Genomic DNA, 57,671 nt, shown 5'->3' on the forward strand with positions numbered 1-57,671 from the left:
CCTGACATCATCGATGCCGGCCCCTCACTGATGTACGGCCTGGCCAAGGCCGGGGCCCTGATGAACATCAGCAAGGAGGCTCCCAAGGCCCAAAACAACTATTACAAGAATGCCTGGGATGCGGTGACTTTCAAGGGCAAGGACATCGAGGAGGGTGCCTACGGCTTCCCCTGGTACGTCAACGATGGACCGACCTATTACAACACCGAGCTCATGCAGAAGTGCGGGCTGGATCCAAATAAGCTGCCTGTGACCTGGGATGACTACTTCTCCCAGGCGGACACCATGGTCAAGAGCGGCTGCGGGGCCTACATGTCCACCATGCTGGGCGGTGCCGTCGATGACTATGCATCGGCCGGCATTCCCATCATGAACAAGGATCACACCAAGTACATCTTCAATTCACCCAAGGCTGTCAAGCACCTGCAGCGCTTCGTCGACCTGTTCAACAAGAAGGGAATCCCGCCGGAGGCCCTGAGCGCGCAGTGGTCTCAGCAGGGCGAGTTCTTCCAGAAGGGCTCCATCGTGGCCATGGGCGGCAGCGCCTACTCGGCGGCGGACTTCAAGCAGAACTCTCCTGACCTCTACAAGCATCTGGCTGTGGGCACCAAGATCAGCGATCAAGGCAAGTCCGCCAGCCTGGCCTATGAGATGCTGGCCGTCAACGCGCAGACCAAGAACAAGACGCTCGCCCTGGACTTCGTCCAATATGTGACCAATGCCAAGAACCAGCTGGCATTCGCCAAGAAGTCCAACACCTTCCCCTCCAGCAAGGGTGGTCTTGATGATCCCTACTACGCCAACATCGACACCAGTGATGTTCAAGGCAAGGCGCTGAAGGTCACGCTGAACTCCGTAAAGACCGGGTACTCAAGCCGTCCTGCTGAGTTCACCGATGCCAATGGCAAGGACTACCTGCAACAGCAGGCCGCTCTGGCCCTGCAAGGCAAGCAGACTGCTAAGGAGTCCTTGGACAAGGCCGTCAAGTACGCCAACGAGAAGCTGCAGTAACTATGAGCCGCGTTGACTCTTCCGCCATCCGGCCGAAGGCTTCCGCCCTCGGCCGGCACGGCGGGCCTCAAACCCATTGGACCACGACCCTGGCCCCCTACTTGTTCGTCTTCCCGGCCTTTGCCATTGTCTTCATCTTCGTCATCGTCGCGGCGCTGAATACCTGTCGGCTGGCCTTTACCGATTCCACGTTGCTGCGACCGGGCAAGTTCATCGGCATCCAGAACTTCGTAGCGATCGTGCATGACGACTATTTCTGGACCGCGCTGCTTAATTCCACCTTGTACGTGGTCTGCGTGGTCCCCTTTATGGTGATTCTTCCTCTGATCTTGGCCAACCTGGTCAAGGGGAACTCCAGGATCATGGGGTTCTTCAGAACCTCCTTCTACACTCCCGTGGTCATGTCGGCCGTGGTAGTGGGAATGATCTGGACCAACCTGCTGGATCCTAAGGGACTGGTCAACTCGGTCCTGGAGTCCCTGCACATCATCCACAGCCCGATCCCATTCCTCAGTGATCGCTGGCTGATACTGTTCACATCCATGTTCGTCACCATCTGGCTGGGCTTGGGATACTACATGGTCATCTATCTGACCGCCCTGGCCAACATTGACGCCTCCCTGTACGAGGCCGCCTCACTGGATGGGGCAGGCCCGGTAAGGCAATTCCTGTATGTCACCATTCCCGGCGTGAGATCCACCATCGTGCTGATCATGATGCTATCCACCATCGCAGCCTTCCGCGTGTTCAACGAGATCTACGTGCTCACCAACGGCACGGCTGGCCCCGGCGGCGAAGACATCACCATGTCCATGCTCATCCAGAAGGAGGGCACGGGTATCCAGGCCAGGACCGGCTACGCCAGTGCTCTGTCGCTGATTGTCCTGATTGTGGTCGGAGCCATGCTGATTCTGCAGCAGATCATCCAGAAGCGGGGGGAGGACTCATGAAAAATAGTCACTCCAAGGTCACTGTCGGCAAGGTCGTCCAGTACCTTGTGCTCATACTGGTCTTTATCCTGCTGGTGGGGCCCTTCGTCTGGGAGCTGTCGCTGTCCTTCAAGGGCAAGGGTGACAACGTCTATGCGGTTCCGCCCTATATCATTCCGAAGACGCCCACCTGGGATAATTACCTATCCGTCTTCAGACAGGTTCCGGTCTTCCGGTACATGCTGAACACGGTGATTGTCGCTATCCTTTCCATAGGCGGCAACGTCATCTTCTCGACCATGGCCGGATATGCGCTGGGCCGGCTCAAGTGGCGCGGGCGCAACCTGCTCTTCACGATTTTCATGGGTACCATGGTCATCCCCGTCGAGGGTGTGGTCATCTCCCAGTTCCTGATCGTCAGAAGTGTCGGCCTGCAGAACACCCTTTTGGCTGTCGCCCTGCCAGGCATGGTGGGTGCCGTCAACATTCTGCTCATGACCAATGCCTTCAAGGGCATCCCAGACGAGCTTGAAGAGGCTGCCGAGGTGGACGGCGCCAATCTTTGGCAGCGGTTCTACCGGATCTGCGTGCCCCAGGTCAAAGGCACCATGACCGTCGTTGGCATCTTCGCCTTTGTGGGCGCCTGGAATGATTTCCTCTGGCCCCTGATCGTCATCTCCGACGAGTCAAACTACACGCTCACACTGGGCATGAACCGACTCAAGGGCATGTTCATTTCGGATCCCAGATTGATAGCAGCGGGGGCCCTGGTTTCCCTGATACCGATCCTGGTCTTCTTCGCCTGCTTCCAACGCTACTTCTTCCGTGGTCTGGAACAGGGTGGCATCAAGGAATAGCAACATCATGAAATTTGGAGTTAATTACACCCCCTCTCACAACTGGTTCTATTTCTGGCTGCATCCGGATTGGGATGCTGTCGCCAAAGATCTTGACGACATTGCTTCCATTGGGCTGGATCATATCCGCATCTTCCCGCTGTGGACGCTGCTCCAGCCCAACAGAACATGGATCAACGGCGCCGCCCTGGACGACCTGAGGCATATGGCCGCCCTGGCGGATGAGCGAGGGTTGGATGTCTATTCGGATGTGATTCAAGGACACATGTCCAGTTTTGATTTCGTGCCGTCCTGGCTGGTCTCGTGGCATGAAACCAATATGTTCACGGATCCGGACGCAATTCAGGCGCAGGCCCGTCTGGTCGCTTCGGTTTATGAAGCCTTGGCGGACCTGCCGCATTTCCGCGGTCTGACCATAGGGAACGAATGCAACCAGTTCACCGACCGTGTCCATCCGCGTCGAATGCCCTCTACCTCCAAGCAGGCAGAAGACTGGCTGCTGCAGCTGCTGACCCCTTTGAGGGAGAGGGCGGCCCAGGAAGGCCGCGTGCTCCTGCATTCCGAAAACGATGCGGCTTGGTATCAAGACGGCCACGCTTTTCTTCCCCGGTATGCGTCCAACATCGGCGACATGACCTGCATTCATTCCTGGGTTTTCAACGGCGCCGCTCAGGAGCGCGGCCCCTTGGGCGAGGAGAGCACGCGGCATGCCGAATACCTGGTGGAGCTGTCGAAGGCCTTCGCCAGTCAGCCTCATCGGCAGGTCTGGCTGCAGGAGATCGGTGCCCCGCTCAATGTAATGGGCGCAGGGCAGGCTGCCGACTTTTGCAGATCTTCAGTGGAACATGCTCTCGATTGCAGCGACATGTTCGGCATCACCTGGTGGTGTTCACATGATGTCGACCAGCAATTCGGCGATTTTCCTCCCTTTGAGCATCAGTTGGGTCTGTTTGACCAAGAGAAGCACCTCAAGCCCATAGGCAAGGCCTTCGCCCAGGCGGTGAAGGATTGCTCCGGCAAGGAGGATTCTCGGCCCAGGTCCACGGCTCTTGTCGTGGATGTGGACCAGCACGATGATCCCTTGCTCAGATCTGCCTGCGCGCCCGGCGGGTCTATCTTCAACAAGTGGATGGAACTCAGTCGTCAAGGTGCAAGGCCAGCCTTAGTCACATCCCTGCACGCGGCGGATAGCGGCTGGTTGCAGGACAGGGGCATCAGCGAGTGCATCGCCGTCAAACCTGTTGGCGGAAGCTCCTATAACGCCGTATCCGACCCCTCCCTCCTGCGAAAAAAGGCCTGACTGCGGCATAACTAGCCGCCATATTAGGCTTTAGCTCCCATCAGGGGCTAGAGCGTGAGCGATAACAAGGTCTTTGACTTCAAACCCGGTTGACGGCAGCCGTATGTGTTGTCGACCACGGTTTGTGTGGATGAGGGTCTAAGTTAGGGTTAAAGGTCGATATTCTTATATGCCTAAAGCGTGTGGCAGGCAGTCTTGTTTGACGAGCAGGCCGAGCCGGATCATGGGCGTCGACGAGGATGGTTGATATGAGGTGGCGTATGGGCGGCGAGTCCACTGGCGGAGAAACAGAAGCCAGAACGGACTCGTCTGTTCATAAGGAGATGGACGATGCCAGGGTCAACCTCAAGGACATAGCCAACGAACTGGGGATATCCCAGACCGCAGTCTCCTTCGCCATCAATGACAAGCCCGGAGTCTCCATCCAGACCAAGCGCAGGGTTCGTGAAGCGGCGGCAAGAATGGGTTGGAAACCTGCATATGCCGCCCAGGCACTGGGCAGTTCCAAGACTATGACAGTGGGTTTCGCCCCGGCCAGGTCCATGGATGCCTTCCAGACCGAGGGATTCATGCTGCATTTCATGGCCGGCATCCACGCCTCCTTGAGCCGGTCGGGCTATGGCCTGCTCTTCCGCCCATGCGCCACTCTGGATGAGGAGCTGGACACCTATCGGGACTGGGCCCGGCGCAAGCGGGTCGATGGGGTGGTGCTGGTGGATCTTCTCTCCGATGATCCCAGGCCTCGGCTCCTGCACAATCTGGGTCTGCCCGCAGTCCTGGCCGGAGGACCTGACTCGGATAACTACCTGCCTTCGTTGTCCATCGACGATTCCCGAACCATGACGACGATCATGGACCATCTGAGTTCGCGCGGGCATGCCCGGATCGCCTACTTGTCGGGGGATAAGAACCTTGACTACAGCCGCGCCCGTGTCTCTTCCTTCAAGGAGTTCGTCAGTCGTAAGAACCTGGGGGAGCCGAAAGTGGAGTTCACGGACTTCACGCCGGACAAGGCCGCCGCCTTCACCCTTCGTCTGTCATCGGGGAAGAACCCGTATACGGCTTTTATCTACGAGAACGAGATCATGGCTGCAGCAAGTCTGCGAGCGATGCTGGAAAGCAGGACGGCATCCATGGCAGTGCAAGGGTCTGATGAGAAGACCGCTGCTCCTGCATTGGCCTGCAGGGGCCTGCCAGCCATGGTCAGCTTCGAGGACAGCTTCATCTGCCAGAGCACCTATCCCTCCATCACGTCGGTTCATCGTGATGCCGGGCTCTACGGCACCAAGGTGGCCAACCTGCTTCTGAAGATCTTCCGGGGGGAGCATGTGGGGGGCAACCGCCGCATCCTGACCCCCAAGCTGGTCATCCGTGAGAGCACGGCGCGTCCGGTGCGTTGACGCCTGTGACAACCGGCGGGAATTCTGTGCTATGGCCCCGGTATCATGGACGCATGTGAGCGTAAACAGTCACGCCTGTGAAACGTCTGCTGCCATGGCCACCGAGGAGGATGGAATAGTCATGTTCATACCACGTTATTACGAGGATCCAGCCACGCTGCATGTGGGGACCGAGCCCAACCGTGCCTACTGCGTGCCAGCCGGCGCCCCCATGGACACGCGTGGCGATCTGCGCAGGCGCTCCGACCGGTACCTGGATCTGGATGGGGACTGGGATTTTCGCTATTACGCCAGCATCGACCAGCTGGATGCCGAGGTCCAGTCCGCCGTCGAGGCCGAGGATCCGGTTTTCTTCGAAGCCGACTACAGCCCTTCCAGGGATGCGGGCCGAGGGGCGTACCAGCCCATCCATGTACCAGGAGTCTGGCAGACCCAGGGCTATGACAGCCCCCAATACACCAACGTGCGCTACCCCTTCCCCTTCGATCCGCCCAGGGTGCCTGCCGACAATCCATGCGGCATCTATCTGCGCGCCTTCGACTACGAGCCCGAACCCTCAGCGCCCCGGGCCCTGCTCAATTTCGAGGGGGTGGATTCCTGCTTCTATCTCTGGGTCAATGGGGATCTGATCGGCTACAGCCAGGTCTCTCATGCCACCAGCGAATTCGACGTGACCGACCACCTGCAGCGAGGCCGCAACCAGCTGGCCGTCCTGGTGCTCAAGTGGTGCGATGGCAGCTATCTGGAGGATCAGGACAAGTTCCGCATGAGCGGCATCTTTCGCGATGTCTACATCCTGCGTCGCCCCAAGGCCCGTCTGCGCGACTGGTTCGTCCACACCAACCTCGATGAGGACATGAGCCATGCCAGTGTGACCCTGGATCTGGATCCGACTGGCGTATCGGGCCAGGACGATGCCGCTCTGGACATCCAGGCTCTGCTGACCGACCCCGATGGTGTGGAAGTGGCCCGGGCCGAGCTGACGGGTTGCAAGGAGCCCGCGCAGTTTGTCATGGAGGTTGGCCATCCTCGCCTCTGGAATGCCGAAGATCCCCAACTCTACCGGCTGACCTTGTCGACCAGGGCCAGCTCAACCGGCTCCGGCGACTCGGATGAGGTCGTCACCGAGTACATCGGCCTGCGCACCATCAGCGTGGACGGCCAGGTGGTCAAGGTCAACGGCAGCCCCATCAAGATCCACGGGGTCAACCGCCATGACGGGGATCCGCGCACCGGCTTCGCCATCGACCAGAAGCAGATCATGCGCGACCTGACCCTGATGAAGGAGCACAACGTCAACGCCATCCGCACCTCCCATTACCCCAACAGCCCCCAGTATTACGCTCTCTACGACCAGCTGGGCTTCTACCTGATCGCCGAGGCCGACCTGGAGGCCCATGGCATCGAGGCCCTCTACCATGGTCCGGACTGGAAGGAGCCCGATTACTGGAACGGCCGCATTGCCGACGAGCCGCTCTTTACCAAGGCCATTGTCGACCGGGTCCAGCGCAGTCTGGAGCGGGACAAGAACCACCCCTCCATCCTGATCTGGTCCATGGGCAACGAAAGCGGCTACGGCTGCGGCATCGAGGCGGCTCTGGCCTGGACCAAGTCCCGGGACCCCTCCCGTCTGACCCACTACGAGTCGGCCATCCACGGCTCGCCCCGTAAGGATCTGGACTATAGCAATCTGGACATCACTTCGCGGATGTATCCCTCCATCAAGCAAATCGAGGATTACTTCAGGCCGGAGGGCCCTCACGGCATCAGCAGCCACGGGGATGACGGAGACGGGGGCCGGAAGCCTTACTTCCTTTGCGAATACTGCCATGCCATGGGGCTGGGCCCAGGGGATCTGGAGGACTACTTTCGGGTCATTCAGGCTCATCCGGGGCTCCTGGGCGGCTGCATCTGGGAGTGGGCCGACCATGCCATCGACCAGGGCAGGGATCGCAAGGGCCGTCGGATCTATGCCTATGGGGGAGACTATGGCGAGTACCCCCATGATGCCAACTTCTGCATGGATGGCCTGGTCTATCCCGACCGGCGGCCCCACACTGGACTCAGGGAGTTCAAGAACGTCTTCCGTCCGGCCCGCCTGGTCAGCTACGATCCCCAGACCCGGCTGCTCACCTTGCATAACTATTTGGACTTCACCTTCCTGGACGAACATCTCAGCCTGAAGTGGACCCTTCTATGTGATGGGGAGCCTGTGGCTTCCGGGACGCCGGAGCTCGACCGGGGGACCGGCCTGCATATCGCCCCTCATGCTGAAGGCACCGTGGGTCTGCCGCCCATGGATCCACCCGAGCATGGCCGTCTGACCCTGCTGGTGGAGTACGTCTTGGCCAAGGCCGATCCGGCGCTTCCCCAAGGGCATCCGCTGGGCTTCGATCAGCTGGAAGCCGCGGACATGGGAATGCCTGAACGTCCTAATGGCGTGGCCAGGGTCATCCGTGCCGATCCCGGCAGCGGAGCACGGGGCGCCCACCGGCCGGTGGTCAGGCGGACTGATGCCCGCTTCGACGTGGAGGGGGCCGACTGGCGCTACGTCTTCAACCGCCGTACCGGCATGGTGGAATCCATGAGCGTCGACAACCGTGCCCTGCTGACCGCCCCTGTGGAGGTCAACCTCTGGCGGGCGCCCACTGACAACGATGCCACCATCAAGGAGGAATGGCGCAAGGCCGAATACGACCGGGCTGGCACCAGGGCCCTCTCCTGCCAGCTGCAGACCGATCAGGAACGGGGGTTGACCACAATCAAGACCGAACTGTCCCTGGTGGCCCCCTTCATTCAGCCCATGGGCAGCATCAACGCCACCTGGACCCTGAGCGACCAGGGTGGACTGGACCTGAAGATGGAGCTGCATCGGGATCCCGAGTTCCCCTATCTGCCCAGGTTCGGTCTACGGCTCTTCCTGCCCAAGAGCCTGCAGCGGGTCACCTACTGCGGCTATGGGCCCTACGAGAGCTACCGGGACATGCACCGCGCCAGCCACTATGGCGTTTTCCATGACACCGCATCAGGCATGGTCGAGCACTACCTGCGGCCCCAGGAGAACGGCTCCCATTATGGCTGCGACTACGTCCTGGTGGAGGATGACCGCTCCCTGCTGCAGGCGGCGGGGGATGGGCCCATCAGCTTCAACTGCTCACCGTATACGCAGGAGGAGCTGGCCGCCAAGGGGCACGACCATGAGCTGGAGGAATGCGGATCGACCGTGCTCTGTCTGGACTATGCCACAAGCGGCATAGGCTCCAACAGCTGCGGACCGGAGCTGGATCCCGCCTACCGCCTGGATGAAACCGATCTGGTCTTCGGACTGCATCTGCGGGTCCGCTCCAAGTGACCCTGGCTGGCGGGGCCCCTCATCCCCGCCAGCGCAGGTACTGCTGGTAGACCTGCTCGCAGGGGGCTCCCGTCAGGGTGGTCTCGATGTCCACCGGCCAGGCGGGGGGCTCCTCTTCCCCAGTCAGAGTCCAGGCCGCTTGGCGGGCAGCACCGATGGCCACATACTCGTCCGGCCGGGGCAGCTGCACATCCATGCCCAGAATCCCAGGTGCGTAGGCTCTGACCGCTGGGGACTTGGCGCCGCCGCCGACCAGAAGGATCCTGGAGACCGTGGTGCCCAGCCGTTTCAGCAGCTCCAGGCAGTCACGCTGGGAGCAGAGCAGGCCCTCCACGAATGCTCGGGCCAGGTTGGTGCGCATGGTGTTGGCCAGGGTCAGTCCCTCCAGCCTGGCGTGGGCGTCAGGGCGGTTCGGGGTGCGCTCGCCGTCGAAGTAGGGGATCAGGGTGATGCCCTCGGCTCCTGGTGAGGACTGCTCTGCCAGATTGGCCAGACCGTCGTAATCCGTCCCCAGGGCGGCCAGGCCCGCGTCCAGGATGCGTGATGCGTTGATGGTGCAGGCCAGAGGGAGCCAGTGGCCGGTGGCATCGGCGAATCCGGTGACCGAGGCGCTCATGTCATAGGCGGGGACCGGGCTGACCGCTGCAGCGACCCCCGAGGTTCCCAGGGAGATGGAGACGTCGCCCACCTGCATGGCCAGGCCCAGGGCCGTCATGGCGTTGTCGCCACCGCCCGGTGCGATGATGCAGCCGCCGGGCACGTCCCTGCCGGCGATGCGGGGGTCGGCCTTGGCTCCGACCTGGTGAGGGCCAAGAACCTTAGGCAGGATGACCTGTTCGGCCATCCCGTCGGGCAGGGCCATGGCCAGCAGGTCACGCCGGTAGCTGTCGGCGGCAGGGTCGTAGTAGCCGGTGCCTGAGGCATCAGAGCGATCGGTGAAGAGATCCTCCAGCCCGGGTTCGGTCCCCGGGTCGGCTGCGGGCCCATGACCGGCGATGACCCAGCTCAGCCAGTCATGGGGGAGGCATATGGCCGCGATGGCCTTGGCATGATCCGGCTCCATCCGGCTGACCCAGGCCACCTTGGTGATGGTCAGCGAGGCTACCGGGGAGGATCCCACAGCCCGTACCCAAGCTTGCTTGCCCTGCATGGCCAGGTCCGGGTCCGGGTCTTTGTTTGGCCCGCCGGTTTCGGACTTGGCGAGCCGGATGATGAGATCGTCGGCATCAGGAGCCGAACGCGTATCGTTCCAGAGCAAGGCATCCCTGATTACTCGCCCTTGGCGATCCAGCAATACCATGCCGTGCTGCTGGCCACCCACGCTGAGGGCCGAGACATCGTCCAATCCGCCCGCCTGGGCTGAAGCCTCCTGAAATGTCTTCCACCAGGCCATGGGATCGACGCTGGTGCCTGCCGGATGAGGGGCCTTGCCGAAGCGGACCAGCCGACCGGTCCGGGCTTCGGTCACCCTCACCTTGCAGGACTGGGTCGAAGTGTCCACTCCGGCCACCAGGATCTCATTCATGTCAGCCTCCTTGCTTTCTCCACTCCGGTCATTGGAATACTCCATAATAGTATCTCAATTATTAAATCGATAAACTAAATGACCTTGGTCTGAGTGACCCTTATTTGTTTACCTGCCGTTAGGCTGGAACGTAAGATGTTGAAGAAGGCCCAGGATTCTGCGGGCCTGTGTTCCTTCATGAAAGGTTATTGAACCGTGACTGCCCTGCGCTCTATCAATCAGGATGATCTGAGGAACCACAACCTCTCGGTCATCATCGACACCATTCTGAGGTCGCCTACCTCGCTGAGCAGAGCGGATCTGGCCAAGGCCACCGGGCTGACCAAGGCTACTATGTCGCTCCTGGCAGGGCTTCTGATCCGGAATCGGGTGGTGCGCGAGGAGGAGCCTGAGACTTCGCAGAGCAGCCATGGCCGACCCAGCACCCCGTTGTCCATCGCGCACGGACGGTGGGCCGGTCTGGGCCTGCAGATCAACACCGATGGCTACGGGTGTCTGGCCATGGATCTGGATGGGACCCTGATCGATTCGGCCTGGATCAAGGACGATATGCATGAGGCGGAACCCGATCTGGTCTTTGCCAACCTGGAAAAGCTGGCCAAGCCCATCGAACGCAAGCTGTCCCGTCGGCACTACCGCACAGTGGGTTCGGGCCTGGCCCTGCCCGGCCTGGTCGGTGGCGACACCACCCTGCTCATGGCCCGCAACCTGGGATGGGAACGTCTGGATCTGCAGGAATTTCCCCTGGTCCGTCGACTAGCTCCCAGAGTGGGCAATGAGGCGCGTCTGGCAGCCCTTGCACAGATTCCCGGCTACGCTGCCCAGCGTCCTGCGGGCGGAGATGAGGGGCCACTTTCGCCCACCGACTCCTTTATTTACATTTCCACTGACATCGGTATCGGCGGGGCTGTGGTGCGTCGCGGGGCCGTCGAGACCGGAGACCATGGGTTCGCTGGTGAATTGGGGCATGCCTCGGTGGATCTGAACGGCCCAACCTGCCGTTGCGGCCGCCGTGGGTGCCTGGAGACCTACGCCGGGCGTAGGGCTCTGGTTGAGGCGGCTGACATCGCCACCGGAGCCGAGGCGGTCACACCCCAGGCCATGGAGGAGCTCTACCAGCGCTGGCAGCAGGGCGATGCTAAAGCGGTAGACGCCATCGACCGCGGGCTCGATGCCATGATCTCGGTCATCGCCTCAGCCATCAATATTGTCGACGTGGATACGGTCATTCTGGGGGGATTCTGGTCGCACTTCGGGGGGAACCTGGCCCAGCGTCTGCAGGATCGGCTCAATCAGCTGACCCTGGGCCGGGATGCCGTGGACATTCGCGTGCTCATCCCCACCCAGGCCGACTATCCGGCCCTCAAGGGGGCGGCCCTGGTAGGCCTGCGCCGATTCATCGATGATCCGCTGGATTTCTTCGAGGACTGAGCCTTTAAAGACTGAGCCGTCCAAGGGCCCAATGGTCAATTTGAGACTAGTCGGGATTTGCGGGCAGCTCCCTGCCGCCAACCTTGAAGAAGGCGTGGGCATCTCCGCCATGCAGGCGTTCCAGATAGGTTCGGGCTCGGGCCATGCGTTTCACAGTGGTCTGGGCCAGCGGAGAGGGGAGTTGATCGGGGTCGAACCAGCCGACTGACAGGCTCTCCTCGTCACCCACAAAGGGGTCGGTGTTGCCGCTGGGGTCAGGCCGACAGATGAACAGATGATCCATATACATGGTCCGGTCCCCGTTGGCATAGGTGATCACCTCTTGGGAGGATGTGACTGCCGCCAGGTCGGTGACGATCACATCCACCCCGGTCTCCTCCTTGACCTCGCGGACCACGGTGTCAGCCGGATCCTCGCCCGGTTCGTTGATCCCGTAGACCAGGGCCCACTGGCCAGTGTCGGAGCGCCGGCCCAGCAGGACCCGGCCCTGGTCGTCGGTGACGAAGGCCGTTACGCCGTTCAGCCAGAGCAGGTCATGGCCTATGGACCGGCGCAGTTTGAGCACGAAGTCAGGTGTGGGCATAGTCAGTCCCGGTCCGGGTCGGCCAGCGCAGCCCGCTGCGCCATCCAGGCCTCCACCTCTTCCACCGTCTTGGGGATGCCTGCAGACAGCCACTGGGGTCCATGCTCGGTCATGAGCACGTCGTCCTCTACGCGCACGCCGATGCCGCGGAACTCCGGAGGCACCAGCAGGTCGTTCTCCTTGAAGTAGAGTCCGGGCTCGATGGTGAAGATCATTCCAGGGGTGATGGGCGCGCCCTGGTAGGACTCGTACCTGGCCTCCGCACAGTCATGCACGTCCAGACCCAGATGGTGGGCGCAGCCGCAGGCGTGCCAGCGGCGATGCTGCTGACCCTGGGGAGAGAGGGACTCTTCCACGCTGACCTTGAGGATGCCCCACTCGTGCAGTGTTTCGGCCAGCACCCGCATGACGGCATGGTGGATGTCCGAGTAGGTGGCTCCGGGCTTGGCCGCTTCGAAGCCGGCCTGCTGGGCCTTGAGCACGGTCTGGTAGATCCGCTTCTGCAGGGGGCTGAAGGTGCCGCCTACGGGGAAGGTGCGGGTGATGTCGGCCGTGTAGAGGCTGTTGACCTCCACGCCGGCGTCAATCAGGAGCAGGTCGCCCTTCTGGACTGTCCCGTCGTTGCGCATCCAGTGCAGGATAGGGGCATGCTTGCCCGAAGCGATGATGGACCCATAGCCCACGTCGTTGCCCTTCTCGCGGGCGTTGGCGTTGAAGACGCCCTCCAGCATCCGCTCGGAACGGGGCTTGCCTACCACCTGGGGCAGGTGGGTCAGAACCCGGTCGAACCCGTCCTTGGTGGCAGCGATGGCCTTGCGCATCTCGCTGACCTCGTAGTCGTCCTTGATCATGCGGGCCTCGGAGGTGAACTCCTCGAGCTTGTCGTCGGCCTCCTCATTACGGTCAGGGCCGCCGATGCCATTGGCCTTGCGGGCGGCTTCCACCTGGTTCAGGACCTCCTGGTCGGCAGTGCGGATCACTCGCAGCTTGACCGCTCCCTGATCAGGTCCCAGATCCTTGGCGATGGCATCGGGGAAGGTGGCGATGTCCTTGGTGGGGATGCCAGTCATGATGGCCAGTTCCCGCAGTCCGGCCCGGGGACCCACCCAGTACTCCCCGTACTGTGAGGAACGGTAGTAGTCACGGGTGGACTGATCGGCCCGGGGATGGACGAAGAGTTCGGGGGTATGGGTCAGGCCCTTGGCGGCCTCAGGACTCTCGGGGTCCACCGGGTCCAGGACCAGGATGGCCCCGGGTTCGTAGTCCTCGCCCAGGCCCGTGTAGTAGGCAAAGGTGGTGTCTGGGCGGAAGGCGTAGTCGTTGTCATTGTTTCGGGTCTTGTAGGATCCGGCAGGGATGACCAGTCGTTCGCCAGGGAAACGCTGACCCAGTTCACGCAGGCGGCGCTCAGTATATTTGCTGGACTCCAGCGGCTCGATCTGAGGCTCCTGGGCCTGCCATCCGGTGGTCATGAACTTCTGGAAGGCGGGGGAGTTGGGACGCAGGGTGCGATTGTTCACCCGGTCTTCCATGTTCTGCTCATCCAGGTCCACATTCTTGGGATCGGTGTCTCCTTGTAGATGCTCCTGTGCGGATGCGGTCACGTCCAGCCTCCTTGAAATTCCGGTTATGACTATGTTGGTTCCATGGTAGTGCGTTCGGCCGATGTGACAGTCGGCTGATCCGGCCCTCAATCGGGGTCGGTCGCGCATAGAATGGGCGGGAAGCATCCACAGCCAGCAGGAGGCGAAGGCAGACTATGTCATTCGAACACCCCAACAGCAAGGGTCAGGACATTCGCGATGTCGAGCGGGCCATCATGTCGCGTCCCGCCGAGCATGACAGCCCCAACCTGGACCTGGACAGGATGGGGATGATGCTGGACCTGCTGGGCCACCCCGAGCACAGCTTCCGGGTCATCCATGTCACCGGGACCAACGGCAAGGGGTCCACTGCGCGGATGGCCGAGGCTCTGGTGCGGGCCTACGGTCTGCGCACTGGGCTCTACACCTCGCCCCACCTGGAGCGGATCAATGAGCGGATCGCCATCGACGGCCAGGAGCTCTCGGACGAGGACTTTGTGGACCTCTACCAGCAGATCGAGGATTTCATCGCCATGGTGGACGACCGCTTCGCCCAGCAGGGCAGGGCCCCGATGAGCTTTTTCGAGGTCCTGACCGCCATGGCCGTCTGGGCCTTCGCCGACGCCCCCGTGGACGTGGCCATCGTCGAGGTGGGGATGGGCGGCCGCTGGGATGCCACCAACGTCCTCGATGGCGACGCTGCCATCATCGGTCCGGTGGACATGGACCATATGCAGTGGCTAGGGGATACGGTCGAGCAGATAGCAGGGGAGAAGGCCGGGATCATCAAGCCCAAGTCCACGGTCATCGTCGGCGCCCAGCCTCATGAGGAGGCCGTCATGCCCATCATCGAGCAGGCCGTGCGCCAGCAGGGCGCCCCCACCCTTTTAAGGGATGGCAACGAGCTGGAGGTGGTCTCCCGCATGCCCGCAGTGGGCGGCCAGGTGGCTACGCTGCGCACGCCGCAGGGTCTCTACAAGGATGTGCCCATCGATAAGTTCGGGGAGCACCAGGCTCACAACGCCCTGGCGGCCCTGGCAGCGGCTGAGACGGTCATCCCCGTCAACGGGGCCCTGGACCAGGATCTGGTGGCCGAGGCCTTGAGCCAGGTGCGCATCCCCGGACGGATCGAGCAGGTGCGCACCTCGCCCACCATCATCATCGATGGCGGGCACAACCTGAACGCGGCCCAGTCCCTGCGTGCGGCCATCGAGGAGAACTACGACTTCAAGCAGCTGGTGGGCGTGATCTCCATGATGGCCGACAAACAGGTGGAGGATTATCTGGGCCTGCTGGAGCCCGTGCTGGACAGCGTCGTGGTCACCGAGAACTCCTGGAAGGGCCGAGTCATGCCGGCCGAGGATCTGGAACGGGTTGCGGTGCGGGTCTTCGGACCTGACAGGGTGGTCAGGCGCGACCGGATGCCCGATGCTATCCAGACGGCCGTCGACATGGTCGACAGCGAGGACCAGACCGGGGTGGGCTACGGCCGGGGAGTGCTGATCTGCGGCAGCTTCGTCACCGCCGGCGACGCCCGCACCCTGCTGGCCGAGCGTCCCAATCCCGATCTGGCCAAACCTAAGGCGGAGCGCGCCTGATGTACCTCAAGGAGCTGACCCTCAAGGGCTTCAAGTCCTTCGCCTCGGCCACCACCCTGCGCTTCGAGCCGGGCATCACCGCCGTGGTGGGCCCCAACGGATCAGGCAAATCCAACATCGTCGACGCCCTGGCCTGGGTCATGGGCGAGCAGGGAGCCAAGAGCCTGCGCGGCGGATCCATGGAGGACGTGATCTTCGCCGGCACCTCCTCCAGGCCGCCACTGGGCCGTGCTCAGGTCACCCTGACCATCGACAACACTGATCGGACCTTGGACATCGACTACACCGAGGTGACCATCAGCCGGACCATCTACCGCAACGGGGGGTCCGAATACGCCATCAACGGGTCCGACTGCCGCCTGCTGGACATTCAGGAGCTGCTCAGCGACACCGGGCTGGGCCAGCAGATGCACGTGATCGTCGGCCAGGGACGGCTGGATGCCATCCTGCGGGCTGATCCGGCCGGCCATCGTGCCTTCATCGAGGAGGCGGCCGGCATCCTCAAGCATCGCAAGCGCAAGGAGCGGGCCCTGCACAAGCTGGCCAACACCGAGGCCAACCTGTCCCGCCTGGATGACCTGATCGGCGAGATTCATCGGCAGTTGGGGCCGCTGGGCCGCCAGGCCAAGGTCTCCCGCCGGGCCGACATGATCCAGGTCAGCCTGCGGGATGCCCAGGCGCGCATCCATGCCGACGACGCCCTGACCTCGCAGAAGAAGCTGCAGGATCTGCGCTCGCGGATGTCCCAGACCCGGGGGCTACTGGCCAGCGGGCAGGAGGATCTGACCAGGGTCAAGCTCCGCATCGAACAGCTGGAGGGGTTGGACCGACAGTCCAGCCCGGCCCTGGAGGCGGTCAACCAGCAGTGGAACGACCTGACCAAGCTGGGTGAGCGCGCCGGGTCCTTGGCATCCTTGGCCAGGGAGCGGGGCCGTTCGCTGGAGGCTGGCATGGTGGCCGACCAGGGGCAGGATCCCGCGGTGCTCAGGCGGCGAGCCGAGGAACTCAAGGGCCAGGCTGACCAGGAGGAGGGCCAGGTCGGCGCCGACCGGATCGCCCTGGATGGCTGTGTCCAAGCCCGTGCGGATCTGGAGCGGCGGCTGGCCGCCCACCGGCAGACCATGACCGAACTACGGCAGGCGGCCAGAAAGCGGCAGGCTCGGCTGGGCGACCTGGCGCAGTTGGTGGCCAAGGAGGACTCGGCCCTGGAACTTTCCAGGCAGCGCGAGCGTGACCTGACCCGTCAGCAGGATCAGGTCAAGGAGAGCCTTGAACGAGCCAGGAGCCGGGTGCGGGACTTGGACAGCCAGGAGGAAGGTCCCGACCAGGATGGCAGACTGGCGCTGGACCAGGCAGGTCAGGTCAGGGACCAGGCCCGCAGCAGGCTCAACGACCTCCAGGAGCGCGAACGTCGAATCCAGTCCGATGCCATATCGGCTCAGGCCAAGGTCGATGCCCTGGCGGACACGCTGGACCATCGCGGCGCCGGCGAGGCCTTGTCCCAGGCGGGGGATCCGGCCCTGCTGGGTGTACTGACCGACTTCGTCCGAGTGGAGGAGGGTTGGGAGGAGCCCCTGGCCCAGGCCCTGCACGACTATGCCTCGGCCCTGGTGGCCAAGGATGGCCAGGCGGTTGACCAGACCCTGGAGCGGGCCCGCCGAGACCGTCTGGGACGCGCCGCGCTGATCTCGGCATCAGGCCCACTCAAGGGCACCGATGTAAAGCCAGGTGATGGCCCCTGGCGGTCGGCCGCCGACCTGGTGGCCCTGCGCGAGCATCCTTCCGACTCCGACCGGGCCCAGGGGGTGCTGGCGGCTGTCCGCAGTCTGCTGGCCTCTACAGCTGCAGTCGATGACGCCGATCAGGCCCGCCGTGCCTTGGAGGACGGATGGCAGCAGGCGCTGACCCGCCTGGGCGACCTCTACGACCGGGTAGGTGCTGTGGGCGGATCAGCCCCGGCCACCAGCGACCTGGCGCTGACTGCGCGCAGGGATAAGGCCCTGGCGCAGGTGGAGACCCTCCAGGAGGAGTCCCGGACTTTGCAGCCGCAGATGGATGCGGCCCGTGCCAGCCTTGAGCAGGCTGAGCAGCGGCTGCAGGAGGCGCGCAACCAGTGCACCGAAGCCCGGGTCAAGGCCGAGCAGGCTGCCCGGGAGCTGGCAGCAGCCCGCAAGGAATCCGATCGAGCCCAGGCCGGGGTCAAGGATCTGGAGGACCGGCTGGCCCAGGTGCGCGACCAGGTGCGGACCCACGAACTCAAACTGGAAGACCTGAAAGCCGGCCTGGCCCGTGCCCAGGAGGACGGGGGGACTGATCCTGATGACCCGGAGGGCATGGAAGACCGGCAGCATGAATTGGAGACAGCCCTGGACCAGGCCCGCACCGCCGAGATGGAGGCCAAGCTGACCTGGACCGAGAGCGACCGGCGGCACGCCTCTCTGCTGCGTCAGATCGATTTGCTGCGGGATCAGGCCGACCAGGCCGAACGCCGTCGTCAGCGAATAAGCGAGGAGAACCGTCGCCGCAAGGCTGGCATGGCCTCCCTGGGGCTGATCGCGCTCAGGGCCGACCTGCTGGCCCAGCTGATCAAGAAACGGATGGAGCATGCGGCCCGCCGCCGGGATCAGCTCAGGGCCAAGGCCTCGGCCCACGACAAGGAGCTGACCGATCTGCGGGCCAGCAGGGATGCCCTGGAACCCAAGGTGGCCGGTCTGCGCCAGGATGAGCACGGTCTGGATCTGGAGCGGGAGCGCCTGGCCGGCGAGGACGGCCGTCTGCGCCAGCGCATCCAGGATGATCTGGGCATGGAGCCTGAGGAGCTGATCCGCGAATACGGCCCCGACTGTCCGGTGCCCGTTCTGGATGACGAGGGCAATCCTGTGCCCCTGGACCAGGAAGCGACGGAGGAAGACGGGGATTCATCAGCTTTCAAAACAGTGCCCTACCAGCGCAGGGAGCAGGAGAAGCGGCTGGCCAAGGCCAAGCGGGACCTGGCTGCCCTGGGCAAGGTCAACCCACTGGCCACCGAGGAATACGAGGCCCTGGAGTCCCGCAACCGCTACCTGCACGAGCAGCGTCAGGATGTGATCGGGTCCCGGGACGATCTGATGGCCCTGGTCAAGGATCTTGATTCGACCATGGTCACGGTCTTCAAGGAGGCCTTCGACGACACTGCCCAGGCCTTCGAACGCATCTTCGCCACCCTCTTCCCAGGCGGGCGCGGGCGGCTGCGGCTGGAGGATCCGGACGATCTGCTGACCACCGGCGTTCTGGTCGAGGCCAGCCCGGCCGGCAAGAAGGTCCGCCGGCTCTCCCTGCTCTCGGGCGGGGAGCGGTCGCTGACGGCCCTGGCCCTGCTCTTGGCCATTTTCACGGCCCGGCCCAGTCCCTTCTATGTCATGGACGAGGTCGAGGCCGCCCTGGATGACGTGAACCTGACCAGGCTGCTCAAGGCCTTTGAGCAATTGCGCGAGCATGCCCAGCTGATCATCATCACCCACCAGCAGCGGACCATGGGCATCGCCGATGCCCTCTACGGGGTCACCATGCGGGGGGACGGGGTGACGGCCGTCATCTCCCAGCGGCTGAAGGATCCGAATCGTTCCGGTCGCGAAGAGCGCGAGCCCGAGCAAGGGTGACCTCTGCCAGAACGGCCTGGGAGTCCACAATGGGCAGCTGTGGCATGGGGTAGGCCTCGTTGAGCACGGAGAGCTCGGTGCAGCCCAGCAGGACCGAGTCGCAGTGGTAGTCCTTCAGGAAGGCGTTGAGAACGCCCAGGTAGCGGTCCCGGTCCAGTCGCCCTTCCTTGACATCGTCGTAGATCAGCGCGCTGACCCGGTTCTGCAGGGCCTGGTCCGGGTCCACCAGCTGGTAGCCGGCGCTGTCGGCCGGGCCCTGGTAGATGGCGGCATGGCGGGACCCCTCAGTGCCCATGTACCCCATGCGAGGATGGGTTTTCGCCGGATAGTGCCGGTCGGCCCAGTCGATGGTGGCCTGGGGCATGTCCAGGATGGGCACCGGTGTCAGGGCCTGAAGCCTGGGCAGAATCTGATGGGCGGTGTTGCAGGCCATGACCATGAATGAGGCGCCCATGGCTGTGGCCTGGCGCACGTCCTCGGCCAGATAGGGGAAGGGATCATCCTTGCTGCGGCCCAGGATGAACTCGGTGCGGTCCGGGACGGTGGCGTGGTTGAAGACCACATAGTCCAGAAAGTCCTGGTCCCGGTGCGCCCCGGTCATCCGGTCCAGCACACGTACGAAGCTTTCGGTGGCCAGGGTGCCCATGCCGCCCAGGACGACGAAGAAGTTCCTCATGCCAGCTCCCCCTTGTCGCGGAAGTAGCGCCGGTAACGGCGCCGGTAGATGGCGAACATGTGTCGGATCATCAGCCAGCGCAGCAGGCTGCGGTCCTTGTTGTACTCCAGAGTGGTGCCCCAGTCCCCGCGTCGGATCATGGCCATGGCCTGGCGCTTGTCCTCGGAATCGGCGCAGTATGTGCGGAAGATGTCCCTGGGAATCTCCATCCAGAGGCGATGCCCCCGGCCGAAGACGGTGCGTCCGTTGAAGGGGGTGTCCAGGACCAGGTCCTCCACGAAGCAGCGGGCCAGGTTGAAGCCGTTCAGGGTGACCACGTAGCTGCTGCGGCCCTGGCGCAGATTGATTTCGAAGAGCTTGTAGACGCCGTCGCGCGGATCGTACTTCATGTCGAAGTTGGCCACTCCGCTGTAGTTGATGTCCTCCAGGAAGGCCTTGATCCGGTCGAAGATGTCCTGGTTGTAGTCGGGCATAATGGCTGCGTAGTTGCCCACGGCCTCGGGGGTGGGGTCCTCCAGCAGTGGGTGCCCCAGGAACATCATGCGCACCCGGTGGTGGCGGTCCACATAGGCATTGAGCACCCGCATGTGGTCGTCGCCCCCAGGCACGAAGTCCTGGATGACCATCTGCGAGGTGTACCCGGCCTGGTAGGACCTGCGGATCATGGTGTCCAGCTCCTCCGGGTTGCTGAAGATGAAGGCCTTCTTCCTGCCAGGGAAGTCGATGCCCAGCCATTCGTCGCTGTCGGCCGGCTTCATGGCCACCGGGTAGTCGAAGGGCAGGTTCCGGTGGCGGCCGGCTTTCACATCATCGGCATTCACTGAAACGGTCTTTGGGTGGGGCAGGTCATAGCGGTCGCAGAGCTCATAGAAGGAGGATTTGAGCGAGAGGGCGCGGTTGAGCTTGGCATCGATGGCGTTGAAGACAAACCGCTCGCGCAGGGGATCACCGAACTCGTCCAACAGGTTGGCATAGGTGTCCCCGCAGGGCAACAGGAGCAGGGTGACGTCTGGGTGGTCCCTGTGATAGGCATCGGCCCAGTCGTTCAGAGCCGGCACAAAGACCTGGGAATTGGTGAAATCCGGCACCAGGTGCACGTCGATGATCCTGCTGTACTTGGTGGGGGAGAGCTGCTGGTGGGCGAAGGCGGTGGAGACCAGTCCATAGGCCTCATGAAAGGCGCGCGCCATGCCGTAGGCGTTGATGTCGCTGCCCAGTATGACCGGTTGGAATTCTTGCATCTGTATGAAACCACCTACTATATGCTCGTGCGCTCCGCCCTGCCGCGGGGCATTTTGGCTTTCCATCTTAGGGTCCTGTCAGGATCGTCATCCCTGGGCTGCGCCGGTGGCTCCCAGGTCGTAGCTTTCCGTGCCCAGCAGACGCGCCACTACGTGGTCATCGCCTTCATAGGGCACGTGGCCGCTGTCCGTCTTGAACCAACGTTCCTCACCCTTGCCGATGACCAGTGTGACGCGCAGACGCTCCCCTGGCAGGCCCGGGTCTCCCAAGGCCTGCTGGATGGCCTGGGCCCTGTCCGGAACGATGCTGACATCCAGGCTTGGGTTGGTCACGAAGCCCAGCATCTGCCGGTCCACCTGGTCCGCGCTCTCCCCCTCCTCGTCGTCGGCGGTCAGGATCAGCCGGTCGACGCGGTCCTGGGCGGCGGCGACGATGCCCTCCCTGCGGTCGATGGCCTTGCCGCCAGCGGAACCGGAGACCAGGGTAATCAGGGGCTTGCGCTCGCCGTAACGCTCGTCCACAAAATCCAGCAGGGCTGTGACCGAGGCCTTGTTGTGGGCGTAGTCGACGTAGACCACTCGGTTGTCGGCCTTGAATCGTTCCATCCTGCCGGCGATCCTGACGCTCTCCATGGCCTGGAGTGCGCCGGCATCGGGCTCCAGACCCAGACGGGTCAGCATGGCCAGGGCAGCGGCCGCGTTCAGAGCGTTGAAATCCCCGTCCATGGACAGGCTGACCGGCCTCATGGCTCCGCCGGAGGGTCCTATCAGGTAGTCGTCGCCCTGCCCGGGAGCCTTGCGAACCAGGAAATCAGCCTGCTGGGTTCCATCGCCGAATGTGGTCACCGGAACATTGGCGGCGCGGGCATCCTGACGGATCAGGTCGGCTCCGCGCGCATCGGCTCCCAGAACCAGTTGCCGGCTGTTGTAGGTTATGCGGCGTTTGCAGTAGAAGTAATCCTCGAAGCTGGGGTGCTCGATGGGGCTGATGTGGTCGGGGGAGATGTTCAGGAATGCCCCCAAGTCGAATGTCAGCCCGTAGACTCGGTCCACCTTGTAGGCCTGGGAGGAGACCTCCATGACCAGGTAGCGCATGCCGGCGTCTGCCGCTTGGCGCATCATCCGAAAGAGGTCCAGCGATTCGGGTGTGGTCAGCTGGGACTCTTGGTAGTGCCGGCCGTCCAGGCAGTTGTCCACCGAGGAGAGCAGGGCGGCGCGACCTCCGGAGATCCTGGACAGCATGGCCTGCAGGAAGTAGGCGGTGGTGGTCTTGCCCTTGGTCCCGGTGATGCCCACTAGCGTCAGCTGCTCCTGGGGATACCCGTAAAAGGCCGCGGCCAGCAGGCTCATGGACTTGCGCACGTCGTTGACGATGATCCCCGGGGCTTTGGTGTGGGTGGACAGATCCTGCTGGGCCACATAGGCCTGCGGCCCCTCGGGATCGCAAGCGTCCAGATATTCGGGCAGGAAGTGGCCCTTGCAGAAGAGCAGACTGCCAGGTCCAGCCTGGCGGGTGTCGTAGGTGATGTCGGTGAAGGGCTTGGATGACTCGGTGTCTTCCGGAGTATGCAAGGTCCACTGGTCGCCCTGGATCACCTCGCGCAGTTGATGATGGTTGCGCAGCAGCTCCAGAGTTGAAGCCATCGTCAGCGCCATGCCGGCTTCCCCCTTGTCTGTAGGTTCGTCACTTCAATGGTTCCCGTCCCGATCGGTGCCCCCGAGCGAGACCAGATACCAGTCTAAACCGCCTCGAGGCCAGGGCAGGAGGATCCGACGACCCCTTGACTGAATGGGCAAAAAGCAGGTAGTGGATCGGCCTTGGAGCTGAGCCTCAGAGCCAGGAGTCGGTGACTGGACGACGACCTTGTGAGATCAGGTGCTGGTTGAACTGTTCCCGCCACTTGGCTTGCGCCTGCCGCTGCCAGTCCATCAGGGAGTCCATGGTGATTCGGGCCACCTGGGGGAAGAGGGTGGTCATGGGCTTGATCAGGTCGACGGCCGCCACTGTATCCGCCGTGGCATTGTGGAAGTTGCCATGGGGGATGACGCCGTAGTACTCACTGGTCAGCCCCAGGGTCCGGCGGCCCGACCGGTGGGAGATCTCCCTGTCCAGAACCAGTGGGTCCACTACCAGCAGGTCCCCCTCGCTTAAGGGCTTGACTGACTGTGCGCACCAGTGGGCGATGTCCCCGTCCAGCATCTGCACGTCGAAGGGCGCGTTGTAGGCCAGCAGGGGGATGCGCTTGTCCTGGGCGCGGGCGATGAACCCGGCCATCTGCTCGGTGGCCAGCCCAGGCTCTATGCCCTCGGCGGCCAGCTGCTGGTCGGTGAATCCGTTGACCCGGCTGGCCCCCTTGCTGATATGCCGGTGCGGATTGACTATCCAAGTGGCTACGACATCCCCTGAGTAGCCCTTGCTCGGGTCGCGCAGAACCAGGCTGGCCGACACGATGCCGTCCTTGCCTGGTCTGGTGCCCGTGGTTTCGGTGTCGAACCCCAGAAGCCAGGAGTCCCCAAGGCGAGTCGACCCCTCCTGTTGCGGGGCGGACGAGAGCGCCTGCTCCATGCTTGTGTACTCGGTGTTTTCCATAAGCGTGATTTCTCCTTCGTCATTATGGTAACCGAGGACCGACCGGCCCGCGACCGGGTCGAAACCGCCACGGGCGAGGGGGGATGGCACAATAGGGGTGTGGCAGATACCAGCGAACTCGAAAGCAGAAAACGTCAATTCGAGGCCCTGGCCATGCCTGCGGTGGATGTGCTGTACCGACAGGCCATGCGCCTGACCAACAACCCCGACGATGCCCAGGATCTGGTTCAGGACACTTTCGAGCGCGGATTCAAGGCCTTCGACCGTTTCCAGCCCGGCAGCAACTTCGAAGCCTGGATGACCACCATCGAGCGCAACGCCTACTTCAACCAGTACCACAAGGCCAAGCGGCGCCCGCAAAGGGCCAACGACTCGACCGGCGAGTACAACGACTGGGACATCTATTCGGCCTCTGAGCACGGGTCCGAGGGGCTCAAATCCGCCGAGCAGGAGTACATGGAGACCTTCGCCCCCGAGGAGATCATGGCAGCCCTGAACCGGCTCAGCCCGGAACGCCGACGGGTCTTCATCGACGCTGCCATCGACGGCAAGAGCTATCAGCAGGTGGCCGATGAGGAGGGCATCAAGATCGGCACGGTCATGAGCCGGCTGAACCGTGCGCGCTCGCAGCTGCGCCAGGAGCTGGAGCGATATGCCCAGGAGCGCGGCTACCAGCAGGAGCGCGGTGCTGCAGGCAAGCCCTCAGCGGAACACCATGGCACTGGTGCTGCCGGGCCTAGTATAAAAAAAGAGATCAGCAGCAAGGGGCACTGAGGGCCCCCGAAGATCAGGTACCAGGAAGCGGGCAGGAGCATGGACGGACGCGTGGAGATGAGTCACTACGCCTACGATGACGGCGGCTCTGTCAGGGTGTCCCACACCAGCCTGCGCATCTACCGGGATGCCTCCTGCGTGGATCCCAGCGACTGCTTCGATCCGGAATCCTGCTGCGACGATCGGGAGCGCATGGTCATCGAGGAGCTGCGCCGGTATCTGCGCCCCGAGTGCGCGCCGGACTGTCTGCTGGATCGGCTCAGGCACATGTTCGACCAGATGGATGAACTGGAGCAGGGGACTCCGGATCGCGCCAGGGACAAGTAGACAAAGTCAAATAGGTTCAGCCGGTTTCTTGGCGGAGCATCGCTGCTGTCCGGCCGTTCAGGCTATTGCAGGGATCATGGTCATGCGTATGCAGCCATGGTTTTTTTTTTTACGCATATATGCAAAACCCCGGCACCATTGGTGCCGGGGCAGACGATCAGGTGTTCGGCCTCTTGCCGTGGTTGGCGGCCTTCTTGCGGCGATCCCTGCGCTTGCGTCCGCGCATGCCCATGATTGGACTCCTTTGCTACTGATGATCCGATAAGCCTTGCCGATTATCGCACACCGGGCTGACCTTTGTCGACCAGCAGGCTGCTCAGAGCTGTTGCGCCCGGTAACCCACCTGGGTGGTGTAGACGGCGGCAGGCTGCAGAATGACCAGGTTCCGGCCAGTTCTGAAGGCATTGGCGTAGGCGGTCATGGGCTCCACGGCGACGCCGGCCGGGCGCATGCCTGCGTCGAAGCCGGTCCCGGTGCAGACCTGCCAGGAGGTGATGGTCTCATCGCCCCAGAGCTGAACGCGGATGCCGTCCGGCCTGGTGAACCAGGCCGAGCAGGTGCCGTCGTCGTCCCGTTCCACATCGGTCCATGCGTCGTCGAAAGCCGCATCCTCGCCCAACACAGGGCCCTGGCGCAGATCGGTTCGTCCCTGGACAGGTTCGGTGCCGGTGGGCAGCAGCCTGTCCGGGTCGACCATTACGTGGGTGCGGCAGGGGATGGACAGGGTGCAGGGGGCGTTGTCCTTCTGGATCTGGTCACCAACGCCCTGCTTGCCGTTGGACAGCCAGGGGTGGATGCCGAAGGCCCAGGGCGCGGCCTCGTCGCCCAGGTTCAGGGCCCGGGTGGTCATGGTCAGCCCCTGGTCGTCCAGGGTGTAGGTGACGGTGACCACCACGTCGAAGGGGTATCCGGCCATGTCGGGCACCCGCCAGGAGAGGCTGACGGAGTCTTCGGCCAGAACCTGCAGGCGCCAGTAGGACCGGTAGCCGTAGCCGTGGATGGCGGTGCGCCGGTCGTGCTCGTCGATGGGCAGGGTGTAGGTGTGGCCTTGGAAGTCGTAGGTGCCGTCCTCAATCCGGTTGGGGAAGGGGACCAGCACGTTCCCGTTGCTGCAGGGTACGGTCCCATCCGGGTCGAATGAGGCCAGCAGATCCTTGCCCTGGTATTTCAGGACGCGCAGGATGGCTCCCAGCTCGGTCACTACCGCCTCGTAGTCCCCATGACGGATGCTGTACTGCTGTCCGGTCCGGGGCACGGCCCCGCCCATCATCTCGTTCGTATGCATGCTCCCACTTCCATAGTGCCGTTGATGCTTGGTACGCCACCATCCTAGCGCCTGGGCGGTCTTGGCTTCTTGGTGAAAGAGTGGCGGATGGACTACCGGGAGCGGCTCTGGCTTTCTACCATGGTCTTGCAATGTCCGGGACCGCCCGGATGGACGTTGATAAGGAGCGGCAGTGGCAGTATTTCGGACCACCGTGTGCGAACAGCCGACCACGCAGGGGCATGGACGGGTCATCCTGGCTGATCCGCGTGGGTTCTGCGCGGGGGTGGACCGTGCCATCCAGACCGTGCAGACCATCCTGGATGCGGACAACCCCCACCAGGGGCTGCCACCGGTCTATGTGCGCCGGCAGATAGTCCACAACCGGCATGTGGTCGAGGATCTAGCCCAGCGAGGGGCTGTCTTCGTGGACGAGCTGGATCAGATTCCCGACCAGGCCGTCCGTGCCGGGGTTCCCGTGGTCTTCTCGGCCCATGGCATCGCCCCCTCGGTCGTCAAGGAGGCCCAGCGGCGGGGGATGCGTGTGGTCGATGCCTCATGCCCCTTGGTCAGCAAGGTTCACCGGGAGGTCCAGCGCTTCGTTCGCGACGGCTACCGGATTATTTACATAGGCCACCGGGGGCACGACGAGGCTGTGGGAGTCATGGGGGAGGCCCCTGACCGGGTTCATCTGGTTGAGCATGAGGCCGATATTCAGGCCTTGGACTTTGGACCCGACACCCCGCTGGTCATGCTGACCCAGACCACCCTGAGCCTGGATGAGACCGCCGACCTGGCCGCGGCCCTGCGTCGACGCTTCCCCTGGATAGAGGAGCCGCCGGGCTCCGACATCTGCTACGCCACCCAGAACAGGCAGCAGGCGGTCAAGCTGGTGGCCGGCCAAGCGGACTGCATGGTTGTGGTGGGCTCGGCCAATTCCTCCAATTCGGTGCGTCTGGTCGAAGTGGCCCGTCAGGCCCTGGATGCGCGCTTTCCCGGTCAGGGCGAGCAGAGGGCCCACCGGGTCGACGATGCGGGCGAGCTGGATCCGACCTGGCTGCAGGGCATGGATTCGGTAGGACTCACCTCGGGTGCTTCGGTTCCCGAAAACCTCGTTCAGGGGGTGCTGGAGACCCTGGCCTCCCGAGGGTTCACCCAGGTGGCCCGGGCCCGGGCAGTCGACGAGCATATGCACTTCGTCTTGCCTGCTGCCCTGCGCTCAGCACGTGCATCAAGGAAAGTTCCACAGCCGCAGGGCTAGGCCCCGGCGCTAAGATCCCTCAGTCGGTGGCCAGAGGCGCGGTCTTGGCCTTGAGGACACGGATCAGATCCCGCGGGTCCAGGCCCAGGCTGATCCCGCGCTTGCCGCCGGAGACCATAATGGTGTCGAATTCCAAGGCGCCCTGGTCCAGCACGGTGATGTGTGAGGTTCGCTGGCCGAAGGGCGAAATGCCGCCCAGGACGTATCCGCTCTCTCGTTCGGCCTGGGCCTTGTCGGCCATGCGAGCCTTCTTGGCGCCCACGGCAGCCGCCAGGTGTTTGAGGTTCAGGTGGCCGGTCACCGGCACAATGCCGATGACCCGTTCCTTGCCTGTGTCGGCCATCAGGGTCTTGTAGACCGTGCGCGGGTCCAGGCCCAGCTTTTTGGCGGCCTCGATGCCGTATCCCTGGTCCATATGGTCGGCGTTGTGATGGTATTCGTGGATGGTGAAGGGCACCCCCAGACGCTCCAGCTGGGCCATGGCCGGGGTCGCGGCATCCGAGTCCGCCCGCTTCTTCTTGCTCATGACTCCATGCTAAGGTACTGACCGTTTGGGTAGGCTGAGGGGTGTCTTTGGCGCCATTGCGCGGAAAGGGTAGTCCATGACCGCTGTCAATGCCTGGCTGCTCGATGCGGTGACGGGCGGCTGGGGGCTGGTCGTGCTCTTTCTGGCTGCCTTTCTGGATGCGTTGATCATTCCCATACCCACGGAGCTCATGGTCCTGGCTACGGCTTCGGCCTTCCGGGCCTCGGGACGACCCCTGCCCGTTTTGGTCTTTCTGGTATGCGCCCTGGCCTTCGTAGGCGGCGACGCCTGCACCTATGGGCTGGGGAGGATGGTTCCGCTGAATCGTCTGGCCGTCTTTCGTGGTGCCGCAGGCAAGGCAGTGACCTCATGGGCCCATAGGGCCCTGCTGCAGGGGGGCGGATTCTTCACGCTGGCCTCTCGATTCGTGCCCTCGGGCCGGACCGTGGTCAACCTTACTGCCGGGGCGGCGAGGTATCCGCTCAACCGTTACCTGCCCCTGGCTGCCCTGGCCGGTCTGCTCTGGTCCATCTACATGTGGACCTTGGGGTACCTGGCCGCCTCCTGGTTGGAAAACAACCCTCTGGCCGTCATGGCCATTGGTTTTCTGGCGGGTATGGTCGTCGGGCTGGTCTGCGATCTGGCCATGCGGGCGCTCACACGGAAGCGCCGATGATAAGCAAGGGGCCCGCCCCCGTAGGGAGGCGGACCCCATAATCGCTATGGCCGGATAAACCGGCCGGATGCTCAGTCGCCCAACTCAGCGAAGTAGAGCAGGGTGCGGATCATGTTGCTGGTGAAGCCGTACTCGTTGTCGTAGAAGGCAACGGTGCGGACCAGCTGGTCGTCACCGTAGGTGTTGACATCGGTCTGCGTGGGATCGAAGATGCCACCGTGGGTGTCGCCGATCACGTCGGAGGAGACGATGCCCTCGTCGTTGTAACCGAAGTAGTCCTTGCCCTCGAAGGCCTTCTTGGCGGCGTCGTTGATCTCGTCGACGGTGACCTTCTTGTCCAGGACGCAGGTCAGCTCGGTGACGGAGCCGGAGGGAACGGCCACACGCTGTGCATGGCCCTGCAGCTTGCCGTCAACGGAGGGAACAACCTTGCCGATGGCCTTCGCGGCGCCGGTGGAGTGCTCGATGGTGTTGATGGCGGCGGCGCGGGTGTTGCGCGGCTTGTTGCCCTTGGGGCCGTCCAGCAGCATCTGGGAGCCGGTGTAGGCGTGGATGGTGGTCATGTAGCCGATGCGGATGCCGAAGTTGTCATCCAGCATCTTGACCATGGCGGCCAGGGAGCCGGTGGTGCAGGAGCCGGCGGAGATGATCTTGTCGGAGGGCTTCAGGGTCTCCTGGTTGACGCCGTAGACCACGGTGGGTGTGGTGTCGTCCTTGGCGGGGGCCGAGATCAGGACCTTCTTGGCTCCGGCGTTCAGGTGGGCCTGGGCCTTCTCGGAGGAGGTGTAGAAGCCGGTGCACTCCAGCACGTAGTCCACGCCGTCGTTCTTGACCCAGGGGATGTTGTTGGCGTCCTTCTCGGCGTAGACCGGAATCTCCTTGCCGTCCACCACGATGGCGGTGTCGGTGGAGGTGACCGAGACATTGGTGCCGTCGTCGTGACGGAAGGTGCCCTGGGTGCTGTCGTACTTGAGCAGATAGGCCAGAATGGCCGGGGTGGTCAGATCGTTGATGGCGGCAACCTCAATGTTGGAGGCGTCGCCGCCACGGGCCTGGAGCTCAAAGATGCGCCGGAAGGCCAGACGACCGATACGTCCGAATCCGTTGATGCCAATCTTTACTGTCATTCAATTCTCCCTTGGAGATTGGCCGTATACAGCACAAAAATTACCGGACCGTATATGGCCGATTACTGATAACATCTCATAGTTTATAGAACCCTGTGTACTTATAGCAAGCGATAACGCGGGTTCTGCCAAGGAAAAAACGAACAAAAAAATTGGTAGGTTTTGTTGTCTGTTTGCGTAACAAAACGATCACGAATTGTGAGAATTTTCGTTCGTATCGGCCAGCCAATCCTCCCACTGCTGCTGACGGAATCCGACCAGGACATGCCGGCCATCCAGCAGGATAGGACGCTTGACCAGCATGCCGTCGGTGGCCAGCAGCTGTAGAGCCTGCTCCGTGTCCATCTGCGGCAGCCGTTTGCTTAAGCCCTGGCTGCGATAGGCCTGGCCCGAGGTATTGAAGAATCGTCGGACGGGCAGGCCGCTCATGTCCAGCCAGGCGGTCAGTTCCTGCTGGGTGGGGCGGTCCTCCTTGATGTCGCGCTCGGTGAAGTCCACATTGTGGTCACGCAGCCAGGTGCGCGCCTTGGCGCAGGTGGAGCAGCGGCTGTAGCAGATGAAGAGCGGGTGCTGGGCTGTAGGTGATGCTGCCATCGTTTTTCCTTTCCAAGTCGGTTTTCAAAGTCAAAATGGGGCTCAGGCCAGCCGACGGGAGGGCCGCGTCTCCAGGGAGCCCAGGTCGGCCCTGGGCTCCAGGCTGGTGCTCCAGACCGGCTGAGGCGCCGAGGTGGGGTAGGTGACGAACACTGTTCCCTGTTTCAGACCTATGTGGGCCGGTCTGCCAGGCAGGAACTCGTTGCTGACGCCGGTCACCTGCTGGTTGGTCATGGTCATGCCATCCGTCTGGTATTTGAGGCCCTGCTCGACCACGCCCAGAGCCTGGTCGTCGGCGGCCAGGACGGAGATCATGGATCTGGGCGGGCAGTCCCAGGCAGGGAAGTCCAGGCTTCCAGGGCCAAGGGCCGTGACCAGCATTCCCCGCCCCCAGAGTTCGGCCCGGCCTCCGCTGGCCGCGATCAGATGGATCAGGTTCAGATTAGCCAGCGTGTGGTCCATGCGTCCGCCCAGGCCACCATATATAAGGAATCGCCGGCAACCGTGCTGCCAACCCACCTTGACCGCGGCCAGCAGGTCTGTGTCGTCCTTTTCGGCAGGCAGGACGCGGCGGGGGATGTCCGTGCGCAGCTTTCGGCTGCCAGCGGGCAGGGAGTCGAAGTCGCCGACGACCAGATTGGGCTCGTCCCCGTGCTCCAGGGCCGGCTCCAATCCTCCGTCCGCTGCGATGACCAGGGCCTGTCCGCCGCGAGCCACCTCTTCGCCAAAGTACTGTCCGGCGCCCCAGATCCGGCAGAGCGGCGCCTGGACAGTCTCGCCCGACTGACCGTCATCCTGCATACGATTCTTCTTTCTGCGATCGCCCCTTGAAGGCGCCTCCATCATCCCAGACCAGCCAGACTGACCAGGAAGGTCAGCCACCCCTGCACCAAGGCCATGTAGGTCAGGGTGCCGCAGGCGATGCTGACCATCATGTTCCGCCAGCGCAGGTGGACCAGGGTTGTGACCAGCAGAGCCAGGGCCTCGTAGAGCCCGTGGTCGCCTCCGACCAGGTTGGTGTGCCTCAACGAATAGACCACCAGCAGCCCCATGACGGCGGCGGGCAGCAGACCTCCCAGCCTGGTCACCAGGGCCGGCGGCCGACGTCCCTCCGGCCAGATGAAGAAGGGCAGGAATCTGGTGGCCATGGTTCCCAGGACCACAATGCCTATGGTGATCAGTTGCTGCGTGGTGGTCATGAGGCCTCCCTTTGGCTGTGGAAGTCCAAGAGGATGAAGAAGACCAGGATGACCACCATGGACGGGATGATGAACCGGTCGGGTCCGAAGATCAGCAGGCAGGCCAGGGAGGCCAGCAGACCGATCAGGGCCGGCAGGCGGGCCTCGGCCTGCCGCCACTGCTCCAGAAAGAGGACCAGGAACATGGCGGTCAGCACGAAATCCAGCCCCCGGGTGTCGAAGTTGGCCAGGTTGCCCAGCACAGCGCCCAGGGTGGCGCCGCCCACCCAGTAGATCTGGTCGAGCAGGGTGACGAAGAAGAGGTACCAGCCCTTGTCGGTCCCGGCCGGATGGGGGTCGGCGGACTCCAGGGCGAAGGTCTCGTCGCACATGCCGAAGATCAGGTAGGGCTTCTTCCGGCCCGTCCCTCGAAAGACCGGCAGCATGGCCAGGCCGTAGAAGAGGTGGCGTGCATTGACCATCAGGGTCAGCATCAGCGCGCCCCAGGGATTGAAGGTGGACATGAGCAGGTCCACGGTCACGAACTCCATGGAACCGGCGTAGATCAGGGCGCTCATGGCCAGCGGGTAGATCACCGGGAAGCCCCGGCTGGTCATCAGAAAGCCGTAGGAGATCCCCAGCACCAGGAATCCGGCCATGATGGGCAGGGTCCGTGGGAAGGCCGCAGCCAGGGAGCCCAGGATGGTCCCGGAGGACCTCGCATCTTCGTCAGCGTCTTCCTGCACTCGCTGCATGAACCGCCTCCTGACTTCGTTTGGTTGACTTCGTTTTGGGGAATGGTCTGCAATGATAATCCCCTCTCGCGCCGCGGGGATAGGCCGGTCGACAATGTGAGAAGGCTGTCAAGACGGGACGGGCGTGGAATAGGCGCTCTCCCGCTCCTGTTGAACCTAGCGATAGGCACCGGTATGCGAGGAGGAATCATGGACAAGAACAAGATTTCGACCAACAACCCGGCCACGGTCGTCCTGGCAGGGGGATGTTTCTGGGGCATTGAGCGGTTCTTCCAGGAGGTGGACGGGATCATCGACACCCAGGTGGGATACGCCCAATCCACAGTGCCCGACCCCAGCTATGAGCAGGTCTGCAGCGGTGTCACCGACGCCGTGGAAAGCGTTCGGCTGACCTATGATTCCCAGAGCGTCAGTCTGCGGACCCTGACCCTGCTTCTGCTGGATCTGATCGATCCCTTCTCGGTGGATCGGCAGGGCAACGACCGGGGCCGGCAGTACCGCAGCGGCCTCTACTGGGATCCTCAGCATCGCGAGCAGGAGGAGCCGGTCTTCCGGCGCGCCCTGGAGGAGCTGGAGGGCAGGACCGGCCGTCATCCCGCTGTGCAGGTGGAGGCCCTGATCAACTTCTATCCGGCGGAGGAGTCCCACCAGGACTACCTGCTCAAGAACCCCGGCGGATACTGCCACATCCCTCTGGAGGCCATCGCCAACGCCGCCTCCCGCCAGCGCTACATCGAGCGCATCTGGTCCCTGGACCCTGAAAGTTACGAGGTCACCCAGCACTCGGCCACCGAGCGGCCCTTCGCCAACGCCTACGACGGGGAGTTCCGCCCGGGCATCTATGTGGACGTGGTCAGTGGGCAGCCGCTCTTCTCCTCGGCGGACAAGTACGACTCGGGCTGCGGCTGGCCGGCATTCACCAAGCCCATCGATCCCGACCTGCTGGTCAACCGCAAGGATTACAAGCTGCTGGGCCGGCCCCGGATCGAGGTCCGCACGGCACAGACCGGCATCCATCTGGGACACGTCTTCGACGACGGTCCTGCCGACCGTGGCGGGCAGCGCTACTGCATGAACTCCGCCGCCCTGCGGTTTGTGCCGCGGGACCGGATGGAGGAGGAGGGCTATGGCGACTACCTGCCCTTGGTGGACCAAGTCACCCGTTGACCGTTCTGCCTCCAGTGACACGCCGGAGCTTCTCACCCATGGGGTTCCGGCGTAGTCCACATATAAGTGAGGCCCCTCTGTTTCCTGTTGCCCTTTTGGGCTATTGTGGACTGCTGGTGGATCGATAAGGAGTCATGCCAATGTGCGGAATTGCTGGGTTCGTCAACGACACCTCTGCCGAGGAAAAAACGGCCGTGCTCAAGCGGATGACGGACATCATTGCCCACCGAGGCCCCGACAACGAGGGGCATTTCGTCGATGAGCGGGTGGCCCTGGGCTTTCGGCGCCTGAGCATCATCGACCTGCAGGGCGGCGACCAGCCCATCTTCAACGAGGACTCCTCCATGGCCATCACCATGAACGGGGAGATCTACAACTACCGTGAACTGCGCCGCCAGCTGATCGACCTGGGCCACACCTTCTCCACCGAGTCCGACACCGAGGTCATCCTGCACGGCTACGAGCAGTGGGGCCACCAGGTGGTCAACCGCCTGCGCGGCATGTTCGCCTTCGTCATCTGGGACCGCGGCCGCGGCGAACTCTTCGGGGCCCGGGACCACTTCGGCATCAAGCCCTTCTATTACGCCCGGATGGGCGGCACCTTCATGTACGCCTCGGAGATCAAGAGCCTCCTGCAGCATCCGGACTTCCACAAGGAGCTCAACACCCAGGCCCTGCGTCCCTACATGACCTTCCAGTACCCGGCGCTCCCCGAGACCTTCTTCAAGGGCGTATTCAAGCTTCCCGAGGGCCATTGGTTCACCTTCCGGGACGGGAAGATGGACATCCACCAGTATTATGACCCGGCCTTTGGCGAGAGCAAGCAGGATCTGAAGGATCTGGTCGACTCCATCGACCAGACCGTCCAGGATTCGGTCAAGGCCCACCAGGTGGCCGATGTGGAGGTGGGTTCCTTCCTCTCCTCCGGGGTGGACTCCAGCTATGTCGCAGCCCTGGCACGCCCCCGGCACACCTATTCGATCGGCTTCGGCAAGGGGACCTACAACGAGTCCGACCAGGCTGGCGAGCTGGCCTCCATACTCAAGCTCAACAACACCACCGAGTCCCTGGACGGCGACCAGGCCTTCAGCTACTTCCCGCAGATTCAGTGGTACATGGACGAGCCGGACTCCAACCCCTCCTGCGTGCCGCTCTTCTTCCTTTCCGAGCTGGCCAGCAGAGACCTGCGCGTGGTCCTGAGCGGGGAGGGCGCCGACGAGCTCTTCGCAGGCTACGTAGACTACGGCGTGCATACGCGCTCGCGCATCATCAAGGATGTCACCCGTCTCCTGGGCCGACTGCCCCGCAAGGCCCGGTATGCCATCGGACGCTGGGCCAAGGGCAAGCACTTCCACGGGGCCTGGCACCTCTACGCCAACCTGGCCCCCGCCGAGGAGAGCTTCATCGGCCAGGCCAAGGTCTTTGACGAGGACGAGGCCGGCAGGCTGCTCAAGCCGGCCTACCGCAAGGCTCCCCGTGTCTCTGAGATCACGGGACGAATCTATGCCCGGCTCAAGGGGCGCAGCCTGTCCGAGCTCAAGAAGAAGCAGTACCTGGACATGCATCAGTGGATGCCCGGGGACATCCTGCTCAAGGCCGACAAGATGACCATGGCCCACTCCCTGGAGCTGCGGGTGCCGCTGCTGGACCGCAAGCTGATGGATGTGGCCGAGAAGGTGCCTACCAAATACCTGATCACTGATCAGAACACCAAGTTCGCCTTCCGCAAGGCTGCCGACCGCCATATTCCCCGGGAGTGGTCCGCCAGGGAGAAGCTGGGCTTCCCCGTGCCCATCCGGGACTGGCTGCATCAGGAGCGTTACTACCGGCTGGTCCGCAGCATGTTCGAGCAGGAATGGGTCTCCGAGTTCTTTGACCAGCAGGCCCTGCTGCGCATGCTGGACGACAACTACGCCAAGCGCAACGACGCCCGACGCAAGATCTGGACCGTCTACTCCTTCCTGACCTGGTATGACGTCTACTTCATCCACGACGGAACCAAGCCGGAGCTGCTGGACCTTCCGGCCTAAGAGTCTGTCCCGAGGGCTGTGCTATACTGCTACACGGCTTGAGAAATCAAGAAAGCGGATGATCCCACCTGGGAGCCTTCCATGGCTTCGGGTTCGACCTGCGCCGATGACGGTTGGCCGTCATTACATATGGTGCAGGTATTGGCGGTTTCGTTGCGATACAGCGGCGACGGTCATGTTCGAAACCTATGGGTTCTTCGCCTGGCAGTGGATGTTGTGGTATTTGAGAAGGAGTCATCATTAGCGACGAACCAAGGATTAACGACGATATACGAGTGTCTCAGGTACGCCTGATCGGGCCCAACGGCGAACAGGTGGGAATCATTGCGACCTCCGTCGCCCTCAACCTGGCCAAGGAGGCCAACCTTGACCTGGTCGAGGTTGCGCCCAAGGCCAAGCCTCCGGTCGCCAAGCTCATTGATTACGGCAAGTTCAAATACAACGAGAAGATCAAGGCTCGTGAGGCGCGCCGCAACCAGAGCATGTCGGAGATCAAGGAGATCCGCTTCAGATTGAAGATCGACGACCACGACTTCGAGGTCAAGGAGGGGCACGTGCGCCGCTTCCTGTCCGCCGGAGACAAGGTCAAGGTCACCATCATGCTGCGTGGGCGCGAGCAGTCCCGGCCCATCGGCGGCGTGGAGCTCCTGCGCAAGCTGGCTGACGACGTCGCGGATCTGGGCTCCATCGAGTTCGCCCCCAAGCAGGAGGGGCGCAACATCATCATGACCCTGTCGCCCAAGGGCAAGAAGGTCCACACCCAGTCCGAGCAGCGTCGGCGGGGCGGCCAGGCCCGTGCCGAGCGCAAGGCCCGTCAGGCGGCCCATCTGGCTGCCAAGGCCGACAACAATACTTCTCCCAAGCAGATGAAATCCAAGGAGGGCAGCAATGCCGAAGATGAAAAGTAACTCCGCCGCATCCAAGCGCGTCCGGACCACGGGTTCGGGCAAGCTCATGCACGCCGGGACCGGTATGCGCCACAATCTGGAGCACAAGTCGGCCAAGAAGCGTCGTCACCTGTCCACTGACGAGGTGCTCGCTCCGACCCAGTCCAAGAACATGAAGAGGATGCTGGCCCGCTGAGCGGGTGCTGTCGCGTCGAGTGAGATTTTAGAAAGCTGAGGAATATCTATGGCACGAGTCAAGCGGGCAGTCAACGCGCATAAGAAGCGTCGGGTCGTCCTGGAGCGGGCGTCAGGCTACCGTGGCCAGCGCTCCCGTCTCTACCGCAAGGCCAAGGAGCAGCTGCTCCATTCATACACATACAACTTCCGGGACCGCAAGGCCCGCAAGGGCGACTTCCGCAAGCTGTGGATCCAGCGCATCAATGCCGGATGCCGCGCCCAGGGAATCACCTACAACCGCTTCATCCAAGGGCTGCGCCTGGCCGGCATCGAGCTGGACCGCCGCGCCCTGGCCGACCTGGTCGTCAATGACATCGACACCTTCAACGCCATCGTGGCTGAGGCCAAGAAGGCCCTGCCTGCCGATGTGAACGCTCCGGTCGCTGCCTGATCAGCGGACCCGAACACCGCATTTCAAGAACCTCGCCTTTCGCGGGGTTCTTTGCATATTTGACCATTCCTCATGGGGACGGTAAGTTGATTGACGACGATGATGCCGGGAGCCGCCATGAACGATGATCACAGCGCAGACGCGTCGGCTGTATCGGCAGAATTGGCAAGTCAAGCCAGTCCACCGCGGGGCAGCGGTGGATCAAAACCAGCGGGGATCAATCGGTCGCGCCCTATTCTGCGGTCGCGGATCTTTCTCTATGTGACGGAGTTCTTCTCGGGGATGGCCGTCATGGCCGCCGAACTGGGGGCCTCCCGCCTGCTGGCTCCGTACTTCTCGTCCTCTCAGATCGTATGGACCATCATCATCGGGACCATCATGATCGCCCTGGCCCTAGGGGCCGTCGTCGGCGGCCGTTGGGCCGACCGGAATCCTGACCCGGACAGGCTCTACCTGTGCATTATGGCCGCGGCCGTCTGGATTGCCCTGATCCCCCTGGTCGGCAAGTATCTGATCATCCTGATCTCGGGGCTGCTGATCGTGGCTGTCTCCACCAACTTCCTGGTCCTGGCGGCCTTCATCTCCTGCCTGATCATCTTTGTTCCGCCCCTCTTCCTCCTGGGCACCATCACCCCCGGCCTGGTCAAGAGCGCCACCGACTCCCTGGATGACAACGCTTCGGTGGTCGGCCGGCTCAGCGCCTGCAACACTGTGGGGTCCATCCTGGGCACCTTCCTGCCCACCTTTGTGACCATCCCGGCCGTGGGGACCTTCGTCACCTTTCTGATATTCTCCGGGATACTGCTCCTGGTGGCCTTGATCTACTTCCTTTCCTCCCATGCCCACCGCCTGGCCTGCTTGATCGCCACGGTGGCCTTTGTGGTCTCGGCCGCCCTGTCGCCGATGACGGGGTTCGCCTTCTGGGAGAAGGGCCTGGCCTACGAGGGCGAGTCCATCTACAACTACCTGCAGGTCAAAACCCTGGCGGACAGGACCATCCTCTCCACCAACGTCCTCTTCGGGGTTCAGTCGGTGACCATGAAGCACCCCGGGATGACCGGCATGTACTACGACACGGCCCTGGCGGCGCCGCTCATGGCTGATCAGGCCCGCTCGGCCCTGATCCTGGGCATGGGGACCGGGACCTATGCCCGGCAACTGAGGCGGTACTATCCCAGGATGGCCGTCCAGGGGGTGGAGATCGACCAGGCCATCAGCAACCTGGCCATCAAGTATTTTGATCAGCCAGCCGATATCCCGGTTTCCACCTACGACGGCCGGGCCTGGCTGGCGGCCAGTGGCCAGCGCTACGACCTGATCATGGTCGATGCCTATCAGGACATCACCATACCCTTCCAGATGAGTTCCACCGAGTTCTTCACTCTGGTCAGGAACCACCTGAATCCGGGCGGGGTCATGGTGGTCAACATGAACATGATCGACGACGGTCAGGGTTCCATCAATGCGGCCCTGACCAATACCATCACCAGGGTCTTCGGATCCGATGCCATCCTGATAGCCGACGTGCCCCAGACCACCAACCGCGAGCTCTTTGCGCGCCGCCCCTCTTCCGGGAATTGCTCGGGATCAGGAGGGGATACCCAGGGCAAGAAGGCGGCGATGGGGGACTACCCGGGTTCCGACCTGTTGGCGGAGGCGGCCGCCAGGGTCAGCCCTGATCCGGATCTGTCCCAGATGATGGAGCAGGTCAGCTCCCGACTGAGCGCGGTTGGGGATGCCAAGGGGAGGGTATTGACCGATGACAATGCGCCGGTTGAATTGCTGGGCATGCACGCCATCGACCGGATCATCGGCAGGGAGGCCGGCCCCTACCGACGGATTCTCCAGCAAGAGGGGATCCAGGGGCTGATCCGGGAGGTCTCTTGATCGGCCATCTTGATATCGGCCATCTCGATCCCAGGCGCGTTGGAAGCACGGGAACAGGGGAGCTGAGCGCTAGAATATGGCCTAAAGACCAGCACTGATGAAGAGAACCGGAGGTTATGCGGTAGTGGACGGTGATCATCAGGAGGGGCTGACTGCATTGCTGGATCAGTTCCTGGCTTACACCGGTCTGGAGCGGGGTCTGGCCCCTGCCACGGTCAAGGCCTACAAGTCCGATCTGAACATGTACATCCGCTGGCTGTCCGGCCGCGGCATCACCAGCCTGGAGCAGATTCAGACCGCCGATGTGGAGGGCTTTCTGGCCCATCTGGCCGACGAGAGTCCAGCCAGCCGCTCGCGGAGGATGGCCGCCGTCCATGAGTGGCACCGGTTCGCCCTCAAGCAGGGGGTGACCGACCAGGATGTCTCTCGTGCCGTCAAGGCTCCCAAGGGCACCTCGGCCCTGCCGGATGTGCTGGACGTGGACCAGGTGACCCGGCTGCTGGATGTGGCCGCCATGGGCGGGTCCAAGGATCCGGTGGTTTTGCGGGACAAGGCCTTGCTGGAGTTCATGTACGCCACCGGCTGCCGGGTCTCGGAGGCCGTCGGCACCGATCTGGAAGACATGAACCTTAACGAGCGGGTGGTCCGTCTGACCGGCAAGGGCGACAAGCAGCGTCTGGTGCCTATGGGCTCCTACGCCTGCCAGGCCATGCAGGCCTACCTGAATCTGGGGCGGTCCAGCCTGTGCGATCGGGCCACCAAGGGCAGGGAGCTGCGTGCCGTCTTCCTGAACAAGCGGGGCAAGCGGCTGACCAGGCAGACGGTCTGGCAGGTGGTCAGGGATGCCGGCCGCCGGGCAGGGCTGAACAGACCCCTGCACCCCCACACCCTGCGGCACTCCTTCGCCACTCATCTGCTGGAGGGAGGCGCCGATGTGCGTTCGGTCCAGGAGCTGCTGGGCCACGCCTCGGTGACCACGACGCAGATCTACACACACGTCAGCCCCCAGGCCCTGATGGAGACCTACCAAACGGCCCATCCCCGCGCCCGCTGACCCGCCAACCCGCGAATGCGGCCGGAAACTTGATAGGGTAGAAGCATGCCTACGGATTTGTTAGGGCGCGAGTATGAGACGTTCGCTGCCCCGGAGCCTTTGAAACAGCACGGCCCGGCCCGTGTTCTCGCCATGTGCAACCAGAAGGGCGGCGTAGGCAAGACCACCTCATCCATCAACATCGCCGGGGCCCTGTGCCAGTATGGGCGCCGGGTGCTGATCGTGGACTTCGACCCCCAGGGCGCAGCCACCGTGGGCCTGGGCATCAACGCCAACAGCGTGGACAACACCATTTACACCGCCATGTTCGACACCTCCCTGGATGTTCACGAGGTGGTCCGGCACACCCGTTTCGACGGCCTGGACATCATCCCGGCCAACATCGATCTGTCGGCCGCCGAGATTCAGCTGGTCACCGAGGTCGGCAGGGAACAGGCCCTGGCGGCCACCATCCGGCCCCTGCGGCAGGAGTATGACGCCATCATCATCGACTGCCAGCCTTCGCTCGGCCTGCTGACCGTCAACGCGCTGACTGCTGCGGACGGGGTCATCATTCCCGTGGCGGCCGAGTTCTTCGCCCTGCGCGGCGTGGCCCTGCTCATGCAATCCATCGAGAAGGTCCGCAGCCGCATCAACCCCGACCTGCAGATTTACGGGGTGCTGGTCACCATGTACACCAAGACCCTGCATTCGGACGAGGTGCTTCAGCGCATCTACGAGGCCTTCAAGGGCAAGGTCCTCCACTCCATCATCAGCCGGTCCATCAAGCTGCCCGATGCCACGGTGGCCGGCGAGCCCATCACCATGTTCGCCCCCGAGCACAAGACCGCCAAGGAGTATCGGGAGGTCGCCCGGGAGCTGATCGCCCGCGGCATCGTGGCGTGAGCGGATCATCGGACGGCTTCGCCGTCGACCTGGATGTCTACCAGGGGCCCTTCGACCTGCTGCTGGGCATGCTGGCCAACCGCAAGCTCTCGCTGACGGAGGTCTCGCTGGCCTCCATCACCGGGGAGTTTCTGGACTACGTGCGCACCCTGGACTTCAGCCAGGGACTGGACCAGGCCAGCGCCTTCCTGGATGTGGCCTCGGTTCTGGTGGAGGCCAAGAGCGCTGCCCTCCTGCCTGTGGAGGACGAGTCCATGCGCGACCAGGCCTCCATGGATGCCCTCCGGGAGCGTGATCTGCTCTTCGCCAGGCTCCTGCAGTACCGGGCCTTCAAGCAGGCGGGGCAGGACTTTCGAGCCAGGCTGGCCGCCAACTCTGGCCGCTACCCGCATCCCGGCCATCTGGAGCCCCAGCTGGCCCATCTGCTGCCTGATCTGGTCTGGACCCTGAAGCCGGAGGATCTGGCCCTGCTCTGTGCCAACGCCCTGGTCAACGCTCCGGCCTCCCAGGTCCGGCTGGATCAGCTGCACGTGCCCCTGGTCGACCTGAACAAGGAGGCCGACCTGGTTCGCCAGGCCCTGCTGGCACAGCCCGGGCAGCCGGTGGCCTTCGCCGATCTGGTCGCCTCGTCCCAGGGCCGGGCGCAGGTGGTGGCCCGATTCCTGGCCGTGCTGATTTTCTTTAGGCAGGAGCTGATCCAGTACCGTCAGGATGGCCCATACCAGCCGCTCTACCTGCGCTGGGTAGGGCCGACCCAGGAGCCGGAAACGGCCTTGATCAGTGAGGGGGATTTCGCATGAGCCAATCCTCGGCTCCCGACACCCGTCCCGAATATGTGGACTTCGACGTACAGGACTTTCCCGGCGGACTGGCCGCCTGTCTGGAGGCCATTTTAGTGGCCACGGACCGGCCGCTGACCGCAGAGGACTTCTCCCGGGTGCTGGCCGTGGATCCGGGCCCGGTCAATGCCGCCCTGGAATCGCTGGCTGAGTCCTATAGCGACCGAGGGTTCGAACTGCGTCGGACCGCTCGGGGCTGGCAGCTGACCAGCCGGACCGCCTACCAGCCCGTGGTGGCGGCCTTCGTCAAGGACGGCCAGACAGCACGCCTCTCCCAGGCGGCTTTGGAGGCCCTGGCCATCGTGGCCTACCGCCAGCCCATGACCCGTGCCCAGGTGGGGCAGATCCGCGGGGTCAATTCGGACGGGGTCATCCGGGCCCTGCTGGTGCGCGGCCTGGTCCGCGAGGAGGGCCTGGACGAGCAGACCCACGCCGCGCTGCTGGTCACCACCGACCTCTTCCTTGAGCGGATGGGCCTGCAATCCTTGGAGGATCTGCCCTCCCTGGCCCCCTTCCTGCCCGACGAGGACTCGGCTCTGGCCCAGGCCCGCCAGGAGCTGTCCGACCAGGTTCAGTCTCCGGACCCAGTCCAAGGTTCGCCCCAGGGCGAGGAGGAGTGAACGCCTGTCACACAAGGCGGTTACACTTGTCTCTGTTTGTCCAATTCCGGGATAGCATTCACGAGAATGAGGTTTTGATGGCGGTACGCGGCGATATACGAAATGTGGCGATTGTGGCACACGTTGACCACGGCAAGACCACCCTGGTCAACGCCATGCTGCAGCAGTCGCACGTCTTCTCCGAGCGGGAGGAGGTGCCCGACCGGGTCATGGACTCCAACGACCTGGAGAAGGAGAAGGGCATCACCATCCTGGCCAAGAACACCGCCGTCAAGTACACAGGCCCGCTGGCAGCCAAGCTGGGCGAGCCCGACGGCATCACCATCAACGTGGTGGACACCCCCGGCCACGCCGACTTCGGCGGCGAGGTGGAGCGCGGCATCTCCATGGTCGACGGCGTGGTCCTGCTGGTGGACGCCTCCGAGGGGCCCCTGCCCCAGACCCGCTTCGTCCTGCGCAAGGCCCTGGAGGCCAAGCTGCCCGTCATCCTGGTCATCAACAAGACCGACCGTCCCGATGCCCGCATCTCCGAGGTGGTCTCCGAGTCCACCGATCTGCTCCTGGGCCTGGCCCAGGACGTGAGCGAGGAGGGAGTGGACCTGGATCTGGATTCCCTCCTGGACCTGCCGGTCATCTACTGCGCAGCCAAGGCCGGCAAGGCCTCCGTCAACCAGCCCGCTGACGGCGCCGTGCCTGACAACGACGATCTGGAGCCCCTCTTCGAGGCCATCCTGACCAACATCCCCGCCCCGGAGTATGAGGAGGGCGCCCCACTGCAGGCCCATGTGACCAACATCGACGCCTCCGACTACCTGGGCCGTCTGGGCCTGGTGCGCATCTACAACGGCACCCTGACCAAGGGCCGCCAGTACGGCCTGTCGCGCGTGGACGGATCCATCGAGAACTTCAAACTGACCGAGATCCTGCGCACCAAGGGTCTGCAGCGCTTCCCTGTGGAGGAGGCCGGCCCCGGCGACATCGTTGCTGTGGCCGGCGTGGAGGACATCATGATCGGCGAGACCATCGTCGACCAGGACGACCCCCGCCCCCTGCCGCTGATCCACGTGGACGACCCGGCCGTCTCCATGACCTTCGGCACCAACGATTCGCCCCTGGCCGGCACCGAGGGCAAGGACCACAAGCTGACCGCCCGCATGCTCAAGGACCGTCTGGACCGCGAGCTGATCGGCAATGTCTCCATCAAGGTGCTGCCCACCGACCGGCCTGACGCCTGGGAGGTTCAGGGCCGTGGCGAGCTGGCCCTGGCCATCCTGGCCGAGCAGATGCGCCGCGAGGGCTACGAGCTGACCGTGGGCCGCCCCCAGGTGGTCACCAAGACCGTGGACGGCAAGCTTCAGGAGCCCATGGAGTCCGACACCATCGACGTGCCCGAGGAGTACATGGGCGCGGTCACCCAGCTCATGGCCGACCGCAAGGGCCGCATGGAGACCATGACCAACCACGGCTCCGGCTGGGTCAGGATGCAGTTCACCGTGCCCTCCCGTGGCCTGCTGGGCTTCCGCACCGCCCTGCTGACCGCCACCCGCGGCACCGGCATCTCCGCTTCAATCTCCGCCGGCTACGCCCCCTGGGCGGGCGACATCAAGACCCGGCAGAACGGATCCATGGTCTCCGACCGCTCCGGCAAGGCCAGCCCCTATGCCATGCAGAAGCTCCAGGCCCGGGGCGAGTTCTTCGTCAAGCCCCAGTCGCCCGTCTACGAGGGGCAGATCGTGGGCATCAACAACAAGCCCGGCGACCTGGACATCAACATCACCCTGGAGAAGCACATGACCAACATGCGTTCCTCCACCGCCGACGTCCTGGAGACCCTGACCCCGCCCATCGACATGAGCCTGGAGGAGTCCCTGGACTTCGCCAACGATGACGAGTGCGTGGAGGTGACCCCCGAGTCCATCCGCGTGCGCAAGATCATCCTGGACAGGGATGCCTGGTACAAGTGGAACGCCCGCCAGCGCAGGGCCAACAAGAAGTAATCCTGTTCTCGCAATCAGACCAGTCCGACCCGGCCGCCCCACGGTGACCGGGTCGGACTAGTCTGGAACCCATGAAGTCTCAGGTTTCCAAATCCAAGGACCAAGCCCCCTCCCGCTCGACGGGGGAGTCTGGCAAGGCCAGCGCCTTCCGTTGCCTGCTGGGCCTGCCCATCGGCCTGGCGGTGGGGGTGCTGGGGACCCTGGTCCAGCGCTCCGGGGCCGCTCAGGGTCTGCCCTGGGGGATGGTCCTGGCCTATCTGCTGGTGGCCCTGGCTGCCTGGTGGGTCCGTTGCGACAGCGGCACCATGGGGCTGGCCCTGCATCTGGTGGCCTCGACGGTCACGGTCTGGCTGCTCTCCATGAGGGGGTCGGGCGGCGACGTGCTCATGCCCTATGCCAATTTCCCTACATTCTTTGCCAAGTATGCGGTCTTCCTCTGGATGGGCGGGCTGGTCCTGATCCAGACCCTGGCCATCTGCCTGCCGGCCTCCTGGTTTGCCGATGGCCCCCTGCGTCGTCAGGGGCGATCCGCATGAGCCAGGACTCGTCAGAATCACCGGCGACTGAACCCGACCGAATTCCCCTGCACTTCCTGGGTCCCGAGGGGACCTTCACCCACCAGGCCGCCCTTGAGGCCGCCAGCCTCATGGCAACAAGGCTGGGCTGCCAGGCGGAACTTAAGCCCTGCACGGATGCGGCGGCCATCGTGGCCGCCGTGGAGGAGGGCCGAGGCTGGGGAGTGCTGGCCTGGGAAAACAACGTGGAGGGCCATGTGGTGCCCAACATGGATGCCCTGATCGATGCTCAATCGGTAGCGGGCTTCGGCATGGTCCGTCTGCCCATCGTCTTTGACGCCTTCGTCCGGGCCGACCATGGCCCCCTGCGCCAGGTCGGCGCCCATCCCCATGGACTGGCCCAGTGCAAGGGCTTCATCACAGAGACCGGCCTCAATCCGGTGCCGACCAACTCCAACGCCGCGGCCTGCCGTGATCTGGGCCCCGACCAGGTGGCTCTGGGGCCGCGCATATGCGGGAGCCTTTACGGACTGGAGACCTACCGGCGCGAGGTGCAGGACTATCAGGGGGCCCGTACCGACTTTCTTCTGCTGGCTCCCCGAGATCGGGCCGCCCGGCTGGCACGCCGCCTGGCGCCGGGCGGGGATTTCGAGTCCATCGTCACCTTCATTCCCCTGAATACCGGGCCGGGCGTGCTGGCCAACCTGCTGGACCGTCTGCGCGATGCGGGCCTGAACATGACCTCATTCATGTCCCGGCCCATCAAGGGGCACGACGGGACCTACAGCTTCGTGGCCAGCATCGACGCCGCACCCTGGCAGCAGGGTCTGCATCAGGTGCTGGCCGACCTGCTGGACAGGGGGGACTGGCTCAAGACCCTGGCGGTCCATCCGCGCACCCCGCATCCGGCGCCCCCCATCCGTGAATGGATGCTGCCCAGGGCGGGGGCCTTCCGGGGTGAGGACCCCGATACCGAGACGATCAGCAAGGAGTTGTTATGGTAGATGAATCCGCACCCTTTCCACACATGGACCTGTCAGGTCCCGAGCACATGCACCCCATGGCAGGCATGGCCGCCTCGCCGGTGCTGACCTCGGCCCACAAGATCGCCGTGGCAGGGCTGGGTCTGATCGGCGGATCGCTGGCCCGCCGCCTGGCCGCCCGGGGCCGGTTCGTGATCGCATGGAACCACAATGACCGTCCCTATGAGCAGGCCCGCAGCCAGGGGATTCACTGTGTGGACACCCTGGAAGAGCTGGCCAAGGGCAAGGCAGACGTGCTGGTGCTGGCCACCCCCTTGCGGGCCATGCCCGAGGTGCTCAAGGCCCTGGCTCCGGTGTTGACCCGGGGCACCACCCTGACCGACGTGGGCAGTGTCAAGGGGCCGGTCCGCCGTCAGGTCGAGCAGGCCGGTCTGGCTGATCGGTATGTGGGCGCCCATCCCATGGCGGGCAGCGAGGGCTCAGGTTACGAGGACTCGGACCCGGCCCTCTTGGATGATGCCCTCTGGGCTCTCTGCGTCGATGAACAAACGGATTACAGCCGATTCCTGACCGTGGCCGACATGGTCACCCAGGGTCTGGGCAACCGGCTGATCGCCCTGGACGATGCCACCCATGACCGGGCTGCGGCACTGATCTCGCACATGCCCCATGTGGTGGCCACCGCCCTGGCCAACATGCTGACCAGGTCGCCTGACCGCCGAGTGGCCTCGGCCCTGGCGGCCGGATCCTGGCGGGACATGACCCGGGTGGCCCTGACCGATCCGGAACGGACCCGGGCCATGGTGGAGGAGAACGCCGACCAGGTGGCCGACCTTCTGGATGCCCTGGCCGAGAATCTGCAGGGCATGGCCTCTCTCTTGCGGGACCAGGAGCCGGCGTCCGATGAAAAGCGCCGGGACTTCTTCCTCCAAGCCGATCCCTTCCGGCGCTACAAGGCTGCCCTGGCCGGCCAGGAGCCGATGCCCACCACCGACCTTGAATTGGATCCGCAGGAGGGCAACTGGCGGCAGGAGCTGCTGGATTCAGCCCTGCGCGGCGAGCAGGTCTCGGCCTTCCTGACCACCAGCCGTGCCCGGGTGCTGCACCCGCCGGTCATCGACTGAGATCAGGTGGGTCTGGACGGGGCGAACGGCGTTCCGGGACCGGCTTCAGGGCCACCATGTCTTCTGCTTGCAGGGTCACCCGTTCCCCGGGACGCGACCCATTGGCCGCCGGGTCCCTGTCCAGGATCAGCCGCCGTCCGTTCCAGTCGACCACATGGCCCACGTAGTCGCGGAACTTGGGCCTTCCGTCCTCCGGATCCGGTCCCAAGGCAATCCTGACCACCAGCCGCGCTCCGGCCGGTATGGCTGCTGGCAAACGCATGGCCATCCACCTCCTGGGCCAGTATCGCCTGCGGCTGCGACGAGGGTGAAAGCGCCTAAACTGTATTGCACATACTCACAGTCAAGCGAAGGGAGCGCCATCGGTGGATCAGGATCTGCAGGACTTCACCGACTATCTTTCCCGGGTGGCAGGCAAGAGTCCCAACACCGTGCGTTCCTACCGGGCCGACCTGTCAGGCTTTCTGCACCTGATGCATCTGCACGGCTTCGACGACCCCGCGCAGATCGACCTGGCCGCCATCAGGTCCTGGTTGGCTCACGAATCCGCCACCCACGCCCGCTCGACCATGGCCCGGAAGACGGCCGCACTGAGGTCCTTCTTCGGCTGGCTGAGCCGGCACGGCCGGATCAAGACCGACCCCACCCTGGCCCTGAGCAGCCCCAAGCAGTCCGAGCACCTTCCACGGATCCTGACGCACGACCAGGCCCGCACCCTGATGGATACGGTCGACCAGGATCCGGTCGAGCCCCGGGAGGACCAGAAAGTCCAGGCGGCCCTGCAGGTCCGGGATGCGGCCATGCTGGAGCTGCTGTACGCCACGGGCATGCGTGTGGCCGAACTCTGCGGGCTGGATCTGGATGACGTGAACCGGCACAGCCGCACCGTAAAGGTTCTGGGCAAGGGTTCCAAGGAGCGGGTCCTGCCCTATGGCCTGCCCGCCGATCGTGCTCTGGATCGCTGGCTGGGGGAGGGGCGGCCGGTCCTGGCGGGCTCAAGGGCCAGATCGGCCCGCAAGGCAGGTCAGGCCCTCTTCCTGGGTCAGCTTGGCGGCAGGGTTGGCCAACGGCAGGTCCGCAAGGTGGTCCATCAGGCGGCCGGTCAGGCCGGGGTGCCCGACATCGCCCCCCATGCCCTGCGGCACTCGGCCGCCACGCACATGCTGGATGGGGGAGCCGACCTGCGCGAGGTTCAGGAGATGCTGGGCCATTCCTCCCTGCGGACCACCCAGCGCTACACCCACGTCTCCATCGAGCAGCTGCGGGCCCGGTACAGGCAGGCTTTTCCCCGGGCCTGAGATCCGGTAAATGAGATACGACTTGTCTCGGGAAACATCCTGGTATCAGAATATGGCGTATTCTAGCTTGAACATCAGTCAAAGACTTTCGGGATCATAGGCGCAATGTTGGCAACCAGCTAAAGGGAGCAGCAGGAATGAAGAAGAGTTCACAGCTCACGGTGGCGTCAGCCGCCATCTGTGCCTTGGCGCTCTTGGCCGGCGGCTGCGGCAGTGGAGGCAGCAGCACCAATACCGAGGGTGCCGAGCAGTCGTCCAGCAGCCAGCCCAGCAACAACGCCGTGGTGTCGGTCCGTGGGTGCGAGCCGGCCAACCCGCTCATTCCCAGCAGCACTGCGGAAAGCTGCGGCGGGCAGGTCGTGGATGCCATCAGCTCCAAGCTGATCCGCTTCGACGACCAGGGCAAGGCCCACAACGATCTGGCCGCGGAGATCAAGGGCAACGACGACATGTCCCAGTACAAGGTCACCTTGGTTGACGGGCGCAAGTTCTCGGATGGCACCCCCATCACCGCCAAGTCCTTCACCAGGGCCTGGTCCTGGAGCGCCAATGTGTCCAACGGCCAGTTGAACGCCAGCTTTTTCTCTGACATCAAGGGCTTTGACGACCTGCAGAAGCAGGGCGTGCCTGCGGATGCCCAGTTCTCCGGATTGAAGGTCATCGATGACGAGACCTTCACCGTAGACCTCATTTCGCCCTCGTCCACCTTCCCCATTCAGGTGGGCTATACCTCTTTTGCGCCCCTGCCTGAGTCCTTCTACAAGGATCCCAAGGCCTACGGGGAGAATCCGGTCAGCTCGGGTCCTTACACGTTTGAGTCCTGGCAGCACAACGCCATGATCAGGCTTCGCAAGAACAACGACTACGGCGGGGAGGTCAAGGTTCAGAACGGCGGCATCGACTACAAGGTCTACACTGACTTGAATTCTGCCTATTCCGATGTGCAGGCGGGCAACCTGGATGTGATCGACAGGATTCCCACCTCCGCTGTCAAGACGTTCATGACCGACAGCATGGTGCAGAGTTATAACAAGCCTGGCTCCAGCCTGCAGATGTTCACCATTCCCGCCACCATGGAGCATTTCGGCCAGGACCAGGAGGGCCGCCTGCGCCGCCTGGCCATCTCCATGGCCATTGACCGGAAGATGCTGATCGACAAGGTCCTGGGCGGTCTGGGCGTGCAGCCCACCGACTTCACCGCGCCGACCATCCCAGGCTATGCCAAGGATCTCAAGGGCTCGGACAACCTCAAGTACAACGCCAGGAAGGCCAAGGAGTACTGGGCCAAGGCCGATGCCATCAGCAAGTGGCCAGCCGACAGGAGCTTCCGCATGCTGTACAGTTCGGATGGCGGCGCCAAGGACTTCTACGACGGCATGGCCAACTCCATCAAGAACACGCTGGGCATCAAGGCCGAGGCCACTCCTGTGCCCACCTTCAGCGAGTTCCGCGGCAACATCAAAAAGCGCCTCTACGCGGATGCGGCCTTCAGATCCTCCTGGTCACCCGACTACCCATCGCCTGAGAGCTATTTGATGAGCAACTTCGCCAGCTCGGCGGCCGACGGCAACGGATCCAACGATGGCGACTACAAGAACCCCAAGTTCGACGCCCTGCTGAAGCAGGCTGCCAAGGCCAAGGACACCGATGAAGCCAACAGGCTCTTCCAGCAGGCTGAGGAGATCCTTCTGCAGGACATGCCGGCGGTTCCGCTCTATTATGGAAACAACATCGGCGCGTCCGCCAAGAAGGTTCATGGGATGCGTCTGGGCTGGGATGGCTATCCGATCTTCTCGGAGCTGTCCAAGGACCAGTAATGATCGTGCCGGAAACGGCATAAACCGCCGTCGATGACTGGCGGTTCGGGAAACCAACCAAAGGAAAGAGCAAGATATATGAAGAAGCAATCGGCCCTGACCATTGCGGGCGCCGGACTGTGCGTCATGGCGCTCACCCTGGGCGCCTGCGGCGGATCCGGCGGATCCGGCTCCTCTGCCCAGGGGAGCAACGGCGGCAGCTCGAACGCCGTCATCTCGGTCTTCAACCCTGAGCCGGCCAATCCGCTCATCCCCAGCATGACCAACGAGGTGGGGGGTGGCAACCCCATCGACGTCATGTTCTCCAAGCTGGTCCGCTTTGACGACAAGGGCAAGCCGGTCAACGAGATCGCCAAGCAGATCAAGGCCAACGAGGACAACACCCAGTACACCGTGACCATCAACGACGGCTGGAAGTTCTCGGACGGAACCCCGGTCACCGCACAGTCCTTCACCAAGGCCTGGTCCTGGGCGGCCGACATCGCCAACAAGCAGCTGGGCTCCAGCTTCTTCGCCAACATCAAGGGGTATGACGACCTGCAGAAGGAGGGCACCCCTGGCGATGCACAGCTCTCCGGCCTCAAGGTCATCGACAACAAGACCTTCACCGTTGATCTGACCTCGCCTTCCTCCACCTTCCCCATCCAGGTGGGCTACACCGCCTTTGCGCCCCTGCCCGAGTCCTTCTACAAGGACACCAAGGCCTTCGGCGAGAAGCCGGTGACCGTGGGACCCTACAAGTTCCAGTCCTGGGAGCACAACAAGGCCATCAAGCTGGTCAAGGATCCTTCCTACAAGGGCGGCATCAAGGTCAAGAACGGCGGCGTCGAGTTCCGCTCCTACACCGATGCCACCGCAGCCTACCGCGACGTGCAGGCCGGCAACCTGGACGTGCTGGACACCTTGCCCGCCTCGGCTCGCAAGACCTTCCAGACCGATAACACGGTCCAGGCCATCAACGATCCGGGTTCGGTCATCCAGATGTTCACCATCCCCACCTACATGAAGCACTTCGGCCAGGATCAGGAGGGCAAGCTCCGTCGCCAGGCCATCTCCATGGCCATCGACCGGCCGACCATCATCAAGAAGGTGCTGTCCGGAACCGCCAAGGAGGTCCACGACTTCACCGCCCCCGTCATCCCCGGCTACTCAACCAGCATCAAGGGATCCGACGTGCTCAAGTACAACCCGTCCAAGGCCAAGGAGCTCTGGGCCGAGGCCAACAAGATCTCCCCCTGGGGCGAGGGCGACAGCTTCAAGATCGCCTACAACGCCGATGGCGCCCACAAGGAGATCTATGACGCCGTCACCAACTCCATCAAGAACGCCCTGGGCATCCAGGCTTCGGGCAACCCTCTGCCCACTTTCAGCGAGTTCCGCTCCAACGTGCAGAACCGCAAGTTCACCGACTCGGCCTTCCGCTCCGGTTGGCAGCCTGACTACCCCTCGCCCGAGAGCTACCTGTCCAGCAACTTCGCCAGCTCGGCAGCCAACGGCAACGGGTCCAACGACGGCGACTACAAGAACCCCGAGTTCGACGGCCTGATGGACAAGGCAGCCTCCGCCAAGAGCATCGACGAGGCCAACAAGATCTACCAGCAGTCCGAGGAGCTGCTCTTCCGCGATCTGCCCGCAGTCCCGCTCTACTACCAGAACTCCAACGGCGTGGCCGCCAAGAACATCCAAGGATTCTCCTTCACCTGGAAGGGCGTCCCTGCTTACTACAACATCAGCAAGTGAGGTGACGGGAGCCTGAATCCCGCACCTGACAGCTGACATCGCCCGGGCCGGCACGGAAGGATCCACTCCGCGCCGGCCTTGGTGTCTTTGCACCCCTGTTGAGGTGTGCTGGTAGACTCAAACAAGAATTTTTGCGGCGGCCCCGATCCCCATGCCGATCCCGGTCGCGGATGACAAAGGAGAATAGCCGATGGGAAAATATCTTCTGCGACGTATTCTGCAGATGATCCCCGTCGTTCTCGGCACGACACTGCTGATATACGCGCTGGTCTTCGCGCTTCCCGGCGACCCCGTGGCCGCCATGTTCGGGGACAAGCCGGTCAATCAGGCCGTTGCCGCACAGATACGTTCGGAATACAATCTCGACAAGCCCTTCATCGTGCAGTACGTGCTCTTCCTGAAGAACGCGCTGACCCTGAACTTCGGCAACACCTTCGCCGGCCAGCCCGTGATCAGCGTGATCGGCAGGGCCTTCCCGGTGACCATCAAGCTGGCCCTGATGGCCTTCGTCTTCGAGGGCGTCTTCGGCGTGATCTTCGGCATCATCGGCGGCCTGACCAAGGGCAAGTGGTCGGACAATATCATCCTGGTCCTCTCCCTGCTGCTGATTTCGGTGCCTACCTTCGTCACCGGCTTCATCCTGCAGTACCTGTTCGGCGTCAAATGGCATCTGCTGCCAGCCACAGCCGGGGCCAATCCGGGCTTTATTGACCTGCTCATGCCGGCCGTGGTGCTGGGGTCGGTGTCCATGGCTTCCATCATCCGTCTGACCAGGACGGAGATCACCTCCAACATCTCCGAGGACTACGTGCGCACGGCCCGGGCCAAGGGCATGAGCAACCGGTCCGTCATCGTGCGGCATGTGCTGCGCAACTCCCTGATCCCCGTGGTCACCTACCTGGGCGCCGACATCGGCGGACTCATGGGCGGGGCCATGATCACCGAGCGCATCTTCAACATCCAGGGCGTGGGCAACACCCTTTACCAGGCCATCCTGAGGGGCGAAGGCACCCTGGTGGTCTCCATCGTGACCATTCTGGTCCTGATCTTCGTCATCACCAGCCTCCTGGTCGACCTGCTCTACGCAGTGCTCGATCCGCGGATCCGGTATGCGTGAGGGAGAGGGACCGACTATGAGTGAAACGGCAATGAACGAGTCAAGCGAACAGAACGAAAGCCAGGCCCGCGTCTACTTCCCCGACCCCCTGCCGGGCCAGGAGCGGTTCGTGGCCCCCATCGACGAGACGCCCCTGCGCGAGGTGGACTCGGTGGATGAGGACGTGCCGCCCACCAGCATGTGGGCCGACGCCTGGAAGACCCTGAGGCGCAACCCGCTCTTCATCATCTCCGCAATCCTGGCGATCGTGGTCATCCTGGTGGCCCTCTTCCCCAACCTCTTCGCCAGGCAGGATCCCATGGCCTGCAGCCTGTCCGACTCCCTGGAGCCCGGCCGGCCCGGGCACCCCTTCGGCTTCGATCTGCAGGGCTGCGACGTCTACAGCCGCGTCATCCACGGGGCAAGGACCTCGGTGGCCATCGGCATCATGACCACCATCCTGGTCACTGTCTTCGGCGGCCTCATCGGCGCCATCGCCGGATTCTTCGGGGGCTGGGTTGACGCCGTGCTCAGCCGCATCACCGACATCTTCTTCGCCATCCCCATGATCCTGGGCGCCATCGTGCTCCTGCAGATGTTCCGCACCTCCACCTCCCTGTGGAAGATCATCCTGACCCTGACCCTCTTCGGCTGGGTCAACATGGCCCGCATCACCCGCAGCGCCGTCCTGGAGGCCAAGAACCTGGAGTTCAACACCGCTTCCACGGCCCTGGGCTCCACGCCCCTGCGCAACCTCTTCCGGCACATCATGCCCAACTCCCTGGCCCCGGTCATCGTCATGGCCACCATGTCGCTGGGCACCTACATCGTCTCTGAAGCCACGCTGAGCTTCCTGGGCATCGGCCTGCCCTCCACCGTGGTCTCCTGGGGCGGCGACATCTCGACGGCCCAGAACCTCCTGACCACCAACCCCTCGGTCCTCTTCTATCCCTCCGCAGCCCTGGCCATCACTGTGCTGGCCTTCATCATGATGGGCGACGCGGTCAAGGATGCATTGGATCCCAAGAGCAGAACGGCCTGAGCGGAGGAAGCATGACTGAAGCAGACAAGAACATGACCACCAATCAGGAGCAGCAGCCTCTGCTCGACGTGCGGGACCTGCAGGTGGACTTCACCGCCGATGGGCGCACCGTCCACGCAGTTCGCGACGCCTCCTTCAACGTCTACCCCGGCCAGTGGGTGGCCATCGTGGGGGAGTCCGGCTCGGGCAAGTCCACCTCGGCCATGGCTGTGCTGGGTCTTCTGCCCGGCACCGGCAAGGTGACCGGCGGCAGCATCCGGCTCAATGGCCGCGAGCTGGTGGGCCTGGACCGCAAGGACTACGAGGCGCTGCGCGGCTCCCAGGTGGGCCTGGTCCCGCAGGATCCCATGAGCAATCTGAACCCGGTTTGGCGCATCGGCTCCCAGGTCAAGGAGGCGCTGACCGCCAACCATATGGATGTCTCCAGGGAGAAGCGCTCCCGGCTGGCCAAGGCCCTGGCCAGCGACGAAGAGGTGACCCTCAAGAAGTCGGACGACGAGCTTTTCATCTCCTCCAAGGACCTGCCCGGCCTGCTCCAGGCCGCCCGCCAGGCCCTGAGCGATGCCGGGGTCGCCGACGTGGACAAGACCATGGAGGCCCTGAAGGCCGAGTGGGATGTGGGCTCCGAGACCCGCTGGGGCGTGGCTAAGTCCCTGATCGATGCCGGTGTAGATGACGATGCGGCCTGGACGCTGGCCAAGGAGCATGTCACCGGCTCGGACATGGACGACCGCATCGCCGGGCTGCTGTCCGAGGCCGGGCTGCCTGAGGCTGCCACCAGGGCCCGACAGTATCCGCATGAGTTCTCCGGCGGCATGCGCCAGCGCGCCCTGATCGCCATCGGCCTGGCCTCCCGGCCCGACCTGCTGATTGCCGACGAGCCCACCAGCGCCCTGGATGTGACCGTCCAGAAGCGGATTCTGGACCACCTGCGCAGCCTGACCGAATCCCTGGGCACCGCCGTGCTCTTCATCACCCACGACCTGGGTCTGGCAGCCGAGCGCGCCCAGCACATCGTGGTCATGTACCGGGGCCAGGTGGTGGAGTCCGGGCCCAGCCTGGAGGTCCTTCAGCACCCTCAGCACCCTTACACCAAGCGGCTGGTCCAGGCCGCGCCCTCGCTGGCCTCCCAGCGCATCATCTCCGCCAAGCAGCGCGGCCAGGATGCCGAAGACCTGCTGGAGCACCACGTCAAGGGCGAGAGCACCCTGGAGCGCAGCGAGCATGTCATCACCGTGGAGCACCTGACCCGCGAGTTCAGGCTGCCCCGGCGCAAGGAAATGTTCAAGGCCGTGGACGACGTCTCCTTCTCGGTCAAGCGGGGAACCACCCTGGCCATCGTGGGGGAGTCCGGCTCCGGCAAGTCCACCGTGGCCAACATGGTCCTGCACCTGCTCAAGCCCACCTCGGGCTTGGTGACCTACGAGGGCCAGGACATCGCCGGCTTCGGCAGCCGTCAGCTCATGGAGTTCCGCCGGCACGTGCAGCCGGTCTTCCAGAACCCCTACGGCTCCCTGGACCCCATGTACTCCATCTACCGATCCATCGAGGAGCCCCTGCGCATCCACAAGATCGGCAACGCCAAGTCCCGGCAGAAGCGGGTCAAGGAGCTGCTGGACATGGTGGAGATGCCTGAATCGGTCATGGGGCGCTACCCCAACGAGCTCTCCGGTGGACAGCGTCAGCGCATCGCCATCGCCCGGGCCATGGCCCTGAATCCGGATGTGATCATCTGCGACGAGGCCGTCTCCGCCCTGGATGTGCTGGTCCAGGACCAGGTGCTGCGGCTGCTCAACGACCTGCAGGCCGAACAGGGGCTCAGCTACCTGTTCATCACCCACGATCTGGCCGTGGTCAGGCAGATCGCCGACGAGGTGGTGGTCATGCAGCATGGTCGACTGGTGGAGCACGCCACCACCGACGAGGTCTTCGATCACCCCCTGCGCCAGTACACCAAGGATCTGCTGGACGCCATCCCCGGCGGCAAGCTGCGCCTGGGTCTTGACTAGGTATCCTTTGCACAGACTCACAAGGAAATGAGGCATCATGGGATTGTTCGGTTTCGGCAGGAAACGCGCCAAGAAGCAGGCTGAGGAGGCCGTCGAGGAGTCCAAGGAGCTCGACGAGTCCAAGGACGCTGAGGAGTCCGCGGAGAAATCCGACCAAACATCTCAGGCTGACCGCGATGAAGCCGAGCAGAGCGGGAAGGGCCCCTGGGACAGTTTGGATTCCGAGGCCCCCGACACCGATGAGTACCTGGACATCGGCGCCCTGATGCTGCCCTTCCTCAAGGGCAGCGAGCTGAGGCTCAAGGCCAACTCGCAGACCGGCGAAGTGCTGGGAGCCACCATCACCTACGGATCCTCCAGTCTGGAGCTGGAGCCCTTTGCGGCCCCCAAGTCCCTGGGCCTGTGGGACGAGGTCCGGGCCGACCTGCTCAAGGCCAACCCCTCCTGCAAGGAGGTGGACGGCGTCTTCGGCAAGGAGCTGACCCTGCCCGTCAAGGTCAAGGGCAAGAACCTGCTGACCCGGGTGGTGGGCGTCGACGGACCTCGCTGGATGCTGCGAGGCATCTTCTCAGGCCCGGCAGCCAAGGGCGGCAAGGAGAAGGATGTGCTCGACGGCTACCTGGCCGACCTGGTGGTGGTCCGTGGCGATGAGCCTCTGGCCCCCCGCGACCTGGTGCCCATGCATGCGCCCATCACCCCCAACCAGCGTCGCGGAGAAGCCGAAGACTCGGAGTCCAAGGACGATGAGAGTGCGCAGATCCCCGGCAGGCCCGAGGGCCCCTTCGACTCGGACCAGCAGACCGAGGTGAAGACCACACTGTCGCGCGGACCCATGTTCTCGGAGGTCCGCTAAGGCTGTGAAGCAGAAGCATTCCGGGCTGGCGGCGCTGGCCGACGACGATTTCTCCGTCATGGAGGCCATCGGCGGATGGCGGGGGATCGTCGAGTCCCTGCTGCCGGGGCTGGTATTTCTGATTGTCTTCTTGGTGACCGGCCGTCTGGGGCTGACCGTGGCGGTTTCGGCGGCCCTGGCCCTGGTGCAGCTCCTGATTCGTCTGATCCAGCGGCAGTCCTTCCTGGGGGCACTGACCGGTCTGCTTTCGGTGGGCATCTGCCTGGTGGCCGCATGGCTGACCCGGGATGCCCGCAACTATTATCTGCCAGGATTTTTGACCAACGGATTCTGGATCATCGTGCTCGCCGCCTCGCTGCTGGCACGGATGCCCGGCATCGGCCTGCTGGTGGAGTACCTGCGCCGGCCCGTCGTCTCAGGCTGGAGGCAGTGGCTGGCCTCCTGGCGGGGCGAGCCAGAACTGGTACGGGCCTATACTCAGGCCACCCTGGTCTGGATCGCCGTCTTCGCGCTGCGCCTGCTGGTTCAGGTGCCGCTCTACCTGGCCGGTTCCGTAGGGTTGCTGGGCGCCGCACGCCTGATTTTGGGCCTGCCCCTGTTTGCCCTGGGCATCTGGATCAGCTGGCTGCTGATCGGGGGCCCCTACCATCGTCGCCAAGCCGACCAGGCTCAGACCGACCAGGAGGTTCACGCCGATCATGACTGAAACCAGGGTTCGTCTGCGCATCGAACGCTACGCCGACCAAGGCCGCTGTGTCAGCCACCTGGAGGACGGGCGGGTGGTCTTCGTCCGTTTCGCCCTGCCCGGGGAACTGGCGGAGGTCCTCTTGGACGAGCCTCACGGCCGGGCCGGCAGATTCGCCACGGGCGAGGTCACCCGGGTGCTCGAGGCCAGTCCTGACCGCCGCCAACCCGCCTGGCCTCTGGCTGGACCCTTGGCCTGGGGAGGAGGCCTGGGCGGCGCCGATCTGATTCACGTGAGCCTGCCCGGCCAGCTGGCCTGG

The 57,671-nt window shown here is 63.7% G+C and carries 52 protein-coding genes (2 of these 52 cut by a window edge); 36 read left to right on the forward strand and 16 right to left on the reverse strand.

Features of this window, described 5'->3' with window-relative positions; genetic code table 11:
• From FPK30_RS04730 to FPK30_RS04755, 6 genes are all read left to right on the forward strand, one after another.
• Positions 1–1,011, forward strand: the 3' portion of a protein-coding gene (locus tag FPK30_RS04730) for an ABC transporter substrate-binding protein (RefSeq protein ID WP_101432144.1). The gene continues 291 nt to the left of window position 1, outside the view; the window shows 1,011 of its 1,302 coding nt (coding positions 292–1,302); its start codon lies off the left edge, out of view; it ends in the stop codon at positions 1,009–1,011.
• 2 nt (positions 1,012–1,013) lie between these two features.
• The gene (locus FPK30_RS04735; RefSeq protein WP_144085504.1) at positions 1,014–1,961 is read left to right on the forward strand and encodes a carbohydrate ABC transporter permease; all 948 of its coding nucleotides are present in this window, start codon (positions 1,014–1,016) and stop codon (positions 1,959–1,961) included.
• Positions 1,958–2,797: a carbohydrate ABC transporter permease gene (locus FPK30_RS04740; protein WP_101432146.1), complete on the forward strand. Its 840-nt coding sequence runs from the start codon at positions 1,958–1,960 to the stop codon at positions 2,795–2,797. The genes FPK30_RS04735 and FPK30_RS04740 overlap by 4 nt, the downstream gene beginning before the upstream one ends.
• A 7-nt stretch (positions 2,798–2,804) precedes the next feature.
• Positions 2,805–4,097: a glycoside hydrolase 5 family protein gene (locus FPK30_RS04745; RefSeq protein ID WP_144085505.1), complete on the forward strand. Its 1,293-nt coding sequence runs from the start codon at positions 2,805–2,807 to the stop codon at positions 4,095–4,097.
• 323 nt (positions 4,098–4,420) lie between these two features.
• The gene (locus tag FPK30_RS04750) at positions 4,421–5,497 is read left to right on the forward strand and encodes a LacI family DNA-binding transcriptional regulator (RefSeq protein ID WP_144085572.1); all 1,077 of its coding nucleotides are present in this window, start codon (positions 4,421–4,423) and stop codon (positions 5,495–5,497) included.
• A gap of 55 nt (positions 5,498–5,552) precedes the next feature.
• Positions 5,553–8,849: a glycoside hydrolase family 2 TIM barrel-domain containing protein gene (locus tag FPK30_RS04755; RefSeq protein ID WP_420809428.1), complete on the forward strand. Its 3,297-nt coding sequence runs from the start codon at positions 5,553–5,555 to the stop codon at positions 8,847–8,849.
• Between the two features lie 19 nt (positions 8,850–8,868).
• Here the strand turns inward: FPK30_RS04755 and FPK30_RS04760 are convergent, their stop codons facing one another.
• Positions 8,869–10,374, reverse strand: coding sequence for a xylulokinase (locus FPK30_RS04760; RefSeq protein WP_144085506.1), 1,506 nt, complete (start codon positions 10,372–10,374; stop codon positions 8,869–8,871).
• A 195-nt stretch (positions 10,375–10,569) separates the two neighbouring features.
• On the opposite strand from FPK30_RS04760, the gene FPK30_RS04765 reads away from it, so the two are divergent.
• On the forward strand, positions 10,570–11,805 hold the full coding sequence (locus FPK30_RS04765) for an ROK family protein (RefSeq protein WP_144085507.1): 1,236 nt from the start codon (positions 10,570–10,572) through the stop codon (positions 11,803–11,805).
• 46 nt (positions 11,806–11,851) lie between these two features.
• Here FPK30_RS04765 and FPK30_RS04770 read toward each other — a convergent pair whose 3' ends face one another.
• Complete coding sequence (locus FPK30_RS04770; protein WP_144085508.1) at positions 11,852–12,388, reverse strand: NUDIX hydrolase; 537 nt, start codon at positions 12,386–12,388, stop codon at positions 11,852–11,854.
• A gap of 2 nt (positions 12,389–12,390) precedes the next feature.
• Positions 12,391–13,941: an aminopeptidase P family protein gene (locus FPK30_RS04775; protein ID WP_260804448.1), complete on the reverse strand. Its 1,551-nt coding sequence runs from the start codon at positions 13,939–13,941 to the stop codon at positions 12,391–12,393.
• A 206-nt stretch (positions 13,942–14,147) separates the two neighbouring features.
• Between FPK30_RS04775 and FPK30_RS04780 the strand changes: the two genes are divergently transcribed.
• Together FPK30_RS04780 and smc are read left to right on the forward strand one after the other, a co-directional pair.
• Entirely contained in the window at positions 14,148–15,569 is a 1,422-nt protein-coding gene (locus tag FPK30_RS04780; protein WP_144085510.1) for a bifunctional folylpolyglutamate synthase/dihydrofolate synthase, read from the forward strand.
• Positions 15,569–19,207: a chromosome segregation protein SMC gene (gene smc, locus FPK30_RS04785; protein WP_144085511.1), complete on the forward strand. Its 3,639-nt coding sequence runs from the start codon at positions 15,569–15,571 to the stop codon at positions 19,205–19,207. The genes FPK30_RS04780 and smc overlap by 1 nt, the downstream gene beginning before the upstream one ends.
• Here the strand turns inward: smc and FPK30_RS04790 are convergent.
• The 4 genes from FPK30_RS04790 to FPK30_RS04805 form a co-directional block, all read right to left on the reverse strand.
• Entirely contained in the window at positions 19,140–19,883 is a 744-nt protein-coding gene (locus FPK30_RS04790) for an aspartate/glutamate racemase family protein (RefSeq protein WP_144085512.1), read from the reverse strand. The two genes, smc and FPK30_RS04790, sit on opposite strands and share 68 nt — an antisense overlap.
• Positions 19,880–21,124, reverse strand: a complete 1,245-nt coding sequence (locus FPK30_RS04795) for a carboxylate--amine ligase (RefSeq protein ID WP_144085513.1) — start codon at positions 21,122–21,124, stop codon at positions 19,880–19,882. The genes FPK30_RS04790 and FPK30_RS04795 overlap by 4 nt, the downstream gene beginning before the upstream one ends.
• 87 nt (positions 21,125–21,211) lie before the next feature.
• A complete protein-coding gene (locus FPK30_RS04800) occupies positions 21,212–22,780 on the reverse strand; it encodes a Mur ligase family protein (protein WP_144085514.1) in 1,569 nt (522 codons plus the stop codon).
• A gap of 175 nt (positions 22,781–22,955) precedes the next feature.
• Positions 22,956–23,714: an exonuclease domain-containing protein gene (locus tag FPK30_RS04805; protein WP_144085515.1), complete on the reverse strand. Its 759-nt coding sequence runs from the start codon at positions 23,712–23,714 to the stop codon at positions 22,956–22,958.
• Positions 23,715–23,867: 153 nt separating this feature from the next.
• On the opposite strand from FPK30_RS04805, the gene FPK30_RS04810 reads away from it, so the two are divergent.
• Both FPK30_RS04810 and FPK30_RS04815 read left to right on the forward strand, forming a co-directional pair.
• Positions 23,868–24,488: a sigma-70 family RNA polymerase sigma factor gene (locus FPK30_RS04810; protein ID WP_144085574.1), complete on the forward strand. Its 621-nt coding sequence runs from the start codon at positions 23,868–23,870 to the stop codon at positions 24,486–24,488.
• Positions 24,489–24,527: 39 nt separating this feature from the next.
• A complete protein-coding gene (locus FPK30_RS04815; protein ID WP_186279382.1) occupies positions 24,528–24,815 on the forward strand; it encodes a hypothetical protein in 288 nt (95 codons plus the stop codon).
• Between the two features lie 157 nt (positions 24,816–24,972).
• Here the strand turns inward: FPK30_RS04815 and FPK30_RS08355 are convergent, their stop codons facing one another.
• A complete protein-coding gene (locus tag FPK30_RS08355; RefSeq protein WP_099327425.1) occupies positions 24,973–25,047 on the reverse strand; it encodes a 50S ribosomal protein bL37 in 75 nt (24 codons plus the stop codon).
• 84 nt (positions 25,048–25,131) lie between these two features.
• Positions 25,132–26,100 (reverse strand): aldose 1-epimerase family protein, encoded by a 969-nt coding sequence (locus FPK30_RS04820; protein WP_144085516.1) that lies wholly within the window; start codon positions 26,098–26,100, stop codon positions 25,132–25,134.
• A gap of 172 nt (positions 26,101–26,272) precedes the next feature.
• On the opposite strand from FPK30_RS04820, the gene FPK30_RS04825 reads away from it, so the two are divergent.
• Positions 26,273–27,340 carry a 4-hydroxy-3-methylbut-2-enyl diphosphate reductase gene (locus FPK30_RS04825; RefSeq protein WP_144085517.1) on the forward strand — a complete coding sequence of 356 codons (1,068 nt, stop codon included), beginning with the start codon at positions 26,273–26,275 and terminating at the stop codon, positions 27,338–27,340.
• A gap of 19 nt (positions 27,341–27,359) precedes the next feature.
• On the opposite strand, the gene ybaK is transcribed toward FPK30_RS04825, so the two are convergent.
• A complete protein-coding gene (gene ybaK / locus FPK30_RS04830; protein WP_144085518.1) occupies positions 27,360–27,866 on the reverse strand; it encodes a Cys-tRNA(Pro) deacylase in 507 nt (168 codons plus the stop codon).
• Between the two features lie 76 nt (positions 27,867–27,942).
• On the opposite strand from ybaK, the gene FPK30_RS04835 reads away from it, so the two are divergent.
• On the forward strand, positions 27,943–28,542 hold the full coding sequence (locus FPK30_RS04835) for a DedA family protein (RefSeq protein WP_144085519.1): 600 nt from the start codon (positions 27,943–27,945) through the stop codon (positions 28,540–28,542).
• Positions 28,543–28,613: 71 nt separating this feature from the next.
• Here FPK30_RS04835 and gap read toward each other — a convergent pair whose 3' ends face one another.
• The 5 genes from gap to FPK30_RS04860 form a co-directional block, all read right to left on the reverse strand.
• The gene (gene gap, locus FPK30_RS04840; RefSeq protein WP_121914510.1) at positions 28,614–29,669 is read right to left on the reverse strand and encodes a type I glyceraldehyde-3-phosphate dehydrogenase; all 1,056 of its coding nucleotides are present in this window, start codon (positions 29,667–29,669) and stop codon (positions 28,614–28,616) included.
• Between the two features lie 189 nt (positions 29,670–29,858).
• Complete coding sequence (locus tag FPK30_RS04845) at positions 29,859–30,263, reverse strand: arsenate reductase family protein (protein WP_144085520.1); 405 nt, start codon at positions 30,261–30,263, stop codon at positions 29,859–29,861.
• A gap of 42 nt (positions 30,264–30,305) precedes the next feature.
• Positions 30,306–31,064: a thiamine diphosphokinase gene (locus FPK30_RS04850; RefSeq protein ID WP_186279383.1), complete on the reverse strand. Its 759-nt coding sequence runs from the start codon at positions 31,062–31,064 to the stop codon at positions 30,306–30,308.
• A gap of 41 nt (positions 31,065–31,105) precedes the next feature.
• A complete protein-coding gene (locus FPK30_RS04855; protein ID WP_144085522.1) occupies positions 31,106–31,462 on the reverse strand; it encodes a branched-chain amino acid transporter permease in 357 nt (118 codons plus the stop codon).
• Positions 31,459–32,196, reverse strand: a complete 738-nt coding sequence (locus FPK30_RS04860; RefSeq protein WP_186279384.1) for an AzlC family ABC transporter permease — start codon at positions 32,194–32,196, stop codon at positions 31,459–31,461. The genes FPK30_RS04855 and FPK30_RS04860 overlap by 4 nt, the downstream gene beginning before the upstream one ends.
• A gap of 189 nt (positions 32,197–32,385) precedes the next feature.
• Here FPK30_RS04860 and msrB point away from each other — a divergent pair, with 189 nt between their 5' ends.
• The 14 genes from msrB to FPK30_RS04930 all read left to right on the forward strand — a co-directional run bounded on the left by msrB (position 32,386) and on the right by FPK30_RS04930 (position 46,812).
• On the forward strand, positions 32,386–33,363 hold the full coding sequence (gene msrB, locus FPK30_RS04865; RefSeq protein WP_144085523.1) for a peptide-methionine (R)-S-oxide reductase MsrB: 978 nt from the start codon (positions 32,386–32,388) through the stop codon (positions 33,361–33,363).
• A gap of 140 nt (positions 33,364–33,503) precedes the next feature.
• Positions 33,504–35,393: an asparagine synthase (glutamine-hydrolyzing) gene (asnB, locus tag FPK30_RS04870; protein WP_144085524.1), complete on the forward strand. Its 1,890-nt coding sequence runs from the start codon at positions 33,504–33,506 to the stop codon at positions 35,391–35,393.
• A 236-nt stretch (positions 35,394–35,629) separates the two neighbouring features.
• Entirely contained in the window at positions 35,630–36,301 is a 672-nt protein-coding gene (infC, locus tag FPK30_RS04875; RefSeq protein WP_029676114.1) for a translation initiation factor IF-3, read from the forward strand.
• A complete protein-coding gene (gene rpmI / locus FPK30_RS04880) occupies positions 36,282–36,476 on the forward strand; it encodes a 50S ribosomal protein L35 (protein WP_015021617.1) in 195 nt (64 codons plus the stop codon). Before infC ends, rpmI begins: the two co-directional genes overlap by 20 nt.
• Before the next feature lie 48 nt (positions 36,477–36,524).
• Complete coding sequence (gene rplT, locus FPK30_RS04885; protein ID WP_015021618.1) at positions 36,525–36,908, forward strand: 50S ribosomal protein L20; 384 nt, start codon at positions 36,525–36,527, stop codon at positions 36,906–36,908.
• Between the two features lie 261 nt (positions 36,909–37,169).
• The gene (locus FPK30_RS04890; RefSeq protein WP_260804439.1) at positions 37,170–38,795 is read left to right on the forward strand and encodes a spermidine synthase; all 1,626 of its coding nucleotides are present in this window, start codon (positions 37,170–37,172) and stop codon (positions 38,793–38,795) included.
• 97 nt (positions 38,796–38,892) lie between these two features.
• Entirely contained in the window at positions 38,893–39,849 is a 957-nt protein-coding gene (gene xerD / locus FPK30_RS04895; protein ID WP_144085525.1) for a site-specific tyrosine recombinase XerD, read from the forward strand.
• Positions 39,850–39,894: 45 nt separating this feature from the next.
• Positions 39,895–40,734, forward strand: a complete 840-nt coding sequence (locus FPK30_RS04900) for a ParA family protein (RefSeq protein WP_101432174.1) — start codon at positions 39,895–39,897, stop codon at positions 40,732–40,734.
• A complete protein-coding gene (locus FPK30_RS04905; protein WP_144085526.1) occupies positions 40,731–41,534 on the forward strand; it encodes a segregation and condensation protein A in 804 nt (267 codons plus the stop codon). The genes FPK30_RS04900 and FPK30_RS04905 overlap by 4 nt, the downstream gene beginning before the upstream one ends.
• Positions 41,531–42,193 (forward strand): SMC-Scp complex subunit ScpB, encoded by a 663-nt coding sequence (scpB, locus tag FPK30_RS04910; protein ID WP_144085527.1) that lies wholly within the window; start codon positions 41,531–41,533, stop codon positions 42,191–42,193. Before FPK30_RS04905 ends, scpB begins: the two co-directional genes overlap by 4 nt.
• A gap of 77 nt (positions 42,194–42,270) precedes the next feature.
• A complete protein-coding gene (gene typA, locus FPK30_RS04915) occupies positions 42,271–44,190 on the forward strand; it encodes a translational GTPase TypA (protein ID WP_024627158.1) in 1,920 nt (639 codons plus the stop codon).
• Positions 44,191–44,261: 71 nt separating this feature from the next.
• Positions 44,262–44,726, forward strand: a complete 465-nt coding sequence (locus tag FPK30_RS04920; protein ID WP_144085528.1) for an alcohol dehydrogenase — start codon at positions 44,262–44,264, stop codon at positions 44,724–44,726.
• A complete protein-coding gene (locus FPK30_RS04925; RefSeq protein ID WP_144085529.1) occupies positions 44,723–45,709 on the forward strand; it encodes a prephenate dehydratase domain-containing protein in 987 nt (328 codons plus the stop codon). The genes FPK30_RS04920 and FPK30_RS04925 overlap by 4 nt, the downstream gene beginning before the upstream one ends.
• 65 nt (positions 45,710–45,774) lie before the next feature.
• Positions 45,775–46,812 carry a prephenate dehydrogenase gene (locus FPK30_RS04930; protein ID WP_186279402.1) on the forward strand — a complete coding sequence of 346 codons (1,038 nt, stop codon included), beginning with the start codon at positions 45,775–45,777 and terminating at the stop codon, positions 46,810–46,812.
• Here FPK30_RS04930 and FPK30_RS04935 read toward each other — a convergent pair.
• Positions 46,802–47,074 carry a DUF6725 family protein gene (locus FPK30_RS04935; RefSeq protein ID WP_144085577.1) on the reverse strand — a complete coding sequence of 91 codons (273 nt, stop codon included), beginning with the start codon at positions 47,072–47,074 and terminating at the stop codon, positions 46,802–46,804. The genes FPK30_RS04930 and FPK30_RS04935 overlap by 11 nt on opposite strands.
• Before the next feature lie 103 nt (positions 47,075–47,177).
• Here FPK30_RS04935 and FPK30_RS04940 point away from each other — a divergent pair, with 103 nt between their 5' ends.
• From FPK30_RS04940 to FPK30_RS04980, 9 genes are all read left to right on the forward strand, one after another.
• A complete protein-coding gene (locus tag FPK30_RS04940) occupies positions 47,178–48,110 on the forward strand; it encodes a tyrosine recombinase XerC (RefSeq protein WP_144085531.1) in 933 nt (310 codons plus the stop codon).
• 137 nt (positions 48,111–48,247) lie between these two features.
• The gene (locus tag FPK30_RS04945; protein ID WP_144085532.1) at positions 48,248–49,927 is read left to right on the forward strand and encodes a peptide ABC transporter substrate-binding protein; all 1,680 of its coding nucleotides are present in this window, start codon (positions 48,248–48,250) and stop codon (positions 49,925–49,927) included.
• A 78-nt stretch (positions 49,928–50,005) separates the two neighbouring features.
• Positions 50,006–51,667 (forward strand): peptide ABC transporter substrate-binding protein, encoded by a 1,662-nt coding sequence (locus tag FPK30_RS04950; RefSeq protein WP_144085533.1) that lies wholly within the window; start codon positions 50,006–50,008, stop codon positions 51,665–51,667.
• A gap of 190 nt (positions 51,668–51,857) precedes the next feature.
• The gene (locus tag FPK30_RS04955; protein ID WP_121914526.1) at positions 51,858–52,784 is read left to right on the forward strand and encodes an ABC transporter permease; all 927 of its coding nucleotides are present in this window, start codon (positions 51,858–51,860) and stop codon (positions 52,782–52,784) included.
• 31 nt (positions 52,785–52,815) lie between these two features.
• The gene (locus tag FPK30_RS04960) at positions 52,816–53,805 is read left to right on the forward strand and encodes an ABC transporter permease (RefSeq protein WP_034524826.1); all 990 of its coding nucleotides are present in this window, start codon (positions 52,816–52,818) and stop codon (positions 53,803–53,805) included.
• 11 nt (positions 53,806–53,816) lie between these two features.
• Positions 53,817–55,814, forward strand: coding sequence for a dipeptide ABC transporter ATP-binding protein (locus tag FPK30_RS04965; protein ID WP_144085534.1), 1,998 nt, complete (start codon positions 53,817–53,819; stop codon positions 55,812–55,814).
• A gap of 37 nt (positions 55,815–55,851) precedes the next feature.
• Positions 55,852–56,667, forward strand: coding sequence for a DUF3710 domain-containing protein (locus tag FPK30_RS04970; RefSeq protein ID WP_144085535.1), 816 nt, complete (start codon positions 55,852–55,854; stop codon positions 56,665–56,667).
• A 4-nt stretch (positions 56,668–56,671) separates the two neighbouring features.
• On the forward strand, positions 56,672–57,373 hold the full coding sequence (locus tag FPK30_RS04975; protein ID WP_186279385.1) for a DUF3159 domain-containing protein: 702 nt from the start codon (positions 56,672–56,674) through the stop codon (positions 57,371–57,373).
• Positions 57,366–57,671, forward strand: the 5' end (the start) of a protein-coding gene (locus FPK30_RS04980; protein WP_144085536.1) for a class I SAM-dependent RNA methyltransferase. 981 nt of this gene lie beyond the right edge of the window; 306 of the gene's 1,287 nt are visible here — the first part of the coding sequence; the start codon lies at positions 57,366–57,368; its stop codon lies beyond the right edge, outside the window. Before FPK30_RS04975 ends, FPK30_RS04980 begins: the two co-directional genes overlap by 8 nt.

This window comes from Bifidobacterium apousia, assembly GCF_007559275.1.
GTDB lineage: Bacteria > Actinomycetota > Actinomycetes > Actinomycetales > Bifidobacteriaceae > Bombiscardovia > Bombiscardovia apousia.

Coding starts and splice junctions, on each gene's coding strand:
- FPK30_RS04735 (WP_144085504.1), top strand. CDS start 1,014: ATGAGCCGCGTTGACTCTTCCGCCATCCGGCCGAAGGCTTCCGCCCTC.
- FPK30_RS04740 (WP_101432146.1), top strand. CDS start 1,958: ATGAAAAATAGTCACTCCAAGGTCACTGTCGGCAAGGTCGTCCAGTAC.
- FPK30_RS04745 (WP_144085505.1), top strand. CDS start 2,805: ATGAAATTTGGAGTTAATTACACCCCCTCTCACAACTGGTTCTATTTC.
- FPK30_RS04750 (WP_144085572.1), top strand. CDS start 4,421: ATGGACGATGCCAGGGTCAACCTCAAGGACATAGCCAACGAACTGGGG.
- FPK30_RS04760 (WP_144085506.1), bottom strand. CDS start 10,374: ATGAATGAGATCCTGGTGGCCGGAGTGGACACTTCGACCCAGTCCTGC.
- FPK30_RS04770 (WP_144085508.1), bottom strand. CDS start 12,388: ATGCCCACACCTGACTTCGTGCTCAAACTGCGCCGGTCCATAGGCCAT.
- FPK30_RS04780 (WP_144085510.1), top strand. CDS start 14,148: ATGTCATTCGAACACCCCAACAGCAAGGGTCAGGACATTCGCGATGTC.
- smc (WP_144085511.1), top strand. CDS start 15,569: ATGTACCTCAAGGAGCTGACCCTCAAGGGCTTCAAGTCCTTCGCCTCG.
- FPK30_RS04790 (WP_144085512.1), bottom strand. CDS start 19,883: ATGAGGAACTTCTTCGTCGTCCTGGGCGGCATGGGCACCCTGGCCACC.
- FPK30_RS04795 (WP_144085513.1), bottom strand. CDS start 21,124: ATGCAAGAATTCCAACCGGTCATACTGGGCAGCGACATCAACGCCTAC.
- FPK30_RS04800 (WP_144085514.1), bottom strand. CDS start 22,780: ATGGCGCTGACGATGGCTTCAACTCTGGAGCTGCTGCGCAACCATCAT.
- FPK30_RS04805 (WP_144085515.1), bottom strand. CDS start 23,714: ATGGAAAACACCGAGTACACAAGCATGGAGCAGGCGCTCTCGTCCGCC.
- FPK30_RS04810 (WP_144085574.1), top strand. CDS start 23,868: ATGCCTGCGGTGGATGTGCTGTACCGACAGGCCATGCGCCTGACCAAC.
- FPK30_RS04815 (WP_186279382.1), top strand. CDS start 24,528: ATGGACGGACGCGTGGAGATGAGTCACTACGCCTACGATGACGGCGGC.
- FPK30_RS04820 (WP_144085516.1), bottom strand. CDS start 26,100: ATGCATACGAACGAGATGATGGGCGGGGCCGTGCCCCGGACCGGACAG.
- ybaK (WP_144085518.1), bottom strand. CDS start 27,866: ATGAGCAAGAAGAAGCGGGCGGACTCGGATGCCGCGACCCCGGCCATG.
- FPK30_RS04835 (WP_144085519.1), top strand. CDS start 27,943: ATGACCGCTGTCAATGCCTGGCTGCTCGATGCGGTGACGGGCGGCTGG.
- gap (WP_121914510.1), bottom strand. CDS start 29,669: ATGACAGTAAAGATTGGCATCAACGGATTCGGACGTATCGGTCGTCTG.
- FPK30_RS04845 (WP_144085520.1), bottom strand. CDS start 30,263: ATGGCAGCATCACCTACAGCCCAGCACCCGCTCTTCATCTGCTACAGC.
- FPK30_RS04850 (WP_186279383.1), bottom strand. CDS start 31,064: ATGCAGGATGACGGTCAGTCGGGCGAGACTGTCCAGGCGCCGCTCTGC.
- FPK30_RS04855 (WP_144085522.1), bottom strand. CDS start 31,462: ATGACCACCACGCAGCAACTGATCACCATAGGCATTGTGGTCCTGGGA.
- FPK30_RS04860 (WP_186279384.1), bottom strand. CDS start 32,196: ATGCAGCGAGTGCAGGAAGACGCTGACGAAGATGCGAGGTCCTCCGGG.
- msrB (WP_144085523.1), top strand. CDS start 32,386: ATGGACAAGAACAAGATTTCGACCAACAACCCGGCCACGGTCGTCCTG.
- asnB (WP_144085524.1), top strand. CDS start 33,504: ATGTGCGGAATTGCTGGGTTCGTCAACGACACCTCTGCCGAGGAAAAA.
- rpmI (WP_015021617.1), top strand. CDS start 36,282: ATGCCGAAGATGAAAAGTAACTCCGCCGCATCCAAGCGCGTCCGGACC.
- rplT (WP_015021618.1), top strand. CDS start 36,525: ATGGCACGAGTCAAGCGGGCAGTCAACGCGCATAAGAAGCGTCGGGTC.
- xerD (WP_144085525.1), top strand. CDS start 38,893: ATGAAGAGAACCGGAGGTTATGCGGTAGTGGACGGTGATCATCAGGAG.
- FPK30_RS04900 (WP_101432174.1), top strand. CDS start 39,895: ATGCCTACGGATTTGTTAGGGCGCGAGTATGAGACGTTCGCTGCCCCG.
- scpB (WP_144085527.1), top strand. CDS start 41,531: ATGAGCCAATCCTCGGCTCCCGACACCCGTCCCGAATATGTGGACTTC.
- typA (WP_024627158.1), top strand. CDS start 42,271: ATGGCGGTACGCGGCGATATACGAAATGTGGCGATTGTGGCACACGTT.
- FPK30_RS04920 (WP_144085528.1), top strand. CDS start 44,262: ATGAAGTCTCAGGTTTCCAAATCCAAGGACCAAGCCCCCTCCCGCTCG.
- FPK30_RS04925 (WP_144085529.1), top strand. CDS start 44,723: ATGAGCCAGGACTCGTCAGAATCACCGGCGACTGAACCCGACCGAATT.
- FPK30_RS04930 (WP_186279402.1), top strand. CDS start 45,775: ATGGCCGCCTCGCCGGTGCTGACCTCGGCCCACAAGATCGCCGTGGCA.
- FPK30_RS04935 (WP_144085577.1), bottom strand. CDS start 47,074: ATGCGTTTGCCAGCAGCCATACCGGCCGGAGCGCGGCTGGTGGTCAGG.
- FPK30_RS04945 (WP_144085532.1), top strand. CDS start 48,248: ATGAAGAAGAGTTCACAGCTCACGGTGGCGTCAGCCGCCATCTGTGCC.
- FPK30_RS04950 (WP_144085533.1), top strand. CDS start 50,006: ATGAAGAAGCAATCGGCCCTGACCATTGCGGGCGCCGGACTGTGCGTC.
- FPK30_RS04955 (WP_121914526.1), top strand. CDS start 51,858: ATGGGAAAATATCTTCTGCGACGTATTCTGCAGATGATCCCCGTCGTT.
- FPK30_RS04960 (WP_034524826.1), top strand. CDS start 52,816: ATGAACGAGTCAAGCGAACAGAACGAAAGCCAGGCCCGCGTCTACTTC.
- FPK30_RS04965 (WP_144085534.1), top strand. CDS start 53,817: ATGACTGAAGCAGACAAGAACATGACCACCAATCAGGAGCAGCAGCCT.
- FPK30_RS04970 (WP_144085535.1), top strand. CDS start 55,852: ATGGGATTGTTCGGTTTCGGCAGGAAACGCGCCAAGAAGCAGGCTGAG.